The 56541-nt window shown below is 62.2% G+C and carries 52 protein-coding genes, 2 tRNA genes, 1 pseudogene and 1 riboswitch (2 of these 56 only partly in view); of the genes and pseudogenes, 28 read left to right on the top strand and 27 right to left on the bottom strand.

Features of this window, described 5'->3' with window-relative positions; translation table 11 throughout:
* Positions 1 to 997, top strand: the 3' portion of a protein-coding gene (locus tag FFM81_RS18545; protein WP_138385438.1) for a LysR family transcriptional regulator. The gene continues 230 nt to the left of window position 1, outside the view; the window shows 997 of its 1227 coding nt (coding positions 231–1227); the start codon falls outside the window, past its left edge; its stop codon occupies positions 995 to 997.
* Entirely contained in the window at positions 994 to 1722 is a 729-nt protein-coding gene (locus tag FFM81_RS18540; RefSeq protein ID WP_097537350.1) for a copper homeostasis protein CutC, read from the top strand. Before FFM81_RS18545 ends, FFM81_RS18540 begins: the two co-directional genes overlap by 4 nt.
* Positions 1723 to 2045: 323 nt before the next feature.
* Here FFM81_RS18540 and FFM81_RS18535 read toward each other — a convergent pair whose 3' ends face one another.
* From FFM81_RS18535 to FFM81_RS18505, 7 genes are all read right to left on the bottom strand, one after another.
* Entirely contained in the window at positions 2046 to 3065 is a 1020-nt protein-coding gene (locus FFM81_RS18535; protein ID WP_138385439.1) for a zinc-binding alcohol dehydrogenase family protein, read from the bottom strand.
* 225 nt (positions 3066 to 3290) lie between these two features.
* The gene (locus tag FFM81_RS18530) at positions 3291 to 4265 is read right to left on the bottom strand and encodes an ABC transporter permease (protein WP_003570656.1); all 975 of its coding nucleotides are present in this window, start codon (positions 4263 to 4265) and stop codon (positions 3291 to 3293) included.
* 27 nt (positions 4266 to 4292) lie between these two features.
* Entirely contained in the window at positions 4293 to 5846 is a 1554-nt protein-coding gene (locus FFM81_RS18525) for a sugar ABC transporter ATP-binding protein (protein WP_003570655.1), read from the bottom strand.
* 125 nt (positions 5847 to 5971) lie between these two features.
* Entirely contained in the window at positions 5972 to 6961 is a 990-nt protein-coding gene (locus tag FFM81_RS18520; RefSeq protein ID WP_003570654.1) for an ABC transporter substrate-binding protein, read from the bottom strand.
* 208 nt (positions 6962 to 7169) lie between these two features.
* Positions 7170 to 7616, bottom strand: coding sequence for an RbsD/FucU family protein (locus tag FFM81_RS18515; RefSeq protein ID WP_138385440.1), 447 nt, complete (start codon positions 7614 to 7616; stop codon positions 7170 to 7172).
* Between the two features lie 9 nt (positions 7617 to 7625).
* The gene (locus tag FFM81_RS18510) at positions 7626 to 8645 is read right to left on the bottom strand and encodes an aldo/keto reductase (RefSeq protein WP_003570652.1); all 1020 of its coding nucleotides are present in this window, start codon (positions 8643 to 8645) and stop codon (positions 7626 to 7628) included.
* A gap of 89 nt (positions 8646 to 8734) precedes the next feature.
* Entirely contained in the window at positions 8735 to 10237 is a 1503-nt protein-coding gene (locus FFM81_RS18505) for a UxaA family hydrolase (protein ID WP_138385441.1), read from the bottom strand.
* A 292-nt stretch (positions 10238 to 10529) separates the two neighbouring features.
* Between FFM81_RS18505 and FFM81_RS18500 the strand changes: the two genes are divergently transcribed.
* The 3 genes from FFM81_RS18500 (at position 10530) to FFM81_RS32560 (ending at position 13923) form a co-directional block, all read left to right on the top strand.
* Positions 10530 to 11429, top strand: coding sequence for a GntR family transcriptional regulator (locus FFM81_RS18500; protein ID WP_003570650.1), 900 nt, complete (start codon positions 10530 to 10532; stop codon positions 11427 to 11429).
* Between the two features lie 89 nt (positions 11430 to 11518).
* Positions 11519 to 13525, top strand: coding sequence for an ABC transporter ATP-binding protein/permease (locus FFM81_RS18495; protein WP_128399942.1), 2007 nt, complete (start codon positions 11519 to 11521; stop codon positions 13523 to 13525).
* Positions 13526 to 13701: 176 nt separating this feature from the next.
* Positions 13702 to 13923 carry a hypothetical protein gene (locus FFM81_RS32560; RefSeq protein ID WP_025415255.1) on the top strand — a complete coding sequence of 74 codons (222 nt, stop codon included), beginning with the start codon at positions 13702 to 13704 and terminating at the stop codon, positions 13921 to 13923.
* A 20-nt stretch (positions 13924 to 13943) separates the two neighbouring features.
* Here the strand turns inward: FFM81_RS32560 and FFM81_RS18490 are convergent, their stop codons facing one another.
* The 6 genes from FFM81_RS18490 to FFM81_RS18465 all read right to left on the bottom strand — a co-directional run bounded on the left by FFM81_RS18490 (position 13944) and on the right by FFM81_RS18465 (position 18605).
* Positions 13944 to 14462, bottom strand: a complete 519-nt coding sequence (locus FFM81_RS18490; RefSeq protein WP_138385442.1) for an AAA family ATPase — start codon at positions 14460 to 14462, stop codon at positions 13944 to 13946.
* Between the two features lie 33 nt (positions 14463 to 14495).
* Complete coding sequence (locus tag FFM81_RS18485) at positions 14496 to 15986, bottom strand: MDR family MFS transporter (RefSeq protein ID WP_138385443.1); 1491 nt, start codon at positions 15984 to 15986, stop codon at positions 14496 to 14498.
* 235 nt (positions 15987 to 16221) lie between these two features.
* Complete coding sequence (locus FFM81_RS18480; RefSeq protein WP_097537356.1) at positions 16222 to 16602, bottom strand: hypothetical protein; 381 nt, start codon at positions 16600 to 16602, stop codon at positions 16222 to 16224.
* Between the two features lie 176 nt (positions 16603 to 16778).
* Positions 16779 to 17252: a hypothetical protein gene (locus FFM81_RS18475; protein ID WP_097537357.1), complete on the bottom strand. Its 474-nt coding sequence runs from the start codon at positions 17250 to 17252 to the stop codon at positions 16779 to 16781.
* Between the two features lie 198 nt (positions 17253 to 17450).
* Positions 17451 to 17526: transfer RNA gene (locus tag FFM81_RS18470), tRNA-Thr, on the bottom strand.
* A 119-nt stretch (positions 17527 to 17645) separates the two neighbouring features.
* Positions 17646 to 18605, bottom strand: coding sequence for an NAD(P)H-dependent flavin oxidoreductase (locus FFM81_RS18465; protein ID WP_097537358.1), 960 nt, complete (start codon positions 18603 to 18605; stop codon positions 17646 to 17648).
* Between the two features lie 287 nt (positions 18606 to 18892).
* On the opposite strand from FFM81_RS18465, the gene FFM81_RS18460 reads away from it, so the two are divergent.
* Positions 18893 to 20092 (top strand): regulator, encoded by a 1200-nt coding sequence (locus FFM81_RS18460; protein ID WP_138385444.1) that lies wholly within the window; start codon positions 18893 to 18895, stop codon positions 20090 to 20092.
* A gap of 351 nt (positions 20093 to 20443) precedes the next feature.
* Here the strand turns inward: FFM81_RS18460 and ppk2 are convergent, their stop codons facing one another.
* Positions 20444 to 21325, bottom strand: a complete 882-nt coding sequence (ppk2, locus tag FFM81_RS18455; protein ID WP_003570627.1) for a polyphosphate kinase 2 — start codon at positions 21323 to 21325, stop codon at positions 20444 to 20446.
* 232 nt (positions 21326 to 21557) lie between these two features.
* On the opposite strand from ppk2, the gene phoR reads away from it, so the two are divergent.
* From phoR to phoB, 7 genes are all read left to right on the top strand, one after another.
* Positions 21558 to 22778, top strand: a complete 1221-nt coding sequence (gene phoR / locus FFM81_RS18450; protein ID WP_003570625.1) for a phosphate regulon sensor histidine kinase PhoR — start codon at positions 21558 to 21560, stop codon at positions 22776 to 22778.
* Between the two features lie 327 nt (positions 22779 to 23105).
* The gene (locus FFM81_RS18445; RefSeq protein ID WP_003570623.1) at positions 23106 to 24140 is read left to right on the top strand and encodes a substrate-binding domain-containing protein; all 1035 of its coding nucleotides are present in this window, start codon (positions 23106 to 23108) and stop codon (positions 24138 to 24140) included.
* 161 nt (positions 24141 to 24301) lie between these two features.
* Positions 24302 to 25783, top strand: coding sequence for a phosphate ABC transporter permease subunit PstC (gene pstC / locus FFM81_RS18440; protein ID WP_003570620.1), 1482 nt, complete (start codon positions 24302 to 24304; stop codon positions 25781 to 25783).
* Complete coding sequence (gene pstA / locus FFM81_RS18435) at positions 25780 to 27102, top strand: phosphate ABC transporter permease PstA (protein WP_003570618.1); 1323 nt, start codon at positions 25780 to 25782, stop codon at positions 27100 to 27102. Before pstC ends, pstA begins: the two co-directional genes overlap by 4 nt.
* A gap of 16 nt (positions 27103 to 27118) precedes the next feature.
* A complete protein-coding gene (gene pstB, locus FFM81_RS18430) occupies positions 27119 to 27934 on the top strand; it encodes a phosphate ABC transporter ATP-binding protein PstB (protein ID WP_003570616.1) in 816 nt (271 codons plus the stop codon).
* Positions 27935 to 27978: 44 nt separating this feature from the next.
* Positions 27979 to 28692: a phosphate signaling complex protein PhoU gene (phoU, locus tag FFM81_RS18425; RefSeq protein ID WP_003570614.1), complete on the top strand. Its 714-nt coding sequence runs from the start codon at positions 27979 to 27981 to the stop codon at positions 28690 to 28692.
* 136 nt (positions 28693 to 28828) lie between these two features.
* A complete protein-coding gene (phoB, locus tag FFM81_RS18420; protein WP_003570612.1) occupies positions 28829 to 29512 on the top strand; it encodes a phosphate regulon transcriptional regulator PhoB in 684 nt (227 codons plus the stop codon).
* Positions 29513 to 29871: 359 nt separating this feature from the next.
* Here phoB and FFM81_RS18415 read toward each other — a convergent pair whose 3' ends face one another.
* Entirely contained in the window at positions 29872 to 30405 is a 534-nt protein-coding gene (locus tag FFM81_RS18415) for a GcrA family cell cycle regulator (protein ID WP_003570607.1), read from the bottom strand.
* A 426-nt stretch (positions 30406 to 30831) separates the two neighbouring features.
* On the opposite strand from FFM81_RS18415, the gene FFM81_RS18410 reads away from it, so the two are divergent.
* From FFM81_RS18410 to FFM81_RS18400, 3 genes are all read left to right on the top strand, one after another.
* Complete coding sequence (locus FFM81_RS18410; protein ID WP_003570605.1) at positions 30832 to 32031, top strand: aspartate aminotransferase family protein; 1200 nt, start codon at positions 30832 to 30834, stop codon at positions 32029 to 32031.
* Positions 32032 to 32068: 37 nt separating this feature from the next.
* Positions 32069 to 32983: an ornithine carbamoyltransferase gene (argF, locus tag FFM81_RS18405; RefSeq protein ID WP_003570603.1), complete on the top strand. Its 915-nt coding sequence runs from the start codon at positions 32069 to 32071 to the stop codon at positions 32981 to 32983.
* 89 nt (positions 32984 to 33072) lie between these two features.
* The gene (locus tag FFM81_RS18400) at positions 33073 to 34065 is read left to right on the top strand and encodes an Hsp33 family molecular chaperone (protein WP_003570602.1); all 993 of its coding nucleotides are present in this window, start codon (positions 33073 to 33075) and stop codon (positions 34063 to 34065) included.
* Between the two features lie 415 nt (positions 34066 to 34480).
* Here the strand turns inward: FFM81_RS18400 and apaG are convergent, their stop codons facing one another.
* Both apaG and FFM81_RS18390 read right to left on the bottom strand, forming a co-directional pair.
* Positions 34481 to 34873 carry a Co2+/Mg2+ efflux protein ApaG gene (gene apaG / locus FFM81_RS18395; RefSeq protein WP_003570600.1) on the bottom strand — a complete coding sequence of 131 codons (393 nt, stop codon included), beginning with the start codon at positions 34871 to 34873 and terminating at the stop codon, positions 34481 to 34483.
* A gap of 233 nt (positions 34874 to 35106) precedes the next feature.
* Positions 35107 to 36291 carry an O-succinylhomoserine sulfhydrylase gene (locus tag FFM81_RS18390; protein WP_025415268.1) on the bottom strand — a complete coding sequence of 395 codons (1185 nt, stop codon included), beginning with the start codon at positions 36289 to 36291 and terminating at the stop codon, positions 35107 to 35109.
* Positions 36292 to 36333: 42 nt separating this feature from the next.
* A riboswitch (SAM riboswitch) is annotated at positions 36334 to 36412 on the bottom strand.
* A 74-nt stretch (positions 36413 to 36486) separates the two neighbouring features.
* Here FFM81_RS18390 and FFM81_RS18385 point away from each other — a divergent pair.
* Both FFM81_RS18385 and FFM81_RS18380 read left to right on the top strand, forming a co-directional pair.
* Entirely contained in the window at positions 36487 to 37581 is a 1095-nt protein-coding gene (locus FFM81_RS18385) for a 2'-deoxycytidine 5'-triphosphate deaminase (protein ID WP_173883798.1), read from the top strand.
* Between the two features lie 59 nt (positions 37582 to 37640).
* Positions 37641 to 37714: transfer RNA gene (locus tag FFM81_RS18380), tRNA-Gly, on the top strand.
* Between the two features lie 8 nt (positions 37715 to 37722).
* Here the strand turns inward: FFM81_RS18380 and FFM81_RS18375 are convergent.
* Positions 37723 to 38403, bottom strand: a complete 681-nt coding sequence (locus tag FFM81_RS18375; protein ID WP_246401131.1) for a helix-turn-helix domain-containing protein — start codon at positions 38401 to 38403, stop codon at positions 37723 to 37725.
* Between the two features lie 398 nt (positions 38404 to 38801).
* Positions 38802 to 39389 carry a TetR/AcrR family transcriptional regulator gene (locus tag FFM81_RS18370; protein WP_138385445.1) on the bottom strand — a complete coding sequence of 196 codons (588 nt, stop codon included), beginning with the start codon at positions 39387 to 39389 and terminating at the stop codon, positions 38802 to 38804.
* A gap of 98 nt (positions 39390 to 39487) precedes the next feature.
* Here FFM81_RS18370 and FFM81_RS18365 point away from each other — a divergent pair, with 98 nt between their 5' ends.
* The 6 genes from FFM81_RS18365 to FFM81_RS18340 all read left to right on the top strand — a co-directional run bounded on the left by FFM81_RS18365 (position 39488) and on the right by FFM81_RS18340 (position 46774).
* Positions 39488 to 40603, top strand: coding sequence for an efflux RND transporter periplasmic adaptor subunit (locus FFM81_RS18365; RefSeq protein WP_138385446.1), 1116 nt, complete (start codon positions 39488 to 39490; stop codon positions 40601 to 40603).
* Complete coding sequence (locus FFM81_RS18360) at positions 40603 to 43731, top strand: efflux RND transporter permease subunit (RefSeq protein ID WP_138385447.1); 3129 nt, start codon at positions 40603 to 40605, stop codon at positions 43729 to 43731. Before FFM81_RS18365 ends, FFM81_RS18360 begins: the two co-directional genes overlap by 1 nt.
* A 17-nt stretch (positions 43732 to 43748) precedes the next feature.
* Entirely contained in the window at positions 43749 to 44390 is a 642-nt protein-coding gene (locus tag FFM81_RS18355) for a TetR/AcrR family transcriptional regulator (RefSeq protein WP_138385448.1), read from the top strand.
* A gap of 76 nt (positions 44391 to 44466) precedes the next feature.
* Complete coding sequence (locus FFM81_RS18350) at positions 44467 to 44910, top strand: MarR family winged helix-turn-helix transcriptional regulator (protein ID WP_138385449.1); 444 nt, start codon at positions 44467 to 44469, stop codon at positions 44908 to 44910.
* A 36-nt stretch (positions 44911 to 44946) separates the two neighbouring features.
* Complete coding sequence (locus FFM81_RS18345; protein ID WP_138385450.1) at positions 44947 to 45693, top strand: NADPH-dependent F420 reductase; 747 nt, start codon at positions 44947 to 44949, stop codon at positions 45691 to 45693.
* A gap of 259 nt (positions 45694 to 45952) precedes the next feature.
* Positions 45953 to 46774 (top strand): oxidoreductase, encoded by an 822-nt coding sequence (locus FFM81_RS18340; RefSeq protein ID WP_138385451.1) that lies wholly within the window; start codon positions 45953 to 45955, stop codon positions 46772 to 46774.
* Positions 46775 to 46900: 126 nt separating this feature from the next.
* On the opposite strand, the gene FFM81_RS18335 is transcribed toward FFM81_RS18340, so the two are convergent.
* On the bottom strand, positions 46901 to 47179 hold the full coding sequence (locus FFM81_RS18335) for a hypothetical protein (RefSeq protein WP_003570550.1): 279 nt from the start codon (positions 47177 to 47179) through the stop codon (positions 46901 to 46903).
* Between the two features lie 359 nt (positions 47180 to 47538).
* Here FFM81_RS18335 and FFM81_RS18330 point away from each other — a divergent pair, with 359 nt between their 5' ends.
* A complete protein-coding gene (locus FFM81_RS18330) occupies positions 47539 to 47919 on the top strand; it encodes a VOC family protein (protein WP_138385453.1) in 381 nt (126 codons plus the stop codon).
* A 58-nt stretch (positions 47920 to 47977) separates the two neighbouring features.
* Here the strand turns inward: FFM81_RS18330 and FFM81_RS18325 are convergent.
* Positions 47978 to 49986, bottom strand: a pseudogene (locus FFM81_RS18325) (methyl-accepting chemotaxis protein).
* Between the two features lie 409 nt (positions 49987 to 50395).
* Here FFM81_RS18325 and FFM81_RS18320 point away from each other — a divergent pair.
* The gene (locus tag FFM81_RS18320; RefSeq protein WP_003570544.1) at positions 50396 to 51271 is read left to right on the top strand and encodes a transporter substrate-binding domain-containing protein; all 876 of its coding nucleotides are present in this window, start codon (positions 50396 to 50398) and stop codon (positions 51269 to 51271) included.
* 69 nt (positions 51272 to 51340) lie between these two features.
* On the opposite strand, the gene FFM81_RS18315 is transcribed toward FFM81_RS18320, so the two are convergent.
* The 5 genes from FFM81_RS18315 to FFM81_RS18295 form a co-directional block, all read right to left on the bottom strand.
* Complete coding sequence (locus FFM81_RS18315) at positions 51341 to 51754, bottom strand: tellurite resistance TerB family protein (protein ID WP_003570543.1); 414 nt, start codon at positions 51752 to 51754, stop codon at positions 51341 to 51343.
* A gap of 81 nt (positions 51755 to 51835) precedes the next feature.
* Positions 51836 to 52558, bottom strand: a complete 723-nt coding sequence (locus tag FFM81_RS18310; protein ID WP_138386266.1) for a thermonuclease family protein — start codon at positions 52556 to 52558, stop codon at positions 51836 to 51838.
* An 11-nt stretch (positions 52559 to 52569) separates the two neighbouring features.
* A complete protein-coding gene (locus tag FFM81_RS18305) occupies positions 52570 to 53247 on the bottom strand; it encodes a S24 family peptidase (protein ID WP_003570540.1) in 678 nt (225 codons plus the stop codon).
* A gap of 113 nt (positions 53248 to 53360) precedes the next feature.
* A complete protein-coding gene (locus FFM81_RS18300; protein ID WP_003570538.1) occupies positions 53361 to 54008 on the bottom strand; it encodes a response regulator in 648 nt (215 codons plus the stop codon).
* Between the two features lie 92 nt (positions 54009 to 54100).
* The gene (locus FFM81_RS18295; RefSeq protein ID WP_003570536.1) at positions 54101 to 54499 is read right to left on the bottom strand and encodes a hypothetical protein; all 399 of its coding nucleotides are present in this window, start codon (positions 54497 to 54499) and stop codon (positions 54101 to 54103) included.
* Between the two features lie 119 nt (positions 54500 to 54618).
* Between FFM81_RS18295 and FFM81_RS18290 the strand changes: the two genes are divergently transcribed.
* Together FFM81_RS18290 and FFM81_RS18285 are read left to right on the top strand one after the other, a co-directional pair.
* Entirely contained in the window at positions 54619 to 54972 is a 354-nt protein-coding gene (locus FFM81_RS18290; protein WP_138386267.1) for a DUF952 domain-containing protein, read from the top strand.
* Positions 54969 to 56057, top strand: coding sequence for a quinone-dependent dihydroorotate dehydrogenase (locus tag FFM81_RS18285; protein ID WP_138386268.1), 1089 nt, complete (start codon positions 54969 to 54971; stop codon positions 56055 to 56057). Before FFM81_RS18290 ends, FFM81_RS18285 begins: the two co-directional genes overlap by 4 nt.
* On the opposite strand, the gene FFM81_RS18280 is transcribed toward FFM81_RS18285, so the two are convergent.
* Positions 56033 to 56541, bottom strand: the final stretch of a protein-coding gene (locus FFM81_RS18280; protein WP_138386269.1) for an MATE family efflux transporter. The gene runs 838 nt beyond the window's last position; only the last 509 of its 1347 coding nucleotides appear in the window; the start codon falls outside the window, past its right edge; it ends in the stop codon at positions 56033 to 56035. The genes FFM81_RS18285 and FFM81_RS18280 overlap by 25 nt on opposite strands.

Genomic DNA, 56541 nt, shown 5'->3' with positions numbered 1-56541 from the left:
ACTCGGCCAGCTGGCCGGTCACGACGGCGCCGACACAGACGAGGCCTGGGTTTCTCGCATTCCCATCAAGATCGTCACGATCGAGCGGTTTCTCGAAGTGGCCGATCAAGGCAGCATCAACCGTGCTGCCCGCCGCCTTCGCCTGGGTCAGCCGCAGCTTTCGCTTCAGCTTGCCAATCTTGAGAAATTCCTGGGTGCTCGCCTCTTCGAGCGGCAGGCGCAGGGCTCGGTGCTGACGGAGGAGGGCAGGCGCGCCTACCAGATTTTCACGACGGTCAGCCAGGCCTGGAACGATCTGAAATCGCAGGCCGACGAGCGTTATCAGCGCACCGCCCGGTCGCTGCGCATTGGCTCGATCATCCCGACCGGCTCGGAAAGCTGGGTGGCGCGCTGTCTCGCCGCGCTGGTCTCCGAATGGAATCTGGACCGCAACAACAATGCGATCTCGCTGGTCTCGATGACCGCCGACGATCTGCGCGAGGCGCTGAAGAGTGGCCGCATCGATGTCGCGATCCTGGATTCGGTCTTCGGGCTGGAAAGCTTCCGCCATCGCAAGCTGCTGCAGACCGAGATGGTGGTGATCGCCCCGCCCGACAGCACCGGCACCGGCGTCGCCGATCTCGTCGCCGCTCACCCGATCTGCATGCCGAGCCCGCGCACCGGCCTCGGCCATGCGGCCATGGCCTTTAGCGACGAGCGCGCCCCAAACCGCCGCCTGCGCAGCCGGGATATCACCGCGGCGGATTCGCTGCCCGTGATCGTCGACCTCGTCGCCCATCACGGCTACGTCTCCTTCCTCGGCCGGGTCAGCGCCGTGCCGATCGCGGATAAGGTGCGCATCGTCGATCTCGACGAACATCTGCCGATGTCCTATCACGTCGCCTTCAACCACCGCAAAGCCGCCGCCGATGCCTGCGCCGTCATCATCGAGGCGGCGGCGCGCATTACGTCGGAACCTGTCGCACAGACCGACAGCGCCAGGGAGAGCGCAGCATGACGATTTCGCTTGAGGTTTGCGTGGACAGCGCCGAAGGCCTTGCTGCCGCAATCGACGGCGGCGCCGGCCGCATCGAACTCTGCTCGGCGCTGGAGCTCGGTGGCCTGACGCCGCTGCCGAGCCTCATGCAGATCGCCGCCCGGGCGCCCATTCCAATCTACGCGATGATCCGCCCGCATGCCGGCCCCTTCATCTTCGCCAGGGCGGACGAAGAAGCGATGATGCTGGATATCGATGCCGTGCGCGCCGCAGGACTCGCCGGCGTCGTCATCGGCGCCAACCGCCCCGATGGCACGCTCGACATGCCGCTGATCCACCGGCTGAAGGCGTATGCTGCCGGGCTCGGTTCGACGCTGCACCGCGCTTTCGACCTGGTGCCGGATGCCGATCAGGCGCTGGAACAGGCGGTCGAACTCGGCGTTGAGCGCATCCTCACCTCCGGCTGCGCGCTGAAGGCCGCCGACGGCCTCGACACGCTGAAGCGTCTTTCGGCCAAGGCAGACGGCCGCATCTCGATCATGCCCGGCAGCGGCATCCGCCCCACCAATGTCACCGCCATCTTGCAGGCAACCGGCGCCCGCGAGGTCCACGGCTCCTGCAGTTCACCGGTCGAAAGCCGCGATCCGCGCGCGGTGGCCTTTGGTTTCGAGGCGAAAAGCTCGAACCGGACGGATAGTGCGGTGGTCAGGGAGATGTGCAGGGCGATTGCGTCAATGGAGCGTTAGCGGTCTCGCAATTCCGGACTGAAAGTGTTTTTGCGATTTTGAAACGCGAATGCAGTGCTTGCCGCATGGGTCCTCGGGTCAAGCCCGAGGACGACGGAGTGTGGTGTTGGCACTGCGGCAAAAAAGCGTCGTAGACACCAAACGATAAGCAAATTGGGACCGCGGGTTCTCCCCATTTTTGCGCGATCCCGGACATAAAAACCGGCGCCCAACTTTGATTGCTCCAAGCGTCGCTCTTGCCGGTCGCTGCCCCCACCCTCCGTCATACTCGGGCTTGACCCGAGTATCCACGCCGAGCACTCCACGCGCATGTTGTGCGTCGACTAACCACCAACCCGGATCACCGCCTTGATCAGCCCGCTCTTCTCATGCGCCCAGCGGGCGAGGTCGCGCGGTGCGTCGGCGAGCGTCGTGCGGTGGGTGATAAGTTTATCCACCGGCACCAGGCCCTTGGCGATCGAATCGGCCACATGTTCGAAATCGGCGCGGGTGGCGTTGCGGCTGCCGATCAGCATCATTTCGCGTTTGTGGAATTCCGGGTCGGAGAAGCGGATATCGTCCTTGACGACGCTGACCAGCACCAGCGCGCCGCCATGGGCGACGAAGGAGAAGGCCTTTTCCATCGACGGGCCGTAGCCCGTCGCGTCGAACACCACGTCGAAACCGTCGCCGCCGGTCTTTTCCTTGACGGCATCCGCCGTTGCCTCGTTGGCGACGATGCCGGAGGTGAAGCCGAAGCGCTCGGCGGCCATCTGCAGCCGCTCGGCGCTGGTATCGAGCAGCGTCACTTCATGGCCGGCGATGCGTGAGAAGATCGCTGCCCCGACCCCGATCGGGCCGGCGCCGATGACGAGCGAGCGCGCGCCGGCGCCGGTCAGCGAGCGGCGGACCGCATGGGCGCCGATCGCCAGAAATTCGGTCGTCGCCGCCGCTTCGAGGCTCAGTCCCTTGGCGGGATAGAGGTTCTCGGCCGGAACCGAAATTTCCTCGCAGAACGCGCCGTCCGTATGGACGCCGAGCACCTTGATATTGGTGCAACAATTCGGCTTGCCCTTGATGCAGGCGACGCATTGGCCGCAGGAGAGATAGGGATTGACGATGACGGGCGTGCCGATGGCCATGGCAACGCCATCGCCGGCTTCCAGCACCGTCGCCGAGATCTCATGCCCCATCACCCGGGGATATTCGAGGAAAGGGTGCTTGCCCTCGAAGATATGATAATCCGTGCCGCAGATGCCGACATGGCTGACGGCAAGGCGCACCCAGCCGGCTGCGGGAGCCGTAGGCGAAGGACGCTCGACGATCTCGAGCACGCCGGGTTCCCGGCAAACAACTGCTTTCATGACGGGGCTCGCATTCTTCGTTCTTTACTGGTGTCGTGCCACTGCTGTTCGGTTCGTGCGGATAGCTGCCTCGCCCTAACCCTCTGCCGTAAACCGGGCGAAGGGACGTGCCCAGCGAGGCGTTGGCGAGGGACCGAAAGGTTGCGGCCTGGTCCCTTCTCCCCGGTGCGGGGAGAAGGTGGCGGCAGCCGGATGAGGGGCAGGCTGCGATCTCTTGCTCGCCTCTCAATTGCTCTTGCGGCGGCGCAGCTGGTCGAAGAACACGATCACGATGATCAGCAGACCGGTGATGATGCGCTGCCAGAAGGAGTTGACGTTCAGAAGGTTGGCGCCGTTGTTGATGGTGGCGAGGATGAAGGCGCCGATCAGTGGGCCGTGCACGGAACCGACCGCGCCGAAAAGGCTGGTGCCGCCGATGACCGAGGAGGCAATCGCCTGCAATTCCCAGCCGTCGGCCTGCGTCGCATTGCCGATCGCGATGCGCGAGGCAAGCAGCACGCCGACGAAGGCGGCAAAGCCGGCCGAGAGGATATAGGCGAGATAGATCATGCCCTTGACGTTGACGCCGGAAAGGCGCGCCGCTTCCGCATTCGAGCCGACCGCGAAGAGATAGCGGCCCCAGCGGCTCAAATGCAGGAAGACGAAGGAGGGCACCGCCACCAGGATGACCATCCAGAACAGGCTCGGAATGCTGAGGAAATCGGCCCGCGCGAAATTGCTGAAACTCTCGTCGGTGATGCTGATCGTCGAGCCGTTGGTGATCAGCAGGCCGATGCCGCGCAGCGACGTCAGCGTTGCCAGCGTGATGATGAACGGCGGCAGGCCCATATGCACGATGCCGAAGCCGTGAAAGGCGCCGATCGCCACGCCGATGGCGAGCGTTAGCACGATCGCGCCCCACAGCGGCACGCCGGCCTGCAGCAGCCAGGCGATGATGACGGTGCAGAAGCCGACGATGGCGCCGACCGAAAGGTCGATGCCGGCGGTGATGATGACGAAGGTCTGGCCGAGCGCCAGGATCGCGGTCATCGCCCCCTGACGCAGCAGGTTCGAGATGTTGAGCGGCGTCCAGAAGCTCGGGGTGACCAGCCCAAGCACGACCCAGAGGAAGATCAACAGCCCGATCAGCGTCAGGCCGAACAGGATGTTCATTTTCCGGCGCGGCGGCGGCGCGACGATTTCGGTGGGGGTGGCAGTCATGAATTTTCTCCCTCTTATTCTTGTGGCTCAGACGCCGATCGCTTCGCTGAGCACTTCTTCATGCGTCGCCGCGTGATAATCATGGCTGGCGACGATCTTGCCGCCGCGGAAGACGTGCAGCCGGTCGGCCAGTTCGTAGACCTCCGGCAGGTAGGAGGAGATCAAGATGATGCCGGCGCCCTCCTTCAGAAGCTTGGCGAATAGCCGATAGATTTCCGCCTTGGTGCCGACGTCGACGCCGACTGTCGGCTCGTCGAAGATGAACAGCCTGGCGCCGTGGCTCAGCCACTTGCCGATGACGATCTTCTGCTGGTTGCCGCCCGACATGCTGGAGGCCGGAACCCGCCGGCTCGGCGTCTTGATGCTGAGATTGCGGATCTGATTGTCGGCATTCGCCGATTCCCGCGCGTGGTTGATGACCGGCCCGTGGCTGAGGCGCCCGAACACCGGCAGGTTGATGTTGAGGCCGATCGACTGATTGAGGCAGAGCCCCTGGTCGCGCCGGCTTTCCGGCGCCAGAGCGATGCCGAGCTCCATGGCCGTGCGTTCGTTCCTGATGTCGACGCGCTTGCCCATCCAGTGGATTTCGCCGGCGCTTGTCGGCTGGCGACCGTAGAGCCCGAGCGCGAATTCGCTGCGTCCGGCGCCGATCAGGCCATAGAGGCCGACAATCTGTCCGGCCTTGACGCTGAGCGACACGTCCTCGAAGCCCGGACCCGAAAGGCCCTTGACGTCGACGATCGTCTGGCCGATCGCAATCTCTTCCTTGTGATAGATCTGTTCGATCGAGCGGTTGATCATCAGCGCGATCAGCTCGGCGTCGTTGGTCTCGCCGATCAGGCGCGTGCCGACATGCGTGCCGTCGCGCAGCACCGAGACTCGGTCGGCCAGCTCGAAGACTTCTTCCATGCGGTGGCTGATATAGACGATGGTGACGCCTTCGCCCTGAAGGCGGCGGATCAGCTTGAACAACTGTGCCGATTCCTGGCGTGTGAGATAGGCGGTGGGTTCGTCGAAGATCAGGAATTGCGTGCCGCGCATGGCGGCGCGCGCGGTCGCCACCAGCTGCTGCTGGCCGATCGTCAGCGAGCTCAACAGTGCGCCTGCCGGCAGTCCGAAGCCGAGATCGTCGAGCACGGCCTGCCCCATCTTCTCCATCTGCTTCTTGCGCATCAGGCCGTAGCGGTTGACCTCGTCGCCGAGGAAGAGGTTGGCAGCGACCGTCAGGTGCCGGCAGAGTACGACTTCCTGGTGGACGGCGTTGATGCCGCGGGCGATCGCCTCGTTCGGCGTCGACAGCCCGACAGGTTGGCCGCACCACAGCACTTCGCCGGCGGTGCGGGTGATGACGCCGGTCAGCAATTTGATCAGGGTGGATTTGCCGGCGCCGTTTTCGCCGACGATGGCGTGAATTTCACCGGCGAGAAAGGTCAGCGTCGCCGGCTTCAGCGCCTGCACATGACCGTAATTCTTCTGCAGGCCTTTGAGTTCGAGGATAGGCGATCCGGCGGGAATTCGATTGGCTTCTTTCAGCGTCGCGCTGTCATCATGGCGATGACTGACCTCTTCCAGTCCGATCATGGACCTCTCCTCCTTCTTGTCACGTCTGCTCTCCATCCCCTGGTAAAGCATGGCCCCTGGTAACCATAACATGGATGGAAAAAGCCGCGCCGGTTTTTGAAGCCGGCGCGGCCTGGTCTTGTCGTTTACTTGATTTTCGGGTTCAGCAGCGCGTCGATCTTCGGATCGGCCATGTTCGCCTTGGTGACGAGGTTGGCGCCGGTGTCGACATTGGCTTCGACCTTCTCGCCCTTGGAGACGGCAAGCGCGGTCTTGATGCCGTCATAACCCATGCGGTAGGGGTCCTGAACGACCAGGCCGGCAATGGCGCCGTCCTTGAGGAAGCCGACCGTCTTGTCGTCGCTGTCGAAGCCGATGACCTTGATCTTGTCGCCGAGCTTGTTTTCGGCGATCGCCTGGCCGACACCCTGTGCCAGGATGAGGTTCGAGGCGAAGACGCCGACGAGTTTCGGGTTAGCCGTGATCAGGTCGGTCATCATGTTGAGGCCGGTCGTTGCCTGTCCATCGCCGTACTTGTCGGCAATGACCTTCAGACCCGGATGCTTGGTCTTGACCTGATCCAGGAAGCCTTCGCGGCGCTGTTCCAGCGAGCCGACGCCGGGAAGGTTGGTGAGGATGACGATTTCGCCCTCTTCCTTGCCCGTCATCTCCTTGATGGCGGCAGCCAGGCCGTCGGCGGCGATACGGCCGCCCTGAACGTTGTCGGTCGTCAGGAACGAGCTGAATGCCTTGGAGTCGGCGCCGGAGTCGATGCCGATGATCGGAACCGACTTGGCGGCTTCATCGATCGGCTTGCCGAGCGCCTTGAATTCGGTCGGCGAAATGACGATGGCGGCCGGCTTGCCGGCAACGGCGTTTTCCAGAATGCTGATCTGACCGTTGATGTCGGATTCTGCCTGGGCGCCGAGTTCCGGCACGTTGACGCCGAGATCCTTGCCGGCCTTGCGGGCGCCGGCCAGAACGATCTGCCAGTAGAAGGACGTGGTGTCCTTGACGATGATCGGGATTGTCACGTCGGCGGCAAAGGACGTGACCGGCATCGCCGTGGCGATGACGGCGGCACCCGCGAGCGCGGTAAAGGCGCGGCGCGACAGAAGGGATTTCATGATGGTCATAAGGGTTCTCCTCTCAAGATGCGTTCTCCTCCAATAAACCGGACCGCTGAACGCTGGCGGAGGGTTTTTATCGATAAAAAACATTTGCAGGCTGAAGCTAGCCGAGGCGCAATCAAATTGCAAGGGTGTCGATCGCGCTTTTTTGCTTTGCTAAACTCCGCCCAAGCAACTGATTTTATTTCAATACAACGATACCCTAAAATAGGTATCAGCCCAGATCGACCTCATGCGGATGCACGACGCCCTTTTTTAAAATCAGGTTGCCATACAGTCGAAACTCGGTGGTCGCGACGATATAGGCAGCCTTGCGGGCCATTGCGTAAAAGGCGAACCGCTCCACCGGCACGATGCGGAAATCGCCGGCGCGCCGGGAAATGATTTCTTGGAACTCGGCGCAGACCTCCGGCACGGCCTGTGGGTCGCCGACAACCTCCATCCGCCAGGCCGTTTCCGGCACGAAAGTGTCGAGCGGCATGTGGGCGAGGATCGCCTCGGCCATCGCGGTGGCGCTGACGCCGTCGGCGCGGATGACCGGCGGCCCCATCGAGCCGGAGGGGAAATTGGCGTCCGAGATGACGATGTCGTCGCCATGCCCCATGGTCTTCAGCGCATGAAGCAGGTCGGGGCCGAGCAGCGGATGAATCCCTTTGAGCATAGTGTCTCCTCAGACTCGGACGGCTTCGGCGCCAAGCGGCGGCGCAACCAGCGTATAGGGTTCGAATTCGCCGTAGATCGCCTCGGCAAGCCGCGGCTCGACGATTTCCATGTTGCGCATCAGGCTCGAAGGTTTCGCTGTGCCGATCAGCACCGAGGCGACGATCGCCTCGTTCAGCGGAAACTGTATGGCGGCAGCCGCGAGCGGCACGCCATGGCTTTTGGCGATTGCCTCCATCGCGCCGACCTTGGCAAGCACCTCGTCATCGGCCGGCATATAATCGAAATGCGACCCCGGCACCGGGCCGGTGGCGAGAATGCCGGAGTTGAAGACGCCGCCGATGACCAGCGACGTGCCCTTCTGCCGGCAGAGCGGCAGCAGTTCGGCGACGGCTGAGCGGTCGAGCAGCGTATAGCGGCCGGCGAGCAGAATGCAGTCGAGGTCGGCGTGGCGCATGACGTCGAGGCAGACCGGCACTTCGTTGACGCCGAGGCCGAAGGCGGAAATCGCGCCTGACGAGCGAAGCTCCTCCAGCGCCTTCACGCCGGAATCGAGAAACTGTTTCAGGTAGACCGCATTTTTTGCCGCGCCATGAGTGTAGCCGCCGAGATCGTGCACGTAGAGAATGTCGATGCGGTTGAGGCCGAGGCGGGCATAGCTGAATTCGACCGAGCGCATGATGCCGTCATAGGAATAGTCATAATCAGCATCGAAGGACAGCGGATCGACATAGCCGTAATGGGGCACGGTGCCCGTCGGTACCGGCCGCAGCAGCCGGCCGACCTTGGTGGACAGCACGTAACTGCCATCCGCCTGGTCACGCAGGAAATCGCCGACGCGGCGTTCGGCGAGACCCAGCCCATACCAGGGCGCCACGTCGAAATAGCGGATGCCGCTGTCCCAGGCCGCCTGCAGCGTGTCGATCGCCACCTCGCGCGGGCATGCGCGGTAAAGACCTCCGAGCGCTGCCGCGCCGAAACTGATTTCGGTCACCTCCAGCTTGGTCTTGCCGATCCGTCTCGTCTTCATCATTCCCCCTCACGAAGAACTTGAAATTCGCTATCTCAAGCCATCCCGGGAAAGCTGTGAAGCGGTCTCGGGAAGCGCATAAACAAGGATTAGAGCGTTGCGCCCAGATGCCACGGCACGAATTCATTGTCGCCGTAGCCGAAGAGCTCGCTCTTGGTTTTCTTGCCCGAGGCCGTATCGACGATCAGCTCGAAGATCTCGCGGCCCTTGCCGCTGATCGTCGCGTCACCGGTGGCGATCGTGCCGCAATCGATGTCCATGTCCTCTTCCATCGAGGCATAGAGCGCCGAATTGCTGGAAAGCTTCAGCGACGGCGCCGGCCGGCAGCCGAAGCAGCTGCCGCGGCCAGTGGTGAAGGCGATCATGTTGGCGCCGCCGGCCACCTGGCCGGTCGCCGAGACCGGATCGTAACCGGGTGTGTCCATGAAGACCAGGCCGGGGGCAGTGACCCGCTCGGCATAACCATAGACCGCCGTCAGCGGCGAGCGGCCGCCCTTGGCAACCGCGCCGAGCGACTTTTCCAGGATGGTGGTGAGCCCGCCGCGCTTGTTGCCGGGCGACGGGTTGTTGTCGAGCGAAGCGCCGTGCAGGGCTACATAGTCTTCCCACCAGGCGATCTTCTCGTCGAGCTTCTTCGCCACCTCGTCGCTGACGGCGCGGCTGCGCAGCAGATGTTCGGCACCATAGATTTCCGAGGTCTCCGACAGGATCGCCGTGCCGCCGGCCGCTGCCAAAAGATCGGCCGCGACCCCCAGCGCCGGATTGGCGGTGATCCCGGAAAAGCCGTCGGACCCGCCGCATTGCAGGCCGATGATGATCTCACCGACCGACATTGGCACGCGTTTTTCCTTGCCGACATCGGCGGCGATCTCGCGCAGCATGCCCATGGCGCGCTCGACAGCGCGGCGCGAGCCGCCGGCATCCTGAATGTTGAAATGCCGCTTGGAGGCGCCGGCGCCGCTCTGGCCGTAGAGCGTCAGCTGATTGACCTCGCAGCCCAGGCCGATCATCAGCACGCCGCCGAAATTGACATGCCTGGTATAGCCGGCAAGTGTGCGGTGCAGCACGTTCATGCCGTCGCCGGTAGAGCTCATGCCGCAGCCCTGGTCGTGTACGATCGGCACGAAACCGTCGATGCCCTCGTAATGCGGCAGGATCGTCCGGTTCGCCTCGTCGGCGATTGCCCGGCAGACCGTGGTGGAACAGTTCACGCTGGCGATGATGCCGATATAGTTGCGCGTCGCTGCCCGCCCGTCGGCGCGGCGATAGCCCATGAAAGTCCGCGCCTTGTCGTCGGCAGTCGCGGTTTCTGGCGCCGAATTGGCGGTCGCAGCCAAGCGGTCGTTTTCGAAATGTAGATTGTGGCTGTGCACATGATCGCCGGCCTTGACCTCGGCCGTGGTACGGCCGATCGCCTGTCCGTATTTCACCACCGGGGACCCAAGCGGAATATCGGCAATTGCCACCTTGTGGCCGGGATCGATTTTCTGGCGGGTTTCGATGCCGGCAACCGTCGACCCCGGCGCGATGGCCGTCGTTGCGACCGCGACATTGTCACCGGCCGACAGGATGATCCAAGGCAGTTTGTCCAAGTCTCTTCTCCCTGGAGCGTGGTGCCGAAAGTATGAGCGGTTTCGACATCATGCTCTAACTTTTGAATCTAGGAAACGCTCGCTGCATCGGCGAATGCGATTGATTTTGTTTTTTATCTACAATAAACATTTTCAAGTCAACGGGAATATTGATCCTGTGGACGAGGGAGGCAACGAGCCGCAGACGGCTGGAAATACGCTAATGGTCGTTTGAACAAGCCCCGGTCCGATGCCGTCCAGGTTCTTGAGCTGGGATGGCGGTGCGGACACGCGGGCGAAAAGCGGGGGTCGGATGGCAAGGCAGAATACGGTCTTCAAGGAAGCCTATAACAGGTATGCCGCGGCGCTCCGCACGGATACCGCACTGCCTTCGGAACCGGAGATCGCCGCCCAGCTCGGCGTCAGCCGCTCGACGGCGCGCGCCATCCTGACGCGGCTTAGCGAAGAAGGCATCATCCGCTGGAACAAACGCCAGAAGACCGTTCTGCGCCAACCCACGGACCGCGATCTCTTTCCCTCCGAAGAAACCGATTCCCTGCATGACATCATCGAGCGTAGCTTCATGCAGCGCATCCTGGCCGACGATGCCGCCCCCGGCATGCAGATCAACGAGCTGGAGCTTGCCCGCGAGATCGGCACCGGCACAACCAGCGTGCGCGAGTTCCTGATCCGCTTCTCCCGCTTCGGCCTGATCGAGAAGCGGCCGAACAGCCATTGGACGCTCAAAGGCTTTACCCGCGAATTCGCCCTCGAACTGGCCGATGTGCGCGAGATGTTCGAGCTGCATTCGGCCGCCGAATTCGGCCGGCTTCCCCAAGGCCATCAGGCCTGGACCGATCTTGCCGCCATCCGCGACGACCATCACGCCATGCTTGCCGACATCAACCAGCGCTTCCGGGATTTCTCCGTCCTCGACGAACGCTTCCACTTGCTGATCCATCGCGCTTCGAAGAACCGCTTCATCGCCGATTTCTACGACGCCATCGCCATCGTCTTCCACTATCACTACCAGTGGAACAAGACGGCCGCGCGCGAGCGTAACGAGCGCGCCATCCACGAACATCTGGATTATATCGCAGCACTCGAATCCGGCGACCAGGCCGCGATCGAGAAAGCCTGCCGCGCCCATCTGCACTCCGCCCGCCAGACCCTGCTGCAATCCCTGCCGCAGCTGGCGACGGAGACTGCGTGAGGTAGTGAAGGGCTACACGGCACAACGCCAAACGTTGACCCCCGCAACCCCTCATGAAACCTTCTGATCCCTAAGCCGTTATCGTGCTCATGACGGGCGCTAAACTCAATCCTAGATCGGTCGACGGCTTCGAGCCGCAAGGTTCCCAAACGTCGTTCGAGGAGAAGGCTGCGCCTGTCGAGCCCGTGCCGCCGCCGGAGGCCGACGAACCCAGCCCGGAACTGACGCCCGAGGAGGCCGAACAGGCGCGCAAGAAATATCTGCTCAAGCGTTTCTGGATCAGCGCGCGCCATTATTGGGGCCGCGGTGGCGACAAGCTCGCCTGGCCGTGCACCCTCGGGCTATTGGCGCTGATCGGCATCAATGTGGCCTTCCAATATGGAATCAATATCTGGAACCGGGCGATCTTCGACGCCATCGAGCGGCACGATGCCGGCACCGTCTATTTCCTGAGCGCCGTCTTCCTGCCGCTCGTGCTCGGAACCGTCGCCGTGGTCACCACGCAGGTCGCCCTTCGCATGATGATCCAGCGCCGCTGGCGTTCCTGGCTGACGACCGCGGTCATCGGACGCTGGCTGGCGAACGGCCGCTACTATCAGCTGAACCTCATCGGCGGTGACCACAAGAACCCCGAAGCGCGCATTTCCGAGGATTTGCGGATCGCCACCGAAGCCCCTGTCGATTTCATCGCCGGGGTCATATCGGCCTTTCTGTCGGCCTCGACCTTCATCGTCGTGCTCTGGACGATCGGCGGGGCATTGACGCTGACGATCGCCGGTTTGACCGTCACCATACCAGGTTTTCTCGTCGTCACAGCGGTCCTCTACGCCGCGATCACCTCCAGTTCGATGGCCGTCATCGGCCGCCATTTCGTCCAGGTCTCCGAGGCGAAAAACCAAACGGAAGCCGAATTTCGCTATACGCTGACGCATGTGCGCGAAAACGGCGAAAGCATCGCCTTGCTCGGCGGTGAAGAGGAGGAGCGCAACGACCTCGACAAGACCTTCACCAAGGTGCTCGGGCAATGGGCGCTGCTTGCCCGCCAGCATATGCGCACCACGCTTGTGTCGCATGGATCGATGCTGATTGCACCTGTTGTGCCGGTTCTGCTCTGTGCGCCGAAGTTTCTCGAAGGCAGCATGAGCCTGGGACAGGTCATGCAGGCAGCCTCTGCTTTCGCCATCGTTCAGGGTGCGTTCGGATGGCTGGTCGACAACTATCCCCGTCTTGCCGATTGGAACGCCTGCGCACGGCGCATTGCCTCGCTGATGATGTCGCTCGACGGGCTCGAACGCGCCGAACAGAGCGACGCGCTCGGCCGCATCAAGCGCGGTGAGACGGAAGGCGAGGCGATGCTGAGCCTGAACGATCTCTCCGTATCGCTTGACGACGGTACCGCCGTGGTCAAGGAAACCCAGGTCGCGATCGAACCCGGCGAGCGGGTGCTGGTGGCGGGAGAATCCGGTTCGGGCAAGAGCACGCTGGTGCGAGCGATCGCCGGTCTTTGGCCCTGGGGTGACGGCAGCGTCAACTTCCACGTCGACAGACGCTTGTTCATGCTGCCGCAGCGCCCCTATATCCCTTCCGGCACGCTTCGCCGCGCCGTCGCTTATCCGGGTGCTGCCGATAGCTGGACATTGGATCAGATCAAGGCGGCCATGGACAAGGTGGGCCTGGATTATCTGAACGACAAGATCGAGGAAGAGGCGCCGTGGGACCAGACCTTGTCGGGCGGCGAAAAGCAGCGGCTGGCCTTTGCCCGCCTGCTGCTGCACACGCCCGATATTATCGTGCTGGATGAAGCAACCTCGGCACTCGATGAAAAGAGCCAGGACCGGATGATGCAGATGGTGATCGAGGAACTGCCCGAGGTGACCATCATCAGCGTCGCTCATCGCGCTGAACTGGAGGTCTTCCATAGCCGCAAGATCACCCTGGAGCGGCGCCGGGGCGGGGCAAAGCTCGTCAGTGATGTCGATCTTATCAAGCGCACGAGAAAGCCGAACTTGCTGTCCCGCGTTTTGGAAAACCGCCGCGCCCCGCCGAAAGCCAGCACGGCCTCGAACAAGGCGACGCAGCCCCGGAATGGAAACTGACGTCGGCTTGGTGACGGACATCAATCGCCCAACGAAGGTTCCGGGCTCGCCATCTTTGCAGTATACCTCTGCAGGGCAATTTCCTCGCGAAGGCGGACGAGGCAAGCACTCTTAGTGGCAAGAAATTCAATATTATATTCAGAACATCGGGGTGTTTCAGAACGCCGCTTTGCGCCGTGACGCAAGAAAAACCCACCCTTATTCGCCGCTTGATCTCATTGGTCAAAATCGTGTGGACCGTTTCGATGGTTATGACGGCCACAGCCGTGGGCGCCAGCTACGGTTGGCAAAGTCACGGCTTTGTCGGAGCGTTGGCGCTTGGTTTTGTCGGCCTTGTCGCCGGAGGCTTCCTCAGTTCACCGTCGTTACTTTTGGAGGTGCTGGCAGCGCTGACTTAAACGCCTTTCGCCCTTGAGCTTCAACCTCTGCATTTCGAGAGAATCTCATCGACAACGACGGCGAGCGGACGAGTGGCGTCGATGACCGCACCACAGTTCGGAATGTCCTCTTTCGTTGCATGCAGCCGCACAATCAGCGCCCGTTCGGCAGGTCTTCCGCCAAACTCGTCTTCCGGTCTGCCGGCAAGCCGCCGTTTCAACGTGTTGAGATCGACATCGAGAACGAAAACCCCGTCGAACAAATCGATAAAGCGGGAGAAGTTTCTGGAACCGCCGCAGAAGAAGGAGATCGCCTTGCCTTGATCGGCGATTACGGATCTAACTTTCTCGACATCCCAGATGTGATGCGCTTGCTTCCATTCGAGACTGTCGGCCACGCTGTCGTCGGCAGACAACGGTTCCCCGGTATCGGGATCGCCGACATAAGCCAACTCCCTGTCACCGTGGATGACATGGTAACCGCACCGCTGCAGCTCTTCCGCCACCGTTGTTTTGCCGGTGCCGGAAACGCCTTCGATCAGATAGTTTTTGACGCCCACTCGTCGATCCCCTTATCGGCCAAGCCGAGCCGCCTAATGCGACGTCGCCTCGCTGGCGACAGCCGCGCCCTCTTGGCTCCGGCCATGCCCGACCGGGATCAGCCAGGTGGTGAAGAAGGTCAGCACGGCAACGACGACCACACCCCAAAAACTCCAGTGCAGGGCCGCATTGAAGACCGCGCGGATTGCCGGGTCGGCGGCGAGCGCCGACAGCCCGGTCGGCTGGTTCAGCGCCTCGTGCAGGCCGGCCGCCGCTTGGCCGCCGGCATAGTGGTTGATGCCGGCATTGAGGATGGCGCCGAGCACGGTGGCGCCGAGCGTATTGCCCAGGCTGCGGGCAAAGATGATCGAGGCGGTGGCGCTGCCGCGCATCGACCATTCGACGCTGTCCTGCACCAGCACGATGCTGGTCAGGCTGATCAGCCCCATCCCGAAGCCCATGAAGAAGGAGCCGGCGCCGGCAAGCGCCGGTGAACTCTCAGGCGTCAGGAACAGCAGGAAACAGGCGCCGAACGGAAACAGCAGGCTGCCGACGCGCAGCGTCCGGCGGATGCCGAACGTCTTGTAGAAGCGGCTGGAGAGCATCACCGCCAGCGGCCAGCCGACGACCAGCATGGTGAGCGTGAAGCCGGCGACGATAGGCGACCGGCCGAGCACGCCTTGCACATAGATCGGCAGGATCGTCGAAAGCCCGATCAGCGCCATGCCGGCAAGCAGGGTTGCCGCATTGCTGGTGGCGATCAGCCTTCGGCTCCAGAGCGGGATCGAAATGATCGGCTCCGGCGCCCGCTTCTCCTGGGCGAGGAAGAGGATGCCGGCGACCACGAAGACGGCGAAAAGCGAAATCAGGATCCAGGCGCTGGCATTGGTTTCGGTCAGCATCACCAGCAGCGCCACGATCGAGATCGAAAACAGCACCGATCCGAGATAGTCGATCTTGGCCTGCTTATGCGCCACGTCCTCCTTCAGGAAGATCATGAAGGCGATGATCGAGAGAATGCCGATCGGCAGGTTGATCCAGAAGATCCAGGCCCAGGAGATATTGTCGACGATGATGCCGCCGGCAAGCGGCCCGACGACGGCCGAGGTCGCCCAGACGGTCGCCATCGCACCCTGCACCCGGCCGCGTTCCTCGAGCTTGAACAGATCGCCAATGATGGTCATCGTTACCGGCTGGATGGCGCCCGCACCCAACCCCTGCAGCAGCCGAAACAGCACCAGCGACATCATCGACCAGGCAAGCCCGCAGAGCAAAGAGCCGACAAGAAAGATCAGGATGCCGCCGATCAGCACCGGCTTGCGGCCGAAAATGTCGGAAAGCTTGCCGTAGATCACCGTCGTCGTCGACTGCGCCAAGAGGAAGGCAGAAAACACCCAGCTGTAATAGGAAAAGCCGCCGAGCTGGCCGACGATGCGCGGCATCGCGGTTGCCACGATCGTCGCCTCGATCGCCACCATGAAGGTCGCGAACATGATGGTCGCGACGACAAGCACGCGGTTCGAGCGATGCGCTGCATTCGACATGACGATCCTCTTCGGGTGCTCCGCGGGCGCCGGAATACGGCAGGCTGGCTGGTGTGGGGCGATGTGCCGCGTGCGGAGTGACGGGTAGTTTTACGTCCGCAAGCGTGAGTCGTAAAGCCGTTCCAGCGGCAGCTGTTCTTTTCGTCCGATTTCGCAGCCACCAAGCGAAGGCCCCGGCGCACTGAGCCCAGGGCCTTCATTCCGTCAGCAGCTCAAGCGGCCATCCGCTTTATCCTTACTGCGGGCAGGCCTCGCTGCCGGAGCCGGTGTCCGCCGAACCGGCGGTACAACCCGGCGTCGGCTGCAGATCCGGATTGACCCCACCGGGATTGATCGTGCTGCGGCCGCGATTGAGCTCGACGCCGCCATTGCCGCTCGTGCTGCCGGTGGTGCCGGGATCGGTGCCGACGGACCCCGTGCCCGTGGACCCGGTGGCCCCAGCACCCGTGCCGGCCGAACCAGCGCCGGACGAACCCGCCCCCGAACTGCCCGATCCGCCGATAACAGGCGCGACCGACAGCCGCCCACTGGAATCCGCACCGCCGGCCGTCTGCGCCAGCGCCGAGCCGGCAAGGCCGATCGAAAGGAGGGATATTGCGATGAGTTTACAGGACATGATTTTCTCCATCCTTGTTGTCTCAAGAGGAGAACCTATTGGGCGGTGGCATGTTCCTATCGGGGGCCGCGTTTTCACGGTCGTTTGATAGCGGGCGCTGGTCAAGTCCCCTGAACTATTCCAGCCCCCTGCCGGCCAATGCCCGCATCGCACTGTTGGCGGTGTTGCACAGCCTGTTATTCGTCATCCATCAAATGAAACTCCTGCGCTGCCTGAGGGCAGAGAAGCCTGAACTGCTCGATCAGCGGCGGCATCCCCGAAGCGCACGAGACGTCTGAATTCTCTGGTAGTGGGAAAGTGACACTCTGCGGTGTTCCGGCAGAAGGTTCGAAGGACAGGGTACCTTCGCTGCAATTGGCGGTGGAACGAAAAGTGTCTCTCCCATTCTCTTTTGTGTACATCGCCACGCACTGCTTGACGGTCAGCTTGCCGCCATGGGCTCTTGTCTCGCCTCCCGGGTCTCGCTCGCAATATTCCTGGAAGTTGGCCTGATTGACGTTCCCTTCCATAACCGCAGCGCTTGAATCGGTCCCGCTCCTGCTGACGAGCGTTCCGTTCCATCCAGCGCACGAGGCGAGAGGGAACTCTGCTGCCTGCGCAGCGGACAAGCTAAATGTGAAAAGCGCGATGCTTAAAAGCGATATCTTCATAGATCCTCCTAATTGCTAAACTCGGTCGCGTTCGATCAATATCGGTCGCGAAATGTCGATGAAGGCAGCGCAGCCGCCTTGAGTGAAGAAGCCCTCAAGCCGTTGAAGCCTTGCCTGTCGGCTGGCCAAAGCCAGTCTAAAGGTGGATGAAGAATTTTAAGAGAGGCTTATAACGTTCGGAACGTCATGAAAGAAAAATGGTGCCGCTTGCAGGACTCGAACCTGCGACCCCATCATTACGAATGATGTGCTCTACCACCTGAGCTAAAGCGGCATCTCGCGGCCGAACGATGCGGCCCGCGATTTGCATGGCGCTGATACAGCCATTGTCCGAAGATTTCAAGCGCCCTGTCATGCCTTTGGCAAAAAAGAGGGCAGGGTGGGAAACTCGGTTTAAAGGCTAAGCCGGGCACGGGCGGCCTTGTATTCGGCCTCCAGCCGGTCGACGAGTTTTTCCACGGGCTCGACGGCCTTGATGGCGCTGATCCCCTGGCCGCTGCCCCAGATGTCCTTCCAGGCCTTGGCGCCGCCGACCGCCTGCTCGAAATCCATCTTCGAGACATCGGCTGCCGGCAGGTTGTCAGGGTCCATGCCGGCGGCGACGATCGAGGGCTTCAAATAGTTGCCGTGCACGCCGGTGAAATAGTTGGAATAGACGATATCGCCAGCCGCCCCTTCGACAATCGCCTGCTTGTAAGCCTCGGTGGCGCGCGCTTCTTCGGTCGCGATGAAAGGCGAGCCGATATAGGCCATGTCGGCGCCCATCGCCTGCGCGGCGAGGATGGCGCCGCCGGTGGCGATGGCGCCGGCAAGCAGCAGCGGCCCGTCGAACCATTCGCGGATTTCCTGGATCAGCGCGAAGGGTGAAAGCGTGCCGGCATGCCCGCCGGCGCCCGCCGCCACCGCTATCAGCCCGTCCGCGCCCTTGCGGATGGCCGAATGGGCGTGGCGGTTGTTGATAATGTCGTGCAGCACGATGCCGCCATAGGAATGCACGGCGGCATTGACCTCGGGCACGGCGCCGAGCGAAGAGATCACAACAGGCACCTTGTATTTGACGCAGAGCGACAGATCGTGCTCCAGTCGCTTGTTCGACATATGGACGATCTGGTTGACGGCAAAGGGGGCGGCCGGCCGGTCGGGATGGGCGGCGTCGTGGCGGGCAAGCTCTTCGGTGATCTCGGCCAGCCATTCGTCGAGCTGGCTTTCCGGCCGGGCGTTCAGCGCCGGAAACGCTCCGATCACTCCTGCTTTGCATTGCGCTAGCGTCAGCTTGGGATGCGAGATGATGAACAGCGGCGAGCCGATGACCGGCAGTCTCAAATTGTCCTCGAGGATCGGGGGGAGGGCCATGGTTCATCACTTCCATTGACGTTTACGAAAACGTCAATCTCATAACAGAGAAGAAAAGACGATAAAAGAGCGCCTGCCATGCCTTCGCCGATTTCAGCCCCAATATGTCAGTCCGAGACAGCTCACAAATAAGGTCCGCAAGCGCTGAAACCCGCCGATTATCCCCGCCGATCCACCGTGGCCCACTCTCGCAAGGCTTGCGGTTTGCCGCACTTGCCGTTACCGAATTTTGATGGAGAACGGCGGGGATTGCAGTCCGATGCCGAGTTCAAGGTGAAGGACTTGACGTGAGCGGATTAGAAACGGCCATCAGAACAGCGCTCGACAATTCCGATCGCGACAATCCGGAGGTTCGAGCGAGGATCTACCAGTCGGCCCGCCAGGCGCTGGAAGCCGGCCTGCGCAAGCAGGACATTACCGACGCCGAGGTCGTTGCCCATCATCGCCATCGCCTGGAAAGCACCATCCACGCTATCGAAAGCGAGGAGCGCGACCGACTTCACCCGCGCCAGAGGCCGCCGGAGGTGCCGGTGCCTCCTGATGTCGAAATGCCGGCGCCGCCGGCGCATCGGGGAGATGTTGCCGATATTGACAACCTCATTGACAGTCCCGTGCCCGCAGGCGAGACCCGCGGCGCCCCCGAGATCGCCATGCACCGCGGCGACGATTCGAATCTCGACGGCGTGCATGCCGGCCATGCCGATCATCTCGCAGCCGCCCCGGTCGGCGAGGAACGCCTGACGCGCGGCCAGCGCGCCACCAACATGGATTTCCGCCCGGAGCGGGCGGCAGGCCGCCGCAAGCCGCGCAAATTCTTTTCGCGGCTGCTGGTCTGGTGCGTGCTGCTCGCCTTTATCGGCATCGGCGCCTGGTGGGCGCATACATCGGGCCTGCTTTTGACGGCGGCCGAGCGCGACACCAGCGTCGCCAATCCGCCGGCCAGCACCCAGCCCGAGGATTTTACCGGCACTGACGATAGCGCCGGCAATGCGGCTTCCAAAGATCAGCCGGTGACCATCGATCCGCAGAACAGTTTTTCGGCCGATTGGATCCCGGTCTTCAAACCCGACGACGCTGACAAGATCCAGGCCGGTCCGCAGGCCCGCACCGAAAAGATCACCGAGAATGACGGCCCCGCCATCCGCCTGATTTCGCAGAGCGGTGCGGCCGAAGGCAATATCTCGGTCAGCGTGCCGCCCTCGGTGCTGCAGCAGCTTGCCGGCAAATCCTCGACAATCGCGCTGACGCTGCAATCGACCACCGACGAGCCGACCCAAGTCACCGTCGAATGCAATTTCCAGTCGCTCGGCAATTGCGCCCGCCATCGTTTCAACGTCACCCGGGAAAAATCGGATGCGCTGCTGCAGGTGAAGTTCGACCGCTCGCTGGCACCGAATGCGCCGGGCACGCTGACGATCAACAGCGATCTCGACGGCAAGGCGCGCGGCATCAACCTCTTCGCCATCCGCATCCTGCCGGGGCAGTGATGTGGAGTTGCCAACTTTATTTTACGCGATCCTCACGCAAAACAGCTGGCTCATTTGGTGAAATTCTTCCGGGCGTCTCGCCTCTTGCTCATCTCGCCCCCCACTCTCCGTCATACTCGGGCTTGACCCGAGTATCCATGCCGCAAGCGCTTCGCTTGAATTTGTTGGGCGGCGGTCGCCTCAGTTCAACAGAAATGAAGTGCTCACCCGCATGGGTCCTCGGGTCAAGCCCGAGGACGACGGAGGGTGGGGAGCCTGTGTGACAAGTAGCGCGAGCGCGCGGTGATTTTGTGCCAGCCTCGGCGAAGCCGATGGCTCCGGCTTTCCGCCCGCCGCCTGTTCCAGGAAGCCTTATTTCAGGAATCCATGCCCCGAGCCGATGATCTGCTCATCGACCGTGCCGAGCACCTTCTTGTCCTTGCCGTCATAATCCATCCGGTTCAGCATGTGGCGGATGAGTTCAAGGCGCGCCCGCCGCTTATCGTTGGCGCGGATCACCGTCCAGGGCGCGAAATCCGTATGGGTTTCCTTCAGCATCCGGTCGCGCTTTTCGCTGTAATCGTCCCATTTCGTCAGCGCCGCGATATCCATGGACGACAGTTTCCAGACTTTCAGCGGGTCGTGCCGGCGGTCGTGGAAGCGCTTCAGCTGCATCTCGCGGCCGATATCGAGATAGAATTTGAAGAAGAAGATGCCCTCATGGGCGATGATCTTTTCGAGCTGCGGCGCCTGCTTGAGAAAATCCTGATATTGCTGCGGCGTGCAGAAGCCCATGACCGGCTCGACGCCGGCGCGGTTGTACCAGGAGCGGTCGAACAGCACGAATTCGCCTGCGGTCGGAAACTGCGCGACATAGCGCTGGAAATACCATTGTCCCTGTTCGCGCTCGGTCGGCTTGGTCAGCGCCACGACGCGCGCAAGGCGGGGGTTCATGTTCTCCGAGGAGGCCGAGATCGCGCCGCCCTTGCCGGCAGCATCCCGCCCTTCGAACAGCGCCATCACCCGCTTGCCGGTTGCCTGCAGCCAGAACTGAACCTTGACGAGCTCCACCTGCAGCTTTTCCAGCTGCTCTACATAATCTTCTTCCTTGAGTTTCTTCTTGTAGGGAAATTCGCCGGATTCCAGCGCATGTTCCTCCACCCAATCCGGCAGAACGGGATCGTCGACATCGAAGATGCGCTTCTTTCCGCGGATATCCAGCTCGACCGCCCTGCTTTCGACGTCCCCAGCCATGTTGTCCTCCTGCCTCTGATCGTTTCTCAGGCCAACATATTTACCGTTGGAAATCAAATCTTTCGCTGTCGGCCGGCGATTTTTCCAAATTTCGGCTGCAGCCTTTCGTATTGCAGACGCCAGCCGAAAATTTCTGTCATGAATTACCGCTATCAGGCAGAGTTCAATATAAGACAACGAATCGACGCCGCGAGGGCACTTGCAAGACGAAACTCCGTGGAGAAAAAGCCTGTTGGCGCGCATCCGGCGCGAGCGGCCGGTGCTGCTGGCGGCAATCCTCAGCGCACTCGCCGCGCTTGCCGCCGGCATGAACAAGTGGGTTGTGCTCGGCCTCCTGCTGATCATGATCGTCACCGCGCTTTTCAATGAGGCGCCTGTTATCAAGGATGCACCAGCCGAGCCGCTGGAGATTGCGCCAGAAGCGCCGCCGAGGCGCCTGCCTGAGGTTTCCGCCACGCTCTCCGGCCTCGATATCCCGGTTATGGTGCTGTCGGACGATGCCTCGGTGCTCTTCCAGAACCGGGCTGCCGAAAAGGCCTTCGGCGAGGTGGTGCTCGGCGCCCATATATCGGCCCGCCTGCGCTCGCCGGGTGTGCTCGACATGGTGCGCGAAACCATCGCCACCAACGCCCCGAACCAGATCGAGCATGCAGAGAGGCTGCCCTCCGAGCGCGTCTATATCGTGCGTAGCGCCCCCGTCGAATTCGCCGCCGAAGGCGCGCGCGAGCGTTATTTCATCCTCTCCTTCCGCGATATTTCAGAAGTCCGCCGCATCGACCGCATGCGCTCGGATTTCGTCGCCAATGCCAGCCATGAGCTGCGCACGCCGCTTGCGTCGCTCCGCGGTTTCATCGAGACCATCCAGGGCCCGGCGAAGAACGATCTGAAGGCGCAGGCGCGTTTCCTCGCCATCATGTTCGACCAGGCCACACGCATGAGCCGGCTGGTCGACGATCTGCTTTCGCTCTCCCGCCTGGAGCTGAAGTCGCATATCGCCCCGGATGAGAAGGTCGATCTGGTGCCGCTGCTCGGCCATGTCAGGGATTCGCTGGTGCCGCTGGCAGCGGATGTCGGCGTCGACATCAACCTGCATCTGCCGGAGGGCAAGGTCGAGGTGCTGGGAGACCGCGACGAGCTTGTCCAGGTCTTCGAGAACTTGATGGAGAATGCCTGCAAATACGGCCAGGAGGGCAAGATCGTCGATGTCTGGCTGAAGAACGGCACCGGCAATCCCGTCGAAGTCAGCATCGTCGACAAGGGGCCGGGCATTCCGGCCGAACACGTGCCGCGCCTGACGGAGCGCTTCTATCGCGTCAGCATCGAAGACAGCCGCTCGAAAAAAGGCACCGGCCTCGGCCTCGCCATCGTCAAACACATCCTCACCCGCCACCGCGCCCGGCTGATCGTAAAATCCGAAGTCGACAAGGGCACGGATTTTACCGTGCGGTTCTGACAGGCATACGGGAATAGGGAGTCGAGAGGTCGCGGCACGCCCCTTCCGCCCCGTTTGCGGGCGTACGGCAACCTTAGCGTCATTTCTGAAGACTTTGCAATGCAAGGTCGAGGGGCGACGCAAACTTTGCCAACCCCTGACGTGATCAGCTAGGTCCTGAATAAGTTATCATTCAAAAACAATTAGATAGCCTGTCACAAATGTTTCACCGATTTGACATAAAAGGACGGTGCTTACAGCGCTAAGAGAGTCTCGCCGATGAAAAAAGGCACTGCGAGGGCCTCTCGAAAGGCCGCACTCACACAAGCCCAATCCGGGAGATTTTTAATGAACACCTTCAAGCTCACCGTTGCCGCGCTCGCTGCAACCGCTGCTTTCGCCGGCGCTGCCGTCGCCCGTGACCAGATCCAGGTTGCCGGTTCGTCCACCGTCCTGCCTTACGCAAAGATCGTTGCCGAGTCCTTCGGCGAGACCTTCACCAACTTCAAGACGCCGGTCGTTGAATCCGGCGGCACGGGCGCTGGTCTGAAGGAATTCTGCAAGGGCGTCGGTGAAGACACCATCGACATCGCCAACGCTTCGCGTCCGATCAACAAGAACGAAGCCGAAGCCTGCAAGGCTGCCGGCGTGACCGACATCCAGGAAGTCAAGATCGGCTATGACGGTATCGTCTTCGCAACCGACGCTTCCAACCCTGATGTAGCCTACGTTCCTGCCGACATCTACAAGGCCCTCGCAGCCCAGGTCGTCGTCGACGGCAAGCTCGTCGCCAACCCTTACAAGAAGTGGTCGGAAGTCAACCCGAAGCTTCCGGCTGTTGATATCGCTGCCTACATCCCGGGCGAAAAGCACGGCACGCGCGAAGTCTTCGAACAGAACGTACTCGCCGCCGGCTGCAAGGCTTCGGGCGCAACCGACGTCATCGCCAAGGAAATTGCCGACAAGGCCGCTCAGGGCAAGGCCTGCGTCGCAGTCCGCAAGGACGGCGCTGCAGTCGACATCGACGGCGACTATCCGGAAACCCTGGCACGCATCGCCGCCAATAAGACCGGCGTTGGCGTATTCGGCCTTTCCTTCTATGAAAACAATGCCGACAAGCTGAAGGTTGCGAGCGTGAACGGTATTGTTCCGTCGACTGAAACCATTGCCAACGGCACCTACCCGGTTTCCCGCCCGCTGTTCTTCTACGTCAAGAAGGCACATCTCGGCGCCGTTCCGGGCCTGAAGGAATACGTCAACTTCTTCGTATCCGACCAGATGATCGGCCCCGACGGCCCGCTGGCTGAATACGGCCTGGTTGCCGCTCCGGATGCCGAGCGCGACGCGATCCGCAAGGAAGTCGAAGCCGGTAAGGCTATGTAATCACTTTGCCGGCGCGGTGCTTCAAAGCCCGCGCCGGCATTGCCTTATCCCCTCGCGCGCCGCCGTTTCCGGTGTTGCAGGGTTGAATACATTCCGCATGATGCTGAAGGCGGCTGATGAAGCTGCCGGGCTTTGGGGCTACGGGCCTGGGGACGTAACGAATGAGCACATCCATCATACTCTTGTGCCTTGTGGTGATCGGCGCCGCCGCCTATCTGGTCGCGCGCAGCCGGGCCGCAGCACTTGCCGGCGGCAGATCCTCGGCATTGCATTCACGGCCGGCCTATTACGGCGCCTATGCGGCGATCTGGGCCGTTCTTCCCGCCCTCGCCGTCCTCTGCTTCTGGCTCTCGGTCAGCCCCGGCATCATCCAATCCTCGGTTCGCGGCAGTTTCCCTGCCGACGTCAAGGCGCAAGCCGCCGTCGAGCAGGATCTCGGCTATTCCATGGTGGCGACGGTCGCCCGCGGCCTGACGCTGCTGACATCAGATGAAACTGCAGCGGTTGCCGGCGATCCCGCAGCGCTTCAGGCCAAGCTCAGCGAAAAGGGCGTGCCGCTTGCCGGCCAGCCCCAGCCTTACATGCTCGACGCCGCCAAGACGCTCAACGCCATGAGCATGACGAGCCGCCTTGCCATGACGGCGGTCGTCTTCATTCTGGCCGTTGCCGGCGCCTTCTATGCGCTGCGCGCCATCGCCCCGCGCTTCCGCGCCCGCAACCGCGTCGAGCGCGTCATGCTCTGGGGCCTGCTGCTTGCCTCTTCGATCGCCATCCTGACGACGATCGGCATCGTGCTTTCCATGCTGTCGGAAGCCGCCCGCTTCTTTGCCGCCGTTCCCGCCGCCGACTTCTTCTTCGGCACCGTCTGGGATCCGCGTTTTGCCGGCGCCGGCAGCTCGTCCTTCGGCCAGTTCGGGCTGATCCCGCTGTTGCTCGGCACGCTTTATATCGGCCTGGTGGCGATGCTGGTCGCCGTCCCCGTCGGCCTGTTTGCCGCCATCTACATGGCCGAATACGCCTCGCCGAAGCTGCGCGGCGTCGCCAAGCCGCTGCTCGAAGTGCTCGCCGGCATCCCGACGATCGTCTACGGCTTCTTCGCGCTTGTCACCGTCGGCCCGTTCCTGCGCGATTTCTCCGCCCAGATCAGCGGTCTGCTCTCCGGCAGCTACACCAACTTCATTCAGGCGCAGAGCGTTCTGACAGCCGGCATCGTCATGGGCATCATGCTGATCCCCTACGTCTCCTCGCTGTCGGACGACATCATCACCGCCGTGCCGCGGGCCCTGCGTGACGGTTCGCTCGGTCTCGGCGCCACCCGTTCCGAAACCATCAAGAAGGTGGTTCTGCCGGCAGCTCTTCCCGGCATCGTCGGCGCGCTTCTGATGACGGCCTCGCGCGCCATCGGCGAAACCATGATCGTTGTGCTGGCCGCCGGTGTCGCCGCCCGCATCCAGATCAATCCCTTCGAGCCGATGACGACGGTGACCGTCAAGATCGTCAACCAGCTGACAGGCGACCTCGAGTTCACCTCGCCGCAGACGCTGGTTGCCTTCGCTCTTGGCATCACGCTGTTCTGCATCACGCTTTGCCTCAACATCTATGCGCTCTACATCGTGCGCAAATACCGGGAGCAGTACGAATGACGGATATTGTTTCTCCCACATCAGGCGTCACCGTCTCCAAGGCGCCGGCGCGCCGTGATATCGGCATCAAGCGCCGCTACGCCGCCGAGCGCCGGTTCCAGGCCTATGGCATCGCCGCCATCACCTTCGGTCTCGTCTTCCTGTTCATCCTGCTGTGGACGGTGATCGGCAAGGGTTACACCGCCTTCCAGCAGACTTCGATCACCCTGCCGATCGAATTCACCGAGAAGACGATCGACCCTGGCAATAAGCGTGCGACCGACCCTTCGGTGCTGGTCGCCGCCAACTATCCGGTTCTACTGCGCGACGCGATCGTCAAGCAGCTGAACGTCAACGCCTCGAGCAAGCCTGAGGTGCGCGATGCCACGGCCATGCTCTCCAAGGGTGCGCCGATCCAGTTGCGCGACATGGTCGTCGCCGATCCGTCGATCATCGGCAAGACGGTCAATGTCACGGTGCTCGCCGACGCCAATGTCGACAGCGCCAATAAGGGTCAGATCGACCTGACCGTCGATGAGAAGAACCGCAAGGTCAACGACAAGCAGGTTGGCTGGATGAACGAGCTGAAGGCGAGCGGGGCTCTGTCCAAGCAGTTCAACACCGGCCTCTTCGTCAACGGCAATTCCAGCCGTCCGGAGGCCGCAGGCCTCGGCGTCGCCCTCATCGGCTCGCTCTACCTGATGCTGATCGTGCTGGTGCTCGCTCTGCCGATCGGCGTTGCCGCCTCGATCTATCTCGAGGAGTTTGCGCCGAAGAACAGGCTGACGGATCTGATCGAGGTCAACATCAACAACCTCGCCGCCGTTCCCTCGATCGTCTATGGTCTGCTCGGCCTTTCCGTCTTCATCAACTTCGTCGGCCTGCCGCGCTCGGCTTCGCTGGTCGGCGGTCTGGTGCTGACCCTGATGACCCTGCCGACGATCATCATAGCTACGCGCGCCGCACTGCGCGCCGTGCCGCCGTCGATCCGCGCTGCAGCCCTTGGCCTCGGCGCCTCGAAGATGCAGATGGTGTTCCACCATGTTCTGCCGCTTGCTATGCCCGGCATCCTCACAGGCACGATCATCGGCCTGGCGCACGCGCTCGGCGAGACCGCGCCGCTGCTATTGATCGGCATGGTCGCCTTCGTCGCCAACGCGCCGACGACACCGCTCGATCCCTCGACGGCTCTGCCCGTGCAGGTCTATATGTGGGCCAACGAGGCCGAACGGGCCTTCGTCGAGCGTACTTCGGGTGCCATCATCGTCCTGCTCCTGTTCCTGATCGTCATGAACTTGGGCGCCATCCTCTTGCGTCGTCGCTTCGAGCGCCGCTGGTAAACGGAGTTACAAGATCATGAACATGTTGACCGAAGCTGCAGTTGAAAAGGCGCTGGATCAGAAGATGAGCACCGTTCCTTATAAGATGATCGGCCAGGACGTCTCGGTTTACTACGGCGAGAAGCGCGCGCTTTTCGATGTAAACCTGAACATCCGCGAAAACACCGTCACGGCGCTGATCGGTCCGTCCGGCTGCGGCAAGTCGACCTTCCTGCGCAGCCTCAACCGCATGAACGACACGATCGACGGCTGCCGTGTCGCCGGCAAGATCACCCTCGACGGCGACGACATCTATGATCCGGATATCGACGTCGTCGAACTTCGCGCCCGCGTCGGCATGGTCTTCCAGAAGCCGAACCCGTTCCCGAAGACAATCTATGAAAACGTCTCCTACGGCCCGCGCATCCATGGCCTTGCCAAGTCGAAGGCCGATCTCGACCAGATCGTCGAGACCAGCCTACAGCGCGCCGGTCTCTGGAACGAAGTCAAGGACCGCGTGCATGAATCCGGCACCGGCCTGTCGGGCGGTCAGCAGCAGCGCCTCTGCATTGCGCGTGCCGTCGCCGTCAGCCCCGAAGTCATCCTGATGGACGAGCCCTGCTCGGCGCTTGACCCGATTGCCACCGCCAAGGTCGAGGAACTGATCCACGAATTGCGCGAGAACTACACGATCGTCATCGTCACCCACTCCATGCAGCAGGCCGCGCGCGTCTCGCAGCGCACCGCCATGTTCCACCTCGGCAATCTCGTCGAGGAGAACGACACCGACAAGATGTTCACCAATCCCGACGATCCGCGCACCCAGGACTACATCATGGGCCGCTTCGGCTGATTTTGGCGATACGAAGCTTTCCGTTATTCGAAGGACAAAGCCCCATGGCATCGACACATATCTATTCTGCCTATGATGATGATCTGAAGTTCCTGTCCAGGCGGATTTCCGAAATGGGCGGCCTGGCCGAGCAGATGGTTGCCGAATCCGTCCGGGCGCTGGTCAACGGCGACACGGCGCTGGCGCAGAAGGTCATCTCCGACGATGTGATCCTCGATCACGCCGAACGCGAAATCGGCGACAAGGCGATCGTTACCATCGCCCGCCGTCAGCCGATGGCCGCCGATCTGCGGGAAATCATGGGTTCGATCCGCATTGCCGCCGATCTCGAACGGGTCGGCGACCTTGGCAAGAACACCGCCAAGCGCGTCATCGCCGTCCAAAGCACCGGCGTTCCCCGCAAGCTCGCCCGCGGCCTTGAGCATCTGTCCGAGCTGGCGCTCGTCCAACTCAAAGAAGTGCTCGACGTCTACACGACGCGCGCCGCCGACAAGGCCAGTGCGATCCGCGAGCGCGACAACGAGATCGACGCAATGTACACTTCGCTGTTTCGCGAGCTCTTGACCTACATGATGGAAGATCCGCGCAATATCACCAGCTGTACGCATCTTCTCTTCTGCGCCAAGAACATCGAGCGCATCGGCGATCACGCCACCAACATCGCCGAGACGATCTATTACATGGCAACCGGCGCCCAGCCGGAAGGCGACCGTCCGAAGGACGACAGCGCCAACACCGTTGGTGCAGTCACGGAATAACCGTCCGCACCCGTCAATTGCGCGCGCGCCCATGTGGGGCGCGCAAAGAGGTCGCAGCCACTTTTCTGATTTTGCGCAGGATGCATTGCTTAAATCATCCCCGGTTTAAGGATCATGCGCGAGGAGACCAATACGCATGATCCCGAGAGTTGCAGTAGTTGAAGACGAGGAGGCGCTCAGCGTGCTTCTTCGCTACAATCTCGAAGCGGAAGGCTTCGAGGTCGATACCATCCTTCGTGGCGACGAGGCCGAAATCAGGCTTCAGGAACGCACGCCCGACCTTCTCATCCTCGATTGGATGCTGCCCGGCGTCTCCGGCATCGAGCTCTGCCGGCGCCTGCGCATGCGGCCGGAAACCGAGCGCCTGCCGATCATCATGCTGACGGCGCGCGGCGAAGAGAGCGAGCGTGTCCGTGGGCTTTCCACAGGAGCCGACGATTACGTCGTCAAGCCCTTTTCGACCCCCGAGCTGGTTGCCCGCGTCAAGGCGATGCTGCGCCGCGCCCGCCCCGAGGTGCTGTCGACGGTATTGAAATGCGGCGATATCGAGCTCGACCGCGAAACCCATCGCGTCCACCGCAAGAGTCGCGAAGTCCGCCTCGGCCCCACCGAATTCCGCCTGCTGGAATTCCTGATGTCGTCGCCGGGCCGGGTCTTCTCCCGCTCGCAGCTCCTGGATGGCGTCTGGGGCCACGACATCTATGTCGACGAACGCACCGTCGACGTCCATGTCGGCCGCCTGCGCAAGGCGCTGAATTTCTCCAACATGCAAGACGTCATCCGCACCGTCCGCGGCGCCGGTTATTCGATGGAAGCCTGAGGCTGAGGGAGTGCGTGGTCGGCGTTCCCGCCTGCACAGCCCTTCCCACGCCCTTTCATCGCACCGGCGCGGCGTATGAGCCGGCACCGCCTTTCCTCCGTCATCCAGGCACCACCTCTCCTCCGTCATCCCAGGGCTTGACCCTGGGATCCATGCGGCTGGCACTGTGAGAAGAGCGATGGCATCCAGCTGCAGGGAAATTATCGAAGCCGAGTGCCTGGTTGTGGATCCCAGGGTCAAGCCCTGGGATGACGGAATGTATGGCTGGCTTTGTTGCCAAACACAAAGGCCGCCTTCCCACTCTACTCATAAAAAAACGGGCCGCGCGGCCCGTTTTTCATGTCCAGCGATGCCGCTTCTCAGCCGGCCCGCGCTGCCGCCCGGCGGCGTTCGTTGATTGGCTGGTAGGCAAGCTTCTGATGATAGCCGCAATAGGGCGAATTGTCGGGGGATTCGCAGCCGCAGAAATGGAAATCGTCCTTCAGCGGATCGCCGACCGGCCACTTGCAGGTGCGTTCGGTCAGTTCCGTCAGGCCGAGGCGGCGCGAGATCGGCACGACCACGTTGCCCTTCGGCACGTACTCCATTTCCTCGACCGTTTCGATCTCGATCTCTTCCTTCAGCATCGTTGCGCCCTGCTGGCGGGTAACGGTGCGGGTGGTGATGCGAGAGGCATAATTCGGTGCGCGCGGCGCCGAGGTATTGCGTTTCGGCGTGCGCGCCGTGGCGGCGGTGCCGCCGGCCTTGGCGCGGCCCGGAAGGCTGAGCCTATGTACTTTACCGATCACAGCGTTTCTGCTGACACCGCCAAGTTGCGCCGCGATCTGGCTGGCGCTCAGTCCTTCGGCCCAAAGCTTCTTGAGTTTCTCGACCCGCTCGTCTGTCCAGTTCATGCCCTGTCTCCACCTTCTGCGTTGGTGATGGCAGAATCCCTCACCGTTGTCCCGGAAGCCTCCGAAACAAGAAACGCTTGATCAATTTTGGTGACTAGTTCCGCCGCATGCAGTCTAGTAATTGAACTTTAACCTAGTGTGAGGCTGACTCCCTGACAAGAGTCGCGGGAATCCGGATGAATCGAATTCGTAGTTTTCCCCAACTTGCTGCCCCGGCGTGGCATTTCTGCAATATTGCCTGTTGAAGACTGAAAATGCCGCTGTACACCCTTGCTGCATACGCTAAGGGCGCAGTTTTGTTGACATTGCAGCGCGAAAAGGAAATAGTGCCGCTGGCCGCCGCAAGGCGGCATTTTTGATTTTTCGGGCCTGGTTTTTTCTTAGCCGGAGTCCGCTGCTGGATAACATCGATAGGAGACTCGCGCCATGGCCGAAGCCGCGCCGCTTTATGACACCTACTCTCGTGCCCCGCTGCGGTTCGAGCGAGGCGAGGGCGTGTGGCTGATCACCGAGAGCGGCGAGCGATATCTCGATTTCGGCGCGGGCGTCGCCGTCACCTCCGTCGGCCACAGCAACCCGCACGTGGTCGCAGCGCTGAAGGAGCAGGCCGACAAGGTCTGGCACCTTTCCAATATCTATGAGATCCCCGGCCAGGAGCGCCTGGCAAAACGGCTGACGGACGCCACCTTCGCCGACAAGGTGTTCTTCACCAATTCCGGCGCCGAGGCGCTCGAATGCGCGATCAAGACGGCGCGCCGCTACCAGTTTTCCAAGGGCCATCCCGAACGCTTCCATATCATCACCTTCGAAGGCGCCTTCCACGGACGCACGCTCGCGACGATCGCCGCCGGCGGCCAGGAGAAATATCTCGAAGGTTTCGGCCCCAAGGCGCCGGGCTTCGACCAGGTGGCGTTCGGCGATATCGAAGCGGTCCGCGCCGCCATCACCGATGCGACGGCGGCCATCCTCATCGAGCCGGTGCAGGGCGAGGGCGGCGTACGCCCGGCCACCCCCGAATTCATGAAGGCGCTTCGCCAGCTCTGCGACGAACACGGCCTGCTGCTGATCCTCGACGAGGTCCAGACCGGCGTCGGCCGCACCGGCAAGCTCTTCGCCCATGAATGGTCGGGCGTGACCCCCGACATCATGGCGGTCGCCAAGGGCATCGGCGGCGGGTTCCCGCTCGGCGCCTGCCTTGCCACGGCGGAAGCCGCCTCCGGCATGAAGGCCGGCACCCATGGCTCGACCTATGGCGGCAATCCGCTGGCCATGGCCGTCGGCGGCGCCGTGCTCGACATCATTCTCGCCGATGGCTTCCTCCAGCAGGTGCGCGACGTCTCGCTCGTCTTCCGCCAGGGCCTCGCTTCGCTGAAGGATCGTTATCCCGATGTGATCGAGGATATCAGGGGCGAGGGGCTTCTGCTCGGCGTCAAGGCCGCCATTCCCTCGGCCGAACTGCTGGAGGCGATCCGCGCCGCCCATCTGCTCGGCGTGCCCGCCGGCGACAACGTCATCCGCCTTCTTCCGCCGCTCGTCGTCACCGCCGAGGAAGCCCGCGAGGGCCTCGCCCGCCTCGAGCGCGCCGCCGAAAGCATCCGTGCCGCCAAGGTCAAGAAGACGGCTTGAAGGGATTGTGCCTTCGGGCGCACGACAGGTTAAGAACATGGCTCCTAAACATTTCCTCGATCTTTCGGCGGTCACATCAGCCGACCTCAGAACCATCATGAACGATGCGCTCGCCCGCAAGCAGGCCTTCAAGGCCGGCAAGGGCGACAAGCCGCTCGCCGGCAAGATGCTGGCGATGATCTTCGAAAAGCCCTCGACCCGCACTCGCGTCTCCTTCGACGTCGGCATGCGCCAGCTCGGCGGCGAAACGCTGTTCTTGTCCGGCACCGAGATGCAGCTCGGCCGCGCCGAGACGATCGGCGACACCGCCAAGGTGCTGTCGCGTTATGTCGATGCGATCATGATCCGCACCACCGAGCATTCAAGGCTCAAGGAGCTTGCCGAGCATGCGACCGTGCCTGTGATCAATGCGCTGACGGATGACACCCATCCCTGCCAGATCATGGCCGACATCATGACCTTCGAGGAGCATCGCGGCCCGATCAAGGGCAAGACCATCGCCTGGACCGGCGACGGCAACAATGTGCTGCATTCGCTGGTCGAAGGCGCAGCCCGCTTCGGCTATCGCATGAACATGGCCGTGCCCCTTGGTTCGGAGCCCAAGGATCACTATCTGAACTGGGCCCGCAATGAGGGCGCCGAAATCATGCTCTGCCATGATGCCGACCGTGCGGTCGAAGGCGTCGATTGCGTGGTGACCGATACCTGGGTCTCCATGAATCAGGAACATCGGGCCCGGGGTCACAATGTCTTCCAGCCTTACCAGGTCAACGCGGCCTTGATGGCCAAGGCCGGCAGCGATGCATTGTTCATGCATTGCCTGCCTGCTCATCGCGGTGAGGAAGTGACGGATGAGGTGATCGACGGTCCGCAATCCGTGGTCTTCGATGAAGCGGAAAACCGTCTTCATGCGCAGAAGTCGATTCTTGCTTGGTGCCTGGGCGCGATCTGAACCATAATCGGATGTTGCGAGTCATAGACCCGCGGCCGCGCGAGTGAAGGGCACGCTGACCCATCGCTCCGAAAACTAGGAGTAAAGCCATGGCAGAAGCTGCAGCCGCCCTCGGCCAGTTCGATTTCGCCGGCGATGATCATGTCGTCCCCTTTCAGGTGGAGGGGCTGGATGTGCGCGGCCGCGCCGTCCAGCTCGGCCCGATGCTCGATGCGATCCTCGAGCGCCATCATTATCCGGCCCCTGTCGCCCGGCTGCTCGCCGAAGTCGTCGTGCTGACGGTGCTGCTTGGCACTTCGCTGAAATTCGACGGCAAATTCACCGTGCAGACCAAGGGTGATGGCCCGGTCGATCTTCTCGTCGCCGATTTCTCGACGCCGGAAAATGTCCGCGCCTATGCCCGTTTCGATCACGCTCTGCTCAACAAGGCGATTGCCGCGGGCGAAACCGAGCCGGAGCAGTTGCTCGGCCGGGGCGTGCTCGCCTTCACCATCGACCAGGGCAAGTTCGGCCAGCCCTATCAGGGCATCGTCGAGCTCGACGGCACCTCGCTCGAGGAGATTGCCGGCGTCTATTTCCGCCAGTCGGAGCAGATCCCGACGCGCGTGCGGCTGGCTGCGGCCGAACTCTTTGACCGCGACGATGCCGGCAAGCCGCGCCATCGCTGGCGCGCAGGCGGCCTTGTCGCCCAGTTTCTGCCGGAAGCGCCGGAGCGCATGCGCCAGCCCGATCTCCACGGCGGCGACGGCGACACCGGCGGCCGCCCGCATGGTGAGGATGACGCCTGGACTGAAGCCCGTTCGCTGGTCGAGACCATCGACGCCGATGAACTGACCGATCCGCTGGTTGGAACCGAGCGGCTGCTGTTTCGCCTGTTCCATGAGAGAGGCGTGCGCGTCTACGAACCTCGGGCGGTCTTCGACCGCTGCAGCTGTTCACGGGACAAGATCAAGGGCGTGCTGAAAGGCTTCACTGCCGAGGAAATCGAGGCCAGCCAGGAGAATGGCGAGATCGCCGTCACCTGCGAATTCTGCTCAACGACCTACCGCTTCGAGCCGACCGAGCTTCAGCCGGCAGAATAGGATCGGTTTTAATAGGTTGTTGACTGGTCAAGCCCGGGTGCGGGCACTGCGTCCAGGTTGGTGCTGACAGGAAGGCTGCATCCGACCGTAGCCGAACACATCCACGCGCAGTGCTTGCGGCATGGATATTCGGGTCAAGCCCGAGTATGACGGAGGGTGGTGGGGGCAGCGACCGGCAAGAGGCGGACCGTCTGGGAATTCCAGCAAACTGCCCAAGCGATTTTGCGTGAGAAGCATGTAAAACAAGAGCTACCACTTCCAGCAAAAAACGCTGCACACTTTTGATGAATTCGCTCCCGGCCCCTCGCCTCTTGCTAGCCTTTGCCCCCACCCTCCGTCGTCCTCGGGCTTGACCCGAGGACCCATGCGGCAAGCGCGGCGTTCGTGTTCGCACTATCAACTTCGGCGCTACACGTCAGTTGAGCACCCGCAGCAGCCCCGGTGAATCCAGCGAGAAGGCCGGGATGTCGACATCGAACATCTCGCCTTCATCCGTTTCCATCTGATAATGGCCGAACATCAGCCCGGAGGGCGTGTCGAGCGGGCAGCCGGAGGAATATTCGTAGGTGTCGCCGGGGCTGAGCCGCGGCTGTTCGCCGACGACGCCCGGGCCGGTCACCTCGTCCACCTGTCCATTCTGGTCGGTGATGTTCCAGTAGCGGTTGACCAGGCGCACGGCGACGCCGGAATTGTTGCTGATGACAATCCGGTAACCCCAAACGTAGCGATCGTCTTCCGGATCGGATTGCTCCTCCAGATAAAACGGTTCGACGACGACTTCGATCTCTCTTGTGAGGGCGCGATACATGCCTTGCACCTTAGTCAAGATATGTTACCCGTATCTTATAAAGAGGCCCAGTCCGTCAAGAAACGGAACGTTGATCAGCGATGAAACAGCCGTGATCGAAGGGTTTTCGATCGTTAAGCCTAATTGTCAGTGTTAATTTACTTCCGAACGCCGGCACGGGCGAACTTGTTCCGCTGCGCGTAGCGGCCGGTAGTGGCCGAACCGCGAATGGGTCCGGCCACTATTCCAGTTGGTCAGGCCGAAACCTTGGCAAGCGCCTTGGCAAAATCCTCGATCAGGTCGTCGGTATCCTCGATACCGGCCGAAAGGCGGACCGTGCCCGGGGAGATGCCGAGCTCGGCGCGCGCCTCCTCCGACAGGTTCTTGTGGGTGGTCGTTGCCGGATGGGTGATCAGGCTCTTGCTGTCGCCGAGATTGTTGGAAATCTTGATGATATCGAGTGCGTTCTGCAGCGCAAAGGCCGCATCCTTGCCACCCTTCAGCTCGAAGGCGACCAGTGTCGAGCCGCCGGTCATCTGCTTGGCAATGATGTCGGCCTGCGGGTGGTCCTTGCGGCCGGGATAGATCACCTTGGCGACCTTGCCCTGCTCGGCCAGGAAATCGGCGATCTTCGCGGCATTCTGCGTTTGCTGCTTCACACGCAGCGGCAGCGTCTCGATGCCCTTCAAGAGGGTCCAGGCATTGAACGGCGACATTGCCGGGCCGGTATGGCGGAAATAGTCGTGCAGGTTCTCGTCGATCCAGTCCTTGTCGGCCAGCACGACGCCGCCGAGGCAGCGGCCCTGGCCGTCGATGTGCTTGGTGGCGGAATAGACGACGATATGGGCGCCGAGTTCCAGCGGCTTCTGGAAGAGCGGTGTCGCAAAGACATTGTCGACGACGACCTTGGCGCCGATCTGGTTGGCGAGCTTGGCGACGCCAGCGATATCGACCACCTCGAGCGTCGGGTTGGTCGGGCTTTCCAGGAAGAACACCTTGGTGTTCGGCCGGATTGCCTTTTCCCAGTTGGCGAGATCGCGGCCGTCGACGAGCGTGCATTCGATGCCGTATTTCGGCGCCAGGGTTTCGACGACCCAGCGGCAGGAGCCGAAGAGGGCGCGGGCGGCAACGATATGGTCGCCCGCCTTGACCTGGCAGAGGATCGCAGCAGAGACGGCCGCCATACCGGAAGCGGTGGCGCGGGCGTCTTCGGCGCCTTCGAGCATGCACATGCGCTTTTCGAACATGTCGTTGGTGGGGCTGCCGTAGCGGGCGTAGATATAACCGTCCGTCTCGCCCTTGAAGCGGGCTTCGGCCGCTTCCGACGTCTCATAGACGAAGCCCTGCGTGAGATAGATTGCCTCGGAGGTCTCGCCATATTGCGAACGCAAGGTTCCGCCGTGGACGAGTTGGGTTGCCGGGCGCCAGGTCTTGCTCATGCCATCACCTTCACATAACAAAAAAACCGGCCGCAAAAGCAGACCGGTTTCAACCCGGTCTTTTTAGCCACTTGTTTAACGTGGCTGCAAGCCGACCGGCCAAATCACCACGGGATAATTCTGCAATACTGCTGTTAGCTGCTTGCGTCAATTCCCCGAGTTTGGTTTTGTCGGCGGCAAAATGATGGATGGGGCATGATGGCTCGTGAAATGGGAATTCTGGCGGACCGCGCGATCGCGGCGCTGTTTGAAACGGGGCGTCTGAACTCCGAGCGGGAGCTGGACCGCGACCAGATCCAGCCGGCAAGCCTCGATCTTCGCCTGGGCGCCAAGGCTTTTCGCGTGCGCGCCTCCTTCATGCCAGGCCCCTCGCATCTGGTCTCGGACAAGCTCGACCGGCTGAGCCTGCATGTGATCGACCTCTCGGAAGGGGCGGTGCTCGAAACCGGCTGTGTCTATATCGTGCCGCTGATGGAGAGCTTGGCGCTGCCGGCCGACATGTCGGCCTCGGCCAATCCGAAGAGCTCGACCGGCCGCCTCGATATTTTCACCCGCGTCATCACCGATTACGCCCAGGAATTCGACAAGATCCCGGCGGGCTATGCCGGCCCGCTCTATCTCGAAATCAGCCCGCGCACCTTCCCGATCGTCGTGCGCCGCGGCTCGCGCCTGTCGCAGATCCGCTTCCGCACCGGCCATGCCCTGCTCAGTGAGCCGGAACTGCTGAAGCTGCATGAAAGCGAGACGCTGGTCGCCAGCAAGCTGCCGAACGTCTCCGGCGGCGGCATCGCGCTGTCGATTGATCTCGCTGGCGATGAGGACGGCCTGATCGGCTATCGCGGCAAACACCACACCGCCGTCGTCGATGTCGACAAGAAAGATCAGCACGATATCTTCGATTTCTGGGAGCCGCTCTATAGCCGCGGCCGCAACGAACTGATCCTCGATCCCGACGAGTTCTACATTCTCGTCTCGCGCGAGGCCGTGCACGTGCCGCCGGATTATGCCGCCGAGATGACCCCCTTCGATCCGCTGGTCGGCGAATTCCGCGTCCATTATGCCGGCTTCTTCGATCCGGGCTTCGGCCATGCGCCGGCCGGCGGCCGCGGCAGCCGCGCCGTGCTCGAAGTGCGCAGCCACGAAGTGCCCTTCATCCTCGAAGACGGCCAGATCGTCGGCCGCCTGGTCTATGAGCACATGCAGGAAAAACCGATGAGCCTCTACGGCTCCGGCCTCGGCTCCAACTACCAGGCCCAGGGCCTCAAACTCTCGAAGCACTTCCGTATCTGAGGCGTAGCGCAAGGGACGACTTGACAGCGCACCCCATCTGTTGGAAATCTCAGGGCATCGCGGGTGTAGCTCAATGGTAGAGCAGCAGCTTCCCAAGCTGAATACGAGGGTTCGATTCCCTTCACCCGCTCCAGCTGCCCCTCAGGCGACCTCAGATTTCCGCCGGCGGGTTTCCCGAGGACTTTCCGCGTAAACCGACCCGTAGAGTGCAGAAAAGCGGCCGGCGTGGACGAAACCCCATTTCAGACAAATGTCCCTGATGTTCTGCGAGTTCGACCGATCCAGAAGGTCTTTTCTGGCGGCGCGTAATCTTAGAGTTCTGAGGTAGCTGCCCGGTGTCGCCCCTTTGAAAGTCCGGAAGCCGGTCTCCAAGGAGCGAACTGAGACGTTGGCGAATTGAGCGATCATCGGGATTGTGATCGGCTCGGCAATATTTGCGTGCATGAAATCGATGGCCCGGCGAACGTGCCGTGGAGCAGGCGTGAACGCGGTCTGTTCCAGTCGCTGAGAGTAGCGATGGGGCACCAATCTGATCAGCAAATCGGCGAGAGCCTGGGTGAGGTTGGTCATCGCTATCGGCGAATGAAGCAAGATGCCGTCTCCGAGCATGCCGGAGATGATCGTCTCGACAAGATTCTTTGATGAGATGTCCTGAGGGGGTTGATCCATCAACCAGCGGTGACAGGTCGAGCGATCCGGAAAGCGGGGCTTCGAATAGCTGTCCGAACGTGTGGGAAATCCGGCCCCAATCCAGGAAGAGTTTCTGTGATCGATGAAGCGCTCCCCGCGCGAGGAAGTGATCCGCCTCGCGGCTATGCCCAAGCAGTATCTGGCCGGGTGATGCTATCGTCGTGATTTGCCGTCGTGTCATGCCGGAGAGACCCTCGCGCGGCACGTAAATGGTGAGCCAATCCGGTGTCTCTGCGGTGGCTAAAAGGTTCCACTCTCCCTTGCATTCGAGATCGGCAACCGTTACCGCGCCGTGCGACCTTGCATCAGCCGACCAACTGAAGCCTTCAACCCCATGCGCCGGCCCATGTGCCGGCGATCCGTCGAAGTGGGCAGGTCCGAGGAACGTTTCCAGCATTCCGTCGAAGTCTGATCCGGCCCATCGTGGAGTGCATGCAGCATTATGGATCATGAGAGCCTGTTGACTTCACGGGTCAGGAGCGGTGAGGCCATTCGCCCTGTGCTGATCTTCGGGAAGGGCAGTGCAGGACTCATTCTGCGTCTGTTTCGCCCGCGATGCGCTTGACCGCATCGCGAGCGGTTTCGAGCACGCGCTCCGCCATGCCTTGGTCGGTCATGATGCGGGAGATGGTTACGGCGCCCACCATCAGCGACAGGATGAGCATGGCTTTGTCATCGGGTTTCGAGCCGTCCGGCGCAGGGATCAATTCGTCGAGAATCTGAAGATGAGCTTCGATGCCATTCTGGAATGGAGCGCGGACCTCTTCGCTCAGGCGCGCCGCGTCGGACCCGAGCGCTGCCAAAGGGCAACCATCGCCCTTCTCCTCCCGGTGCCCGGGCGAGAGATAGAGGTCGACAACCGCTTCTAGCGGATCGGGACTAACGGCGGCAACCCTTGACCATCTGCGGAGCGCACTCTCCATCGCTCGCCCGGATGCAAGCGCCACAAGATCATCCTTCGATTCGAACTGCTTGTAGAACCCGCCCTGGGTGAGGCCGGCCCCTTTCATCAGGTCCTTCAGCCCGATGCCGTCGAAGCCGTGCTCCCGGAAGAGCCGGCTTGCGACATCGATCACCGTTTCACGATTGGCCTCGGCCTGAGCGCGACTGACTCTCATAGCGATCTCCAATTAGATTTCATTTGACATCTATATAAGAATTAGAGTTAGATCGCAATCTAAATAAATAGCTGCGCCCGTCAAGAAGGGTTACTGACATGAACCGCAAAATTCTCCTCGCCTCCTTCGGCCTTCTGGCGGCTGCCGGCGCCACGACGTTCGTCTTGACCGCCAAGTCTTCGGACGCAAGCGTGCCGGCCACCGATCCCCGAACCGCAACACCCTTCGTCAAGTTGGTGGAAGCAAAGAGGCCGGATAGCGCCGGACGCAGCTTCACGGGCACGATCGCCGCCCGGGTGCAAAGCAATCTTGGTTTTCGCGTGCCCGGCAAGATCATGCAGCGTTATGTGGACGTTGGCGTGCAGGTCAAGGCCGGCCAACCGCTGATGCGCATCGACGAGACCGATCTCAATCTGGCCCTTACGGCGAAACGAAACGCGGTCGCGGCAGCTGTAGCTGTGCTGACCCAGGCGCAAGCAGACGAGAAACGCTATGCCGCCTTGGTGAAAAACGGATTGGCCGCGACGCCGCAGCGCTACGAGCAGGCAAAGGCAGCGCTTGACACCGCTACCGCGCAGCTTGCCGCGGCGCAAGCGGACGCCAAGGTCGCGGAAAACGAGGCCGCCTATTCCGTCCTCGTTGCCGACACCGATGGAACGGTTGTCGAAACGCTGGGCGAGCCGGGGCAGGTCGTGACGGCGGGACAAACCGTGGTCCGGCTCGCACAGGCCGGGCCGCGTGAAGCGCTGGTCTGGATGCCGGAATTCCTCAGGCCTGAGATCGGCGAGATCGCCGATGCCAGCATCTACGGCAACGAAAGCCGGCAGGACAAGGCGCGGCTTCGGCAGATCTCCGATGCCGCCGATCCGCAAACCCGCACCTATGAGGCGCGCTGGGTTCTGGATGGCGCCGCAGCGTCGGCCCCGCTGGGTGCGACGGTGACGATCAGAATCGCCAACAGCAGCGGCCAATCGCATGCGGCGGTGCCTGTCGGCGCCGTGTTGGACGATGGCAGCCGCACCGGCGTCTGGGTCTTCGACCAGACATCGTCGACCGTGCACTTCCGGCAGGTGAAAATAGAGCAGCTGGGTGAGGAGGTGGCGGTGGTTTCCAGCGTCAATGCAGGCGAGCCGGTCGTCGCTCTCGGCGCCCATCTGCTGCAGGACGGCGTCAGCGTGCGCACCACGGTGGAACAGGCAGAGGCGGTAAACTGATGAACTTCAATCTATCCGCGCTCGCCGTTCGCGAGCGGGCCGTCACCCTGTTCTTCATCGTTCTGCTGGCCGCCGCCGGCGCCTATGCCTTCGTCAAGCTCGGGCGCGCCGAGGACCCCTCCTTCACCATCAAGACTCTGACCGTGACATCGGTGTGGCCGGGCGCGACAGCCCGCGAAATGCAGGATCTGGTCGCCGAGCCGCTCGAGAAGCGCCTCCAGGAACTCACTTGGTACGATCGTGTCGAAACGACAACGCGGCCAGGCTATGCCTTTTTGACCGTCACCTTGAAGGACAGCACGCCGGCAACAGCAGTCGAGGAGGAATTCTATCAGGCCCGGAAGAAGCTTGGAGACGAGGCCCGCAACCTGCCAAGGGGCGTGCTCGGTCCCTTTGTCAACGACGAGTATTCCGATGTCAGCTTCGGTCTTTATGCCCTCAAGGCCAAGGGCATGCCGATGCGCGAGCTTGTGCGTCAGGCCGAGGTGATCCGCCAGGATCTTCTGCATGTGCCGGGTGTCAAGAAGATCAACATCCTGGGAGAGCGGCCCGAACAGATCTTTGTCGAGTTCTCCTATGCCAAGCTGGCCACGCTCGGCATTTCGGCACAGGACGTCGCCGCCGCCTTGCAGCGGCAAAACACAGTGACGCCGGCCGGCTCGATCGATACGCGTGGGCCCCAGGTCTTCATTCGCTTCGATGGCGCCTATGACAGTATCCAGGCGATCGCCGACACGCCGATCGCTGCGGCTGGACGCACCTTGAAGCTCTCGGATTTTGCCGAAGTGCGGCGCGGTTATCAAGATCCGGCCACCTATCTCATTCGCCATGACGGCGAGCCCGCCATCATGCTTGCCGCTGTAATGCAACAGGGCTGGAACGGTCTGGACCTCGGCAAGGCGCTGGAAGAAAGATCCGCGGCGATCGCAAAGACCTTGCCGCTCGGCATGACGCTCGAAAAGGTCAGCGACCAGGCCGTCAACATCGACGAAGCCGTCGGCGAGTTCATGCTGAAATTTGCCATGGCGCTCGGCGTCGTGTTGTTCGTCAGCCTGATTGCGCTCGGCTGGCGTGTCGGCATCGTCGTGGCTCTGGCCGTTCCGCTGACCCTTGCCGTCGTCTTCCTCATCATGCTGGAGACCGGCCGGTTCTTCGATCGCATCACCCTTGGTGCGTTGATCCTGGCGCTCGGCCTCCTGGTCGACGACGCCATCATCGCCATCGAGGTGATGGTGGTGAAGATGGAAGAGGGGATGGATCGCATCAAGGCGGCCGCCTATGCCTGGAGCCATACTGCGGCCCCGATGCTGTCGGGCACGCTGGTGACCATCATCGGGCTGATGCCGGTCGGCTTTGCCCGGTCGACCGCCGGCGAATATGCCGGCAACATCTTCTGGGTCGTCGGCTTTGCCCTGATCGTCTCCTGGATTGTCGCGGTGACCTTCACGCCGTATCTCGGCGTCAAGATGCTGCCGGCGATCAAGCCGGTCGAGGGTGGCCATCACGCCATCTACAACACCCCGAATTACCGGCGCCTGCGGCGGCTGATCGAGTTCACCGTGCGCCACAAGTTCGTCACCTGTGCGGTGGTCGCCATCGCCATGGGGGCCTCCGTCGTTGGAATGGGATCGGTGAAAAAGCAGTTCTTCCCGACCTCGGACCGTCCCGAAGTCCTCGTCGAAGTCCGCATGCCCGAAGGCACCAGCATCGAGACGACGACGGCCACGGTTGAAAAGCTCGAAGGCTGGCTGCAGAAGCAGCCGGAGGCAAAGACCGTCACCAGCTATGTCGGCCAGGGCGCTCCCCGCTTCTTCTTTGCCATGGCGCCGGAATTGCCGGACCCGTCTTTCGCCAAGATCGTCGTGCTGACCCCTGACGCCCACACACGCGAGGTACTGAAGCTTCGGCTGCGCGCGGCCATTTCGGATGGGCTCGCCCCTGAAGCCTATGTCCGCGTCACGCAGCTGGTCTTCGGTCCTTACACGCCGTTTCCGGTCGAGTTCCGGATCAGCGGGCCGGATGCGCAGCAACTGTACCGGATTTCCGACAAGGCCCTCGAGATCATGAAGAGCGTGCCGGACGTGCGCCAGGCAAACCGCGATTGGGGCAATCGCACGCCGGTGCTGCGCTTCGTTCCCGACCAGGATCGGCTGAACCTGATCGGCCTGTCGCCGGCCGAGGCGGCCCAGCAGCTGCAATTGCTGCTGAGCGGAGTTCCGATCACCGAGGTTCGCGAGAATATCCGCAACGTGCCTGTTGTTGCCCGCAGCGCCGGCGGCAACCGGCTCGATCCGTCCAGATTGGCCGACTTCTCGCTGATGAGCCGGGATGGGCGACAGGTTCCGCTCGATCAGATCGGCCACTCGGAAATCCAGTTTGAAGAACCGATTCTGAAACGCCGCGACCGTACGCCTGTTATTACGATCCGGTCCGATATCAACGAAGCGACACAGCCGCCGGAGGTCTCAGAGCAGGTCATGAAGGCGCTTCAGCCGCTGATTGCCTCGCTTCCTGTCGGATATCGGATCGAGATGGGCGGCAACATCGAGGAATCAACCAAGGCCAACGACGCCCTGGTGAAAATCTTCCCGATGATGATTGCCGCCATGTTGATCGTTATCGTGCTGCAGGTCCGCAGCCTGGCGACGATGACCATGGTCATGCTGACGGGGCCGCTCGGTCTTGCCGGAGCGGTTCCAGTCCTGCTGCTCTTCGACAAGCCCTTCGGCTTCAATGCCATTCTCGGATTGATCGGGCTGGCGGGCATCCTGATGCGCAACACCCTGATCCTGACCGAACAGATCAAGGACAATAAGGCAGCCGGTCTCGACGATTATCACGCCGTCATCGAGGCGACGGTGCAGCGGACACGACCGGTCATTCTGACCGCCCTTGCCGCCGTGCTTGCCTTCATTCCTCTGACGCACTCGGTGTTCTGGGGGTCGATGGCCTACACGCTGATCGGCGGAACGGCGGTCGGCACGGTGATGATCCTGCTCTTCCTTCCCGCTCTCTACGCCATCTGGTTCCGCATCAAGCCGACGAAAAACGAGAGCCATGAAAATTCACCGAAGGCGGTGGAGTTACCGAAGGAGATGGAGTTACCGACGGCGATGGCTGCCGAGTGAATTCTCCGGAGGCGGCGATGACTTTTGCGGATCCGATAGCAACTGACCTTGAGCAGTCGCGCACGCGGATACTCGAGGTGGCGGAAAGGCATTTTCGGCGGATCGGCTATCATAAGACGTCGGTCGCCGACATCGCCGCCGAACTCGGCATGAGCCGCGCCAATATCTATCGCTTTTTTCCCTCAAGGACGGCGATCAACAGTTCCGTCTGCGGACTGGTGGTCAAAGAGGTTGCTGAAATTGCTCTGGCGATCGCGCAAACGGATGCGCCGGCGAGCAAAAAGCTGGCCGATCTTTTGACCGCCATCCACCGGCAGAGCACGAGAAGGCTGGTCGAGGACAGACCGATGCACGAGCTGCTTGTCGCCGCCATGGATGGAAGTTGGTCAACCATCAACGCGCATAATGAGCAGATCCTGGCTATCCTCAAGGCGCTGGTCCGCGAGGGGCTACAGACAGGCGAGTTCAAAGTCGAAGATGCCGACGAAGCCGCGCGCGGCATCATCACCGCCTTCCTGCCGTTCTTCCATCCGGTTCTGCTTGAGCAGCGCGTTCAGGAGGGGGAGGCCACCGCGGTCAGCGTCCACGCCCAAATCCGCTTCATCATGACAGCGCTCGGCACATCAGACCGCGCCCTGCCTGAAGGTATAAGCGCATAATCTAGCGCTGCCGACCTTGTTCTCTTCGATAAAGCCATTATCTGGTGCACTAGATAAACGCACGCTAGATGAAGCCATGCCGAACAACGAAATCGCATCCCGCCGCGCGGTCGGCACCCAGCTTTCGTTTGCGCTCTATGGCGCGGCCAACCGGATGGCGCGCCTTCACAAGCCATTTTTGCAGCCGCTCGGTCTGACATTCCCGCAATACCTGGTGATGCTTGAACTTTATGGCGGTACGCCCCGCGCCGTTGGAGAGTTGGGTTTAAAGCTCGACATGGACACCGGCACGATCACGCCGCTGCTGAAGCGCTTGGAATCGGCCGGCATGGTGACCCGGACGCGCGATCGTACCGACGAGCGGCGGGTGCTCATCCATCTTACCGAAGCCGGTGAATCCCTGCGTGAGGCGCTTTGGGCCGTCACCGACAAGATCAAAACCGCCTGCCAGCTCACCGACGAGGGGCTGGCCGATCTGCGCGACACGCTGCACGCATTCGCTCGCCCCGCCGGCGATTGAGGCGGGCTTACTTCCACATCAGAGAGAGGTCATCCCATGAAGATCGGAATCATCGGCGCCGGAAATATCGGCGCGACGCTGGCGAGAAAACTTGCCGCCGGCGGCCATGAGGTCAAGCTTGCCAATTCGACGGGGCCGGACACCATCCGCGATCTTGCCGGCGATATCGGAGCGGCCGCCGTTTCGAAGGAAGAAGCCGTCCGGGGCGTCGAAGTGGTCGTTCTGTCGATCCCGTTCGCAAACTATCGCGATCTCGCTGGGCTCTTCAAGGACGTGCCTGAAGAGGTCGTGGTGATCGATACCTCAAACTATTATCCGTTTCGCGACGGTGTGATCGCCGAGGTCGATGGCGGCATGCCCGAAAGCGTTTGGGTGAGCGGGCAAATCGGCCGACCCGTCGTCAAGGCGTGGAATGCCGTGCTGGCGGCAACGCTGGCGGAGAAGGGGCGGCCTGATGGCACGGATGGACGCATTGCCATCCCGGTTGCAGGCGATGCCCCGGAAGCAAAGGCGGTTGCCATAGAGCTGGTCGAGGCTACCGGTTTCAATGCGCTGGATGCGGGAGGGCTGGCGGCGTCCTGGCGTCAGCAGCCCGGCACCCCGGCCTATTGCACCGAGCTTGCAGCAGATGAGCTGGAAGAAGCGCTGCAATCGGGGGATCGATCCCGCGCAGCCGATAATCGCGACGCGCTGATCAAGGAATTCTTCGCGGCAGGCACGAGCCTGACCCACGACGAAATGGTCGCTCGAAACCGAGCGGGGACTTCCGCTCCGAAATCCTGAACTCGTTGAGGCTCAAGCCGCTCCCGGCCGACACTGCCCCGGCACGTTTGGAGGCGCGATTACCGAAAAAAATCGGCGTAAAGCAAAAAGTGCTTGATTTTATATTTCGATTGACATCTAAAGCAAGAATAGATGTCGGTCGAAATCTTACGCGCTTGGATACCAGGTTCTGAGACACTGTCCTTTGCCGACAGGGTGAAAAATCTGACCATTCTATTGAAGCACGTAGTCAACCACTCGCGCCCAGCCAGGAGCCTCCATGTCTCAAAATAAAGTCGTCGTCATTACCGGAGCATCCTCCGGAATAGGCGAAGCGTCGGCCCGCCTTCTTGCACAAAACGGCTTCCAAGTCTTTGGCGGCGTGCGTAACCCGCAGCGTGTCAATGCCATTCCCGGCGTGCGCTATGGGACTGCCGACGTGACCGATGACGCCTCGGTCTCCGATTTTGTTCAATGGGTTTTGTCCGAGGCAGGCAGGATCGACGTTCTGATCAACAATGCCGGCGTTTCGCTAGTCGGCCCGGTCGAGAACACGTCGCCTGCCGAAGCTCAGGCGGTCTTCGATACCAATGTTTTCGGCCCTCTGCGCATGATCCGCGCTGCTTTGCCCTCCATGCGCGCCGCTCGCAGCGGTCTGATCATCAATATCAGCTCGGTCCTCGGCTTCCTGCCGGCGCCGTTCATGGGAATATATGCCAGTAGCAAGCATGCGCTTGAAGGACTGTCGGAGTCGCTGGACCATGAGATTCGTGAGTTCAACGTGCGCGTCGTGTTGGTTCAGCCGACCTTCACCAACACCAAGCTCGATGTGAACGCGGCACAAACCGAGGCGCCCCTGGGCGCTTACGCAACACAGGCCGATGCGACCATCAAGGCGGTACAGGCCCAGATCAAAACCGCGCCGTCGCCGCTGGCTGTCGCGGAGAAAATCCTGGCGGCAATCAACGGGCCATATAAAATGCGTCAACCGGCGGGTGGCCAGGCGACGCTGCTCAGCCGGCTGCGCAGGTTTATGCCGGCAAACGCGGTCGATAGCAGTCTGAGAAAGACATTCGGTTTCGGAAAGCGAAACGCGTCCTGAGCTTCGCGTAAACTTCCGGACGTCGTCGGTTTCAACAGCATCGTCTCTGCGGATCTCGCTGTCGCCCCGTGCGGCACGCCGCACGATCATTGCGCCCGACGACGTCCTCCAACTTTTGAGCGAAGCCTAATCTCCAAAGAACCGAATCGGCTTGTAGCGCCGATGTGCGATAATCAGGCTTCTGTCGGCCTGGATGACGTAGGTTTCCTCGACCTGCTGGCCGTATTGGTCGATGAAATCATGCGGGAAGGAGGAGCCGGGCGGGGATTTGGTGAGCTTGCTGCGCGGCTGGCCGTTATAGGTGATGCTGCCCGGAATGGGTTCGAGGCCTGGGCCGTCATAGGTGACGGTCGTGCACCCGGCAAGAACCAGGGTGCCGATAAGGCCGATGACTGCAGGTTTCATATCAATCCTTTCCCGATCGCCGAAGGATGCGATCTTACTCCCGACCGCGCCATCCCTACCAGATGAAACGGCAGATCCGCCTTCAATCCTTCGGGAAGTGCTGCCTGAGCGCTGTGATCGGTTCAGGCCATCCATTGTCGAAACCGGCGCCGTCTGCTAAATCGGCAGCGTCGAAAAAGGCAGGATCGGTTGAGGTAAGCCCGATCCCTTCCGTTGGAGCGCCCAGAGCGCTCTCAAGAAGCTCTGCTCCGTGCCCTGGCACGAGAACCCGCGACGTGATCCGCATGGAGATGCGGGATCCCGGCGGCGTGCGGAGACGGCAAAAAGGCAGTCCCGGGATTTTTTGAACGGAGACTGACATGCGCCTGAACCATCTCGATTTTCACGTACCCGATATCGCGACGACGGCGGAATTCTTCACTCGCCATTTCGGCCTGACGCTGAAGGATATGCGCGGCCAGAACGGCCTGGCGATCCTGAGCGATGATGCCGGCCTCGAAATCGTCCTCAGCCACGCGATTGCCAAGTTCGGCACTGCCGATCAGGTCGAACTGCAGCGTCAGACCTATCATATCGGCTTTATCCTGCCCGAGAGGGAGGATGTCGATCGGGTTTATGCCGGGCTTGCCGCTGCCGGCGCGGCGCTCTCCGGCCCGCCGGCCGCCATGCGCGGCGGCTGGTTGTTTTATTGCACGGCGCCCGGGAACATCCTCGTCGAGATCGGCTGGCGGACGGGTTAGGTCCCCAAATAGAAAGGGCGGCCCCTGAGCCGCCCTTGCCAATACCTGTCTTGACGGCTCAGAACTCCGTCCAGTCGCCATCCTGGCTTTTTGGCGCGCTGCTGCCGGCGCCGAAGGCGTTGGCGAGTGTTTGGCCGAGTGCGCGGGCCGGCGAGGCGGTCGGGCGGGCAGCCCCCTCCTTGGCGACGCGGATCGCGGCGGCCTTGGCGACCGGCGCGCGGCGGCACGTGGCGCTGCGGCCGGCGGCCGGGCCGGGGCGAGCGGCGCGGCGGCGGCGAAGCCGCCGGTGCCCGTCAGCCGGAACTGGCCGAGCAGGTTGTTCAGGGCTGCCGCTTCCGTGGCGAGGCTGTGGCTGGCGGCGGTCGACTGCTCGACCATTGCCGCGTTCTGCTGCGTGCCCTGATCCATGGTGTTGACGGCGGTGTTGATCTCCTGCAGCCCGATCGACTGCTCGCGCGAGGCTTCGGCGATGGCGTGGACGTGCTGGTTGATTTCCTGCACCTCCTGGACGATCGAATCGAGCGCCTTGCCGGTCTCGCCGACCAGCGAGACGCCGGTCCGCACATGCGTGCCGGAATTGGTGATCAGATCCTTGATTTCCTTTGCCGCCTTGGCGGAACGCTGGGCAAGCTCGCGCACTTCCTGGGCGACGACGGCAAAGCCCTTGCCGGCTTCCCCGGCACGGGCCGCTTCGACGCCGGCATTCAGCGCTAGAAGGTTGGTCTGGAATGCGATGTCGTCGATGACGCCGATGATGTTGGAAATTTCGCCCGAGGACTTTTCGATCTGCTGCATGGCGGAGACGGCCTTGCGGACGATCTCGCCCGATTTCTCGGCGCCGAGGCGGGTGCGGGCGACGAGCTGGCTCGCCTCCTCGGCGCGCTTGGCGGCGTCGCGCACCGTCGTGGTGATTTCTTCGAGTGCGGCAGCCGTCTCCTCGACGGAGGCCGATTGCTGTTCGGTCCGCTGGGAAAGCTCGTCTGCGGACGAACGGATCTCGTTGGCGCCGGCACCGATTGCCCGGGCGTTGGCGCCGACCGTATGCAGGGTTTCGTTGAGCTTCTCGACCGAGTTGTTGAAATCCTTACGCAGGGCATCGAGATGGGCGACAAAAGGCTGGTCGATATGCGAGGCGAGATCGCCGGCGGCAAGGCGGCGCAGGCCGTCGCCGAGCGCCTGAACTGCGCCTTCGAGTTCGGATGCGTCGCGGGCCCTTTGCGCCTCGCGTTCGCGACGCTCACCGTCGTTGACATCGCGGTCGGCTTCGGCGCGTGCCTCGATCCGCGCACGCTCGATCGCATTGTCTCGGAAGATCGAGACCGCCTTTGCCATCTGGCCGACTTCGTCGCCGCGGTCGAGCCCGCTGACATCGCTCTCGGTATCGCCTTCGGCAAGCCGCGTCATGCGCAGGTTGAGCCTCGCCATCGGGCCGGCAATGCCCATCTGCGCCACGAGCACGCTGAAACCGACGGCGAGCAGAACGGCGATGCCGATCAGCACGAGACAGGAGACGATCCGGCCGTTGACCGAAGCAGACAGCGCGTCGCCGCCGTCGTTGAGCATCGCCATCATCGCATCGTTGTTGGCAATCATCTTCGGTGTCAGCGCATCGAGCTTGGCATTAATCAAGGCAACACTCGAAAGCGCGCCGGCGCTGTCGTTGGCCTTGCTCTGTTCGATGATCTTGTTCGCCAGCGCTTCGATCTCATCGATGCCGGCCTGGATTTCGTCGATCGCGGCCTTGCGGCTCGGCACCAGCGCCAGCGCCTGCTTCATCCGGTCGCGGGCCTGCGGCAGCTTGCTCGGGATGGCGAGCGTCGTTTGGAATGCCGGCGTATCGGCCTTCATTTCGGCCAGCAGGGTGACCTGCAGCACCGAGGCCACCACCGATGCGCTGGCGCGCGCGCTCAGCATCGAAGCCTGCGCTTCATGATCGATGAAGGCGCTGTAGGCGGCGTCGGCCCGGCGGAACTCGGAGATGACATAGACCAGCCCGGCCATGGTGATCAGACCTAGCAGCGCCACGACCGATATGATTTTCGTGCGGATTTTCAGATGTTTCAACATGGAAATGTCACCCGGTTCTGTGAAATCAATTGTTGCAAACAAGCGCTGCGTCGTGTCGCAGCTCAGCGAATATGGGGGAGTGACGCATGCATCATGCAATCGGCCGGCGGTGTCCGTGTCGTCGTCACAAATAGAGGCGATATTCTTTAATTCCGCGCTAACGGCGGGGCGCAGATACACCCATAATTTTGGGGAGGCAGGAGGTTCAAGAGGGCCTATCGTGAGATCCCCGCAGGGGCCTCGAAGGACGGAGCGGGCATTCCGGCGTCGGATGGATGAGAGCGCGTTGCGGATCCACGCGGTTACAAGGGCGCTGAGTTCGCAATCGCTCCCCGCCTCCCAAGCATATTCCCCGCCGGGCATGACTCTGTTACATCTCGCCGAGACGGCAACCCGAGACCGGATCACGATGATTGAATCCAAGCTGGCACCCCCGACTCTCAGGGCTCTTCTCGCATTTGGGCTGTTTCTGACAGCGCTGTTTTCCGCTTTTGCCGCATCTGCCCAGCAGGCAGCACCCTCGCTGCCGCTGCTTTTCGATGCCCGTGAACGTCTGGCGAGACCCGATCTCTCCTCGCTGGTTCGCCTGCGCTTCCTGACTTCGGTCGATTTCCCGCCGTTCAATTTCACCGATCAGAACGGCAAGCTTTCCGGTTTCAACGTCGATCTCGCCCGCGAAATCTGCAGCGAGCTGGAAATTTCCGACAAGTGCCAGATCCAGGCGATGCCCTTCGCCGATTTGAAGGATGCGCTCGCCGCCTCGCAGGGTGATGCCGTTATCGCCGGTCTTGCCGTGACGCCGGAGCTGCGCCGGTTATTCGTCTTCTCCCGGCCGTATCTGATGCTGCCCGCCCGCTTCGTGCGCAATCTCACTGTTTCGCTCGACGGCAAAACGGCGGCCGCCCTTTCCGGGCACCCGGTCGGCGTCGTCAAAGGCACGGTGCACGAGGCGATGCTGGCCGCCTTCTTCCCGGCGATCAAGGCCCAGGCCTTCGACACCAAGGATGCCCTGCTGGCGGCGCTCAAGGAGCGCAAGGTCGATGCCGCCTTTGCCGATGCGCTGCAGCTTTCCTTCTGGGTATCGTCGCCGGCGTCAGTCAAATGCTGCGCGCTGTTCGACGGCCCCTATCTCTCCGAGCAATTCCTCGGTGAGGGCATGACAATCATGCTGCGGCAAAAGGACAGCGTGCTGACGGCGGCCATCGACCACGCGCTCGCTACCCTGTCGCGCAACGGCCGTCTCCAGGAAATCTATCTGCGTTATTTTCCCTACGGGCTTTATTGACATGCATGTCGCCCAAAACTGTGTAGCGGTTTTGGGATAACGACATGGATAAAATAAAGAGTTTCAGGCTTATCCCTTGCGGAAGCGGGCAATGGCGCTGCGCTCGATCGCCGCGCAGGTGAGCTTGTCGAGACCGAGCCGATCGCGCAGCAGGCTGAGCAGCCTGAGTTCCTCGGCTTTGACCGAGAGATCGGCGGATGCGACTTCGACAGCCAGCGCATAGGCAGTGTCGTAGAGTTTGGCCGGCAGGGTGTCGCGCACCGTTTCGAGAACGACGTCGAGGCCTTCTGGGCCGGCCAGCAGCGAGGCGCAGTCGCGCGCCACCGAAATCAGTTTGTCGTCGTCGAAATCCCGGAAGACAGGCAGGAAGCCGATCAGTTGTCCGATCCTTTCCATCTCCCGGTCGTTCATCGTGCTGTCGACGGCGGAGGCCATCACCATCACGTAGATCAGCGCATCATGGGCGGAAAGCGGCTTGTTCATCTCTGTTTCCTTTTCGATCAGCCCAGAGTGGGAATTGGCAGCCGGCATTACAAGGGATCAGCTCCCTGTCAAGGCCGCCGGTTATCTCCGGCGCGGATCGTCGCCGTAAAGGCCTTTTCCGGCCTGCCTGGCTTTTTCGGCGGCCCACGCTAACGGCGAGCCCGCCGCTGCCTCAGCCCAGCCGTTTTCGACAAGCCATGCGCCGAGATCCTGTGCGCCGAGCCGGCAGGTGGTCGTCACTGTTTCCTGCCATTCGGCCGTCTCAAGATCGCAGTTGATGCTGCGGTTGCGCAACAGCTGGCGAAGCGCCGTCTTCGCCAGCATGCCGCAGGGCCATTGCCGGCCCGTCGCCCCGCATATCTTGTCGGCCGGCGTCGGCACGATGCCGGCAAGCTGAAGCCTGCGCTCGCCAAAGGAGAGAAGACCGGCATTTTCGACCGCCGGCCGCGCCAGCTCCATCGGCTTTTTCGCGGGTGGACTTGCCGTCTGCCCGACTGCCGTCTCGGCCCGCGGCTCGCCATCGGCGGGTTTGGGCGCCGTACCGTCGGCAGGCCCCGCGGAGGGTGGCGCCTGCGGTTGCGCCGCCGGTTCCGCCGAGCCGGCGATGATTTCGGCTTGTTCGTCCGATATCGCAGCCGGTTCGCTGGCCTTAGGCGCAGCATCCGCTGCCGCGGTCGCCGTCTCCTCCGCCGATACCGTCTCTTCGCCGGCCGCCCCGCCCCGCAGCCTTGTTTCGCCCGCCATCAGCAGGCCGGCCACCACCGCCATCCCTATGAGACCTGTGAAGACGGCGGCAGGGCGCATGGAATATCTTCCTATTGGCTGGCCCAGATGATGCGGGCGATCCAATCGACATCGGAAAGCTCGAGCGTGCGGTTTGGATGGTCGGGATTGAGCGACATTAGCTCGATCGAGCGCGGGCTTTGGCGCAGCAGCACCTTGGCCATCACCTCACCCTCGTTTGTGCGCACGACGACGCGGTCGTTGCGGCGCACCTGCGCGCCGGGCTCGACGATCAGCACGTCGCCGTCGCGGTAGAGCGGCATCATGCTCTCGCCCTGCACCTCGAGTGCATAGACGCCTGACGTCTGCGCCGGGGCCGCCGGAAATTCCACTACATCCCAGCCTTGGCCGGCCGGAAAGCCGCCATCGTCGAAGAAGCCGCCGGCACCGGCCTGGGCGAAGCCGAGCAGCGGAATCGAACTGCCCTGCGGCGGAAAGGCGCCGTCAGGCTGTGCGGCCAGTGGCTTGGAAAAACCGGCATCCGGCTGCAGGAAGGCAAGAAACTGCTCCACGCTCGCCCCGGTCGCGTCGAGCACCTTGGCGATCGATTCCGTCGAGGGCCAGCGCAGTCGCCCGTCGGCGGATAGCCGTTTCGATTTGTTGAAGGAGGTGGGATCGAGCCCGGCGCGCCGCGCAAGACCGGAGGGCGTCAGCGCATGCCGCTCGGCAAGCCTGTCGATCGCTCCCCAGATCTGGTCGTGTGACAGCATAGGCGCCCGATTCCGTGCGCGGCTCATCCGCGCGTCAGCCGGGCGGAATATTAACCGACCATGTCGCCTGAGTAAAGCTGAAGGAGGAATAAAATCCTGTTATCGCAAGCCTTTCAGGCGACCATCGCCATATTGATCTTGCCAAGCTGGATGACCGCCTGCGTCCGGCTGTCGACATCGAGTTTCAGCAGGATCGCCGAGACATGCGCCTTGATCGTCGCCTCGGAGACGCCGAGTTCATAGGCGATCTGCTTGTTCAGCAGCCCCTCGCCGAGCATGGTCAGCACCCGGCTCTGCTGCGGCGTCAGCGTATGCAGGCGGTGGATCAGGTCGGCGACATCGGGATCCTGCTCCTGGCCGTCGCGGTAGTTTTCCGGCGTGGCGATATCGCCGGCCAGCACCGTCTGGATGCCGCGGCGAATGTCGTCGATGCCGGCGGATTTGGAAATGAAGCCGGAGGCGCCGAGTTCCAGCGCCCGGCGGATCGTCGTCGCGTCGTCGGTTGCCGAAACGATGATGATCGGCAGGCTGACGAATTCGGAGCGTAGCGCCATCAGGCCGGAAAAGCCGCTGACGCCGGGCATGGCGAGGTCGAGCAGCATCAGGTCGGCATCCGCATGGGCGCCTGCCGCCCGGCGCGCAGCGGCGAAATCGCCGGCCTCGACGATTGCCTGCCGGCCGTCCATGCCGATGACGGCCTGGCGCAGCGCATCCCTGAACAGCGGATGATCGTCCGCAATGATGATGGTCTGTTCCTGCATCGAAAACTCCCTCCCAAGAGCCCGATCGTGCCCGCATGCACCGCCGTCCCCTCGGCGTTCTCACGCATGTCTGCTGAAATGACTATATCAGATCAGGTTTTCTGCGGAAGGGGATTGGCGTTTTCCTCGGCCTGGAACTCCTTCACCATCCCCATGAAACTCTTCATCATCTTCTCCATGATGCTGATCGAGCGGTCGATTTCGGCATCGCTCGGCAATGCGCGCTGTACGAGCCCGCCCTGTTCCAGCTTCGTCACGCGCTGCGAAAGCCGGTCGAGTTCGTCCTCATAGGCCGCCCGCTCGTCGGCCGCCATCCGGCAGACGAGGGCGCCGTCCTTGTCCTGGCAGATCGACATCGCGCCGGTCTGCCGGTCGAGCCGGACGAAATGGTCGCCGCTCTTTTCCAGCTGGAACCGGCTCGCATCGGCCTCGGCGGCTGCGGCGCCAAGCGGCAGAAGAAGAACGCCCAGTGTCAGAACCAAAATCTTCATCGTCTCATCCTCCGGAATTTGTTTCCGCCGATCCCGTTTTTATCTGCCGGGGCGTGGACATCGCCGCCTCTTTCCGGCAAAGCCCTCGTGACCCGAGGACCAGCAATCGCGAGCCCATGATGAGCGTGACACCGACCCTTTACAAGATCGTGACGGAAACGCTCTGGCAGCAAGCCAGACAAAGCGGTGTTTTTCATGGCGCTGGCATCGATCTCAACGACGGCTTCATCCATTTCTCGACGGCAGACCAGGTGAAGCAGACCGCCGCCTTGCATTTTGCCGGCCAGTCCGGCCTGCTGCTGATTGCCGTTGACGGCAGCGGGTTCGGTGACAAGCTGGTGTTCGAGCCCTCGCGCGGCGGCGATCTGTTCCCGCATCTCTATGCCGACTTGCCGCTGGCCGCGGTGCTCTGGGAGGCGCCGCTGCCGCTCGACCAGGCCGGCGGCCATATCGTTCCGGAGCTGCAGCCATGATCGATCCTTTCAAGCGTCTCGCCCGCAAGGGTCTCTTCCTGTTCGATCCGGAAACGGCGCACGGCATGTCGATCGCCGCGCTGAAATCCGGCCTCGTGCCCGCCTGCCAGACCACCCCGGATCCGCGCCTGCGCCAGACCGTCGCCGGCCTTACCTTCGAAAATCCGCTCGGCATGGCGGCCGGCTATGACAAGAATGCCGAGGTGCCCGAAGCCCTGCTGAAGCTCGGTTTCGGCTTTACCGAGATCGGCACGGTGACGCCGAAGCCGCAAGCCGGCAATCCGCGCCCGCGCATCTTCCGCCTGGTCGAGGATGAAGCCGTCATCAACCGCCTCGGCTTCAACAATGAAGGCCATGACGCCGCTTTCGATCGTCTCTCGGCACTGACCGGCGGTGGCATGATCGGCGTCAATATCGGCGCCAACAAGGACAGCGAGGATCGCATCGCCGATTATGTCGCCGGCATCCGCCGCTTCTATTCCGTCGCTCGCTATTTCACCGCCAATATCTCCTCGCCGAACACGCCCGGGCTGCGCGACCTGCAGGCGCGCGAAAGCCTTGCGGCGCTGCTGTCGGCTGTGCTTGCCGCGCGCGACGAAATGGCGGCGACATCCGGCCGCAGGATCCCGGTCTTCCTGAAGATCGCCCCTGACCTGACCGAGGAAGGCATGGACGATATCGCCGCCGAGGCGCTCTCGCATGCGCTTGATGGCCTGATCGTCTCCAACACGACGCTGTCGCGCGACGGGCTGAAGGATCAGCGCCAGGCGAAGGAGGCGGGCGGCCTTTCCGGCGTACCGCTGTTCGAAAAGTCGACGGCGGTGCTTGCCCGGATGCGCAAGCGCGTCGGTCCCGATCTGCCGATCATCGGCGTCGGCGGCGTCTCCTCGGCCGAAACCGCGCTGGAAAAGATCAGGGCGGGCGCCGATCTCGTCCAGCTCTATTCCTGCATGGTCTATGAAGGCCCTGGCCTGCCCGGTGATATCGTCCGCGGTCTCTCCAAGCTCATGGACCGCGAAAAGGTGAGTTCGATCCGCGAGCTCCGCGATAACAGGCTCGACTACTGGGCCGCGCGAAAAGTCTGATCGGCCCGCGGCTTGACCAGCATCGCCAGAAAGATGCCGCGGAACAGCAGGAAGGCGTTCATCGCGAGCCACAGGCCGTGATTGCCGAAGAGCGGCACGAAGACGGCAAGCATCAAGAGATATCCGGCAAAGGATATCAGCATCCGGTTGCGCATGTCGGCCGACCAGGTCGCGCCGATGAAAACCCCGTCCATCAGGAAGGCAAGCGCCCCCGTCAGTCCGGTGATGGCAGCCCAGGGCAGATAGGTTTCGGCTGCCTGCCGCACCTCGGGCGAGGTCGTCAGCACCGAGATCAGCCAGGGGCCGGCAAGAACGAAGAATGCCGAAGCGACTGCGGCCAGTCCAAAGGACCAGAGGGTCGTCAGCTTCAGCCCGCGGTCGAAGGCCGGCCGGTAACGCGCGCCGATCGCCCGGCCGGTAATCTGCTCGGCGGCATTGGCAAGTCCGTCGAGATAGTAGCCTGACAGCAGGAAGAAATTCATCA

Source organism: Rhizobium hidalgonense (assembly GCF_005862185.2).
GTDB lineage: Bacteria > Pseudomonadota > Alphaproteobacteria > Rhizobiales > Rhizobiaceae > Rhizobium > Rhizobium hidalgonense.
Note: the sequence above shows the minus strand (reverse complement) of the source record. Positions and strands in the feature narration are given on the sequence as shown.

Coding starts and splice junctions, on each gene's coding strand:
- FFM81_RS18540 (WP_097537350.1), top strand. CDS start 994: ATGACGATTTCGCTTGAGGTTTGCGTGGACAGCGCCGAAGGCCTTGCT.
- FFM81_RS18535 (WP_138385439.1), bottom strand. CDS start 3,065: ATGAAAGCAGTTGTTTGCCGGGAACCCGGCGTGCTCGAGATCGTCGAG.
- FFM81_RS18530 (WP_003570656.1), bottom strand. CDS start 4,265: ATGACTGCCACCCCCACCGAAATCGTCGCGCCGCCGCCGCGCCGGAAA.
- FFM81_RS18525 (WP_003570655.1), bottom strand. CDS start 5,846: ATGATCGGACTGGAAGAGGTCAGTCATCGCCATGATGACAGCGCGACG.
- FFM81_RS18520 (WP_003570654.1), bottom strand. CDS start 6,961: ATGACCATCATGAAATCCCTTCTGTCGCGCCGCGCCTTTACCGCGCTC.
- FFM81_RS18515 (WP_138385440.1), bottom strand. CDS start 7,616: ATGCTCAAAGGGATTCATCCGCTGCTCGGCCCCGACCTGCTTCATGCG.
- FFM81_RS18510 (WP_003570652.1), bottom strand. CDS start 8,645: ATGAAGACGAGACGGATCGGCAAGACCAAGCTGGAGGTGACCGAAATC.
- FFM81_RS18500 (WP_003570650.1), top strand. CDS start 10,530: ATGGCAAGGCAGAATACGGTCTTCAAGGAAGCCTATAACAGGTATGCC.
- FFM81_RS18495 (WP_128399942.1), top strand. CDS start 11,519: ATGACGGGCGCTAAACTCAATCCTAGATCGGTCGACGGCTTCGAGCCG.
- FFM81_RS18485 (WP_138385443.1), bottom strand. CDS start 15,986: ATGTCGAATGCAGCGCATCGCTCGAACCGCGTGCTTGTCGTCGCGACC.
- FFM81_RS18480 (WP_097537356.1), bottom strand. CDS start 16,602: ATGTCCTGTAAACTCATCGCAATATCCCTCCTTTCGATCGGCCTTGCC.
- FFM81_RS18475 (WP_097537357.1), bottom strand. CDS start 17,252: ATGAAGATATCGCTTTTAAGCATCGCGCTTTTCACATTTAGCTTGTCC.
- FFM81_RS18465 (WP_097537358.1), bottom strand. CDS start 18,605: ATGGCCCTCCCCCCGATCCTCGAGGACAATTTGAGACTGCCGGTCATC.
- ppk2 (WP_003570627.1), bottom strand. CDS start 21,325: ATGGCTGGGGACGTCGAAAGCAGGGCGGTCGAGCTGGATATCCGCGGA.
- FFM81_RS18445 (WP_003570623.1), top strand. CDS start 23,106: ATGAACACCTTCAAGCTCACCGTTGCCGCGCTCGCTGCAACCGCTGCT.
- pstC (WP_003570620.1), top strand. CDS start 24,302: ATGAGCACATCCATCATACTCTTGTGCCTTGTGGTGATCGGCGCCGCC.
- pstA (WP_003570618.1), top strand. CDS start 25,780: ATGACGGATATTGTTTCTCCCACATCAGGCGTCACCGTCTCCAAGGCG.
- pstB (WP_003570616.1), top strand. CDS start 27,119: ATGAACATGTTGACCGAAGCTGCAGTTGAAAAGGCGCTGGATCAGAAG.
- phoU (WP_003570614.1), top strand. CDS start 27,979: ATGGCATCGACACATATCTATTCTGCCTATGATGATGATCTGAAGTTC.
- phoB (WP_003570612.1), top strand. CDS start 28,829: ATGATCCCGAGAGTTGCAGTAGTTGAAGACGAGGAGGCGCTCAGCGTG.
- FFM81_RS18415 (WP_003570607.1), bottom strand. CDS start 30,405: ATGAACTGGACAGACGAGCGGGTCGAGAAACTCAAGAAGCTTTGGGCC.
- FFM81_RS18410 (WP_003570605.1), top strand. CDS start 30,832: ATGGCCGAAGCCGCGCCGCTTTATGACACCTACTCTCGTGCCCCGCTG.
- argF (WP_003570603.1), top strand. CDS start 32,069: ATGGCTCCTAAACATTTCCTCGATCTTTCGGCGGTCACATCAGCCGAC.
- FFM81_RS18400 (WP_003570602.1), top strand. CDS start 33,073: ATGGCAGAAGCTGCAGCCGCCCTCGGCCAGTTCGATTTCGCCGGCGAT.
- apaG (WP_003570600.1), bottom strand. CDS start 34,873: ATGTATCGCGCCCTCACAAGAGAGATCGAAGTCGTCGTCGAACCGTTT.
- FFM81_RS18390 (WP_025415268.1), bottom strand. CDS start 36,291: ATGAGCAAGACCTGGCGCCCGGCAACCCAACTCGTCCACGGCGGAACC.
- FFM81_RS18385 (WP_173883798.1), top strand. CDS start 36,487: ATGATGGCTCGTGAAATGGGAATTCTGGCGGACCGCGCGATCGCGGCG.
- FFM81_RS18370 (WP_138385445.1), bottom strand. CDS start 39,389: ATGAGAGTCAGTCGCGCTCAGGCCGAGGCCAATCGTGAAACGGTGATC.
- FFM81_RS18365 (WP_138385446.1), top strand. CDS start 39,488: ATGAACCGCAAAATTCTCCTCGCCTCCTTCGGCCTTCTGGCGGCTGCC.
- FFM81_RS18360 (WP_138385447.1), top strand. CDS start 40,603: ATGAACTTCAATCTATCCGCGCTCGCCGTTCGCGAGCGGGCCGTCACC.
- FFM81_RS18355 (WP_138385448.1), top strand. CDS start 43,749: ATGACTTTTGCGGATCCGATAGCAACTGACCTTGAGCAGTCGCGCACG.
- FFM81_RS18350 (WP_138385449.1), top strand. CDS start 44,467: ATGCCGAACAACGAAATCGCATCCCGCCGCGCGGTCGGCACCCAGCTT.
- FFM81_RS18345 (WP_138385450.1), top strand. CDS start 44,947: ATGAAGATCGGAATCATCGGCGCCGGAAATATCGGCGCGACGCTGGCG.
- FFM81_RS18340 (WP_138385451.1), top strand. CDS start 45,953: ATGTCTCAAAATAAAGTCGTCGTCATTACCGGAGCATCCTCCGGAATA.
- FFM81_RS18335 (WP_003570550.1), bottom strand. CDS start 47,179: ATGAAACCTGCAGTCATCGGCCTTATCGGCACCCTGGTTCTTGCCGGG.
- FFM81_RS18330 (WP_138385453.1), top strand. CDS start 47,539: ATGCGCCTGAACCATCTCGATTTTCACGTACCCGATATCGCGACGACG.
- FFM81_RS18320 (WP_003570544.1), top strand. CDS start 50,396: ATGATTGAATCCAAGCTGGCACCCCCGACTCTCAGGGCTCTTCTCGCA.
- FFM81_RS18315 (WP_003570543.1), bottom strand. CDS start 51,754: ATGAACAAGCCGCTTTCCGCCCATGATGCGCTGATCTACGTGATGGTG.
- FFM81_RS18310 (WP_138386266.1), bottom strand. CDS start 52,558: ATGCGCCCTGCCGCCGTCTTCACAGGTCTCATAGGGATGGCGGTGGTG.
- FFM81_RS18305 (WP_003570540.1), bottom strand. CDS start 53,247: ATGCTGTCACACGACCAGATCTGGGGAGCGATCGACAGGCTTGCCGAG.
- FFM81_RS18300 (WP_003570538.1), bottom strand. CDS start 54,008: ATGCAGGAACAGACCATCATCATTGCGGACGATCATCCGCTGTTCAGG.
- FFM81_RS18295 (WP_003570536.1), bottom strand. CDS start 54,499: ATGAAGATTTTGGTTCTGACACTGGGCGTTCTTCTTCTGCCGCTTGGC.
- FFM81_RS18290 (WP_138386267.1), top strand. CDS start 54,619: ATGAGCGTGACACCGACCCTTTACAAGATCGTGACGGAAACGCTCTGG.
- FFM81_RS18285 (WP_138386268.1), top strand. CDS start 54,969: ATGATCGATCCTTTCAAGCGTCTCGCCCGCAAGGGTCTCTTCCTGTTC.